The sequence below is a fragment of the Rhizobium sp. R711 genome, assembly GCF_002211365.1.
In the GTDB taxonomy this organism is placed as follows: Bacteria; Pseudomonadota; Alphaproteobacteria; order Rhizobiales; family Rhizobiaceae; genus Rhizobium.
The window spans coordinates 1-57,189 of record NZ_LOKZ01000010.1 but is presented as its reverse complement, the minus strand read 5'-3'; the positions used below and the strand labels follow the sequence as shown (position 1 = coordinate 57,189).

The following is a 57,189-nucleotide window of genomic DNA, read 5'->3' as shown; positions in this document are numbered from 1 at the left end:
AGCTTGGCGTGTCCGTCAATACCGAAAGGCATGCCGCGCCTCCAAGTTCATAGGCCTTGGCTAGCGACGGTGGATCGAACTCGGGTCTGATCAGTCCTTTGGAGGGACTGGCCTTCTTGATCTCAGCGATGAGACCGTACTGGCCGGCCTCGCGTTTCGCAACGAGCGAGCGGTAAAAGCCGCGCGGCGCCGATTGATCCGCCTGCATCGCCTTCAGATCAGCCAGCGATACTTTCGCCTTTGCGGCGGCGATCTCTTCCCGCTTGTAGAGTTCGATCTTCTTCAGGATGTCGGTCATGGATCTATCCTAGTCGATGTCGTTCGACACCGCGACGAGTTTGTCGAGCGCCGCGGCCGTCGCTCCGCTGTCCAGGGACTGCGTGGCAAGCCGCATGCCGTCCTCGAGTAGCTGAGCCTTGCCGGATATCACCAGCGAGGCCGCCGCATTGGCGAGCGCAATATCGCGGTAGGCATTCTTCGCGCCGCTCAACACGTCGCGCAGCGCGGCCGCATTCACCACGCCGTCTCCGCCCTTGATGGCCTCCAGGCGGCAGGGCTCAACACCGAAATCTGATGGCGATAATTCAAAGGTGCGGATCTTGCCGCCCTCGAGTGCGGCGACACTCGTCTTTCCTGTTGTTGTGATTTCGTCGAGGCCGTCGCCGTGAACAACCCACACGCTTTCCGAGCCGAGATCGCGCATGACCTCGGCAATCGGGACGACCCACTGCGGCGCGTAGACGCCAAGCAACTGGCGGAGGACACCAGCCGGATTGGAGAGGGGGCCGAGCAAATTAAAGATGGTGCGCGTGCCGAGCTCGACACGCGTGGGGCCAACATGGCGCATGGCGGAGTGATGCTGCTGGGCGAACATGAATCCCACACCAGCCTCGCGAATGCACCGCGAGATCACCTCAGGGGTTACATCCAGCTTGACGCCGAGAGCGGCAAGGCTGTCTGCCGCACCCGATTTCGAGCTCAGGGCCCGGTTGCCATGCTTCGCCACAGGTACACCAGCACCGGCGACGATAAGGGCGGCCAGCGTCGAGATATTGTAGGTCCCGCTTGCGTCGCCGCCGGTCCCGACAATGTCGATTGCGTCAGCAGGTGCATCGACGGTCAGCATCTTCGAGCGCATCGTCGTGACGGCGCCGACGATCTCGTCGACAGTTTCACCGCGGACGCGCAATGCCATCAGGAAACCGCCGATCTGCGAAGGCGTCGCCTGACCGGACATCAGAATCTCAAAGGCCTCGCGGGCCTCCTCACGTGTCAGCGGCTCGCGGCTCGCAGCCTTCGCCAAAAGCGGCTTCAGATCGGTCATGCGCTTCTGTTCCCCTTAGCGGACTGCCGCCTGATCGGCGAGAGACTGATTGATCGATGCGCCGTACTGCGTTTGCAGCAGGTTGACCATCTGATCGAGAATGTCGTCGCCGGCGGCGTTTGCCGTTGCTGTGATCTGCTGGTCCTGGTTGTTGAGCACGTCACCCGTCGGTTCCGTGTTGACTTCAGTGACCTTGAGAAGGATTTGCGTTGTCGGGTCGGCGCCAACGGCATTGGCAATCGTGTCAATCGGGCCGGAGAATGCGGCGCTGACACCGGCGCGGCCAAGAACGGCGTCATCCGTGCCACGGGTGATGCCACTCTTGCTTTCAACCGTAATGCCAAGCGGCGCGGCGATATCGGCGAGCGATGTTCCCTTCTGTGCCTGCTGCTTCAGTTCCTCGGCCTTCTTGGCAAGTTCGAGCTTCTGTTGTTGGGCCGTCCAGTCGGCGACGGCCTTATCGTGCACTTCGCTCAGTGGGCGGTCGCGCTCCGGTGTGACATCACGGACTTCGAACCAGAGATAGCCGTCTGTACCGATCGAAAGGGAAGGCGCGTCCGCGCCGGCGTCCGTCCGGAAGGCTGCGCCAAGAACCTGCTGCTTGGCCGGAATATCCTTGACCTCATTGCCATCCTTGTCGAGGCCAGTGGCATCGACGGCATCGATCACGACTGCCTTCAGCTTAAGCTGCTCTGCAATCTGTTCCAGCGTCGACCCAGAGCCACGCAGATCCTCGATCTGATCGTGTACATTGATGAGTTCTTGCGAGGCATTGGAGACGGCCAATTGCTTACGGATCTCTTCCTTGACCTCGTCAAGGCTCTTCACGCTCTCGGGCTTGATGTTGCTGACGCGGAGAATGACCGGGCCGAAGGTACCATCGACAACAGGTGTCGTTCCGCCATCCTTCGACACTGCAAAGGCCGCATCGGCAATTGCCTGATCAGGAACCTTGTCCTTGGAGAACTCACCCAGGAACACGTCGGTTGCCGTCTTGCCCTGATCGGTCACCAGTTGATCGAACGTCGTACCGGTCTTCAACGCGGTTGCGGCAGCGTTGGCAAGATCCTTGTTCTGGAAGGTCAGCTGCTCGATCGTGCGGGTCTCGGGAGTGCGGAAGCTGTCCTTACGCTTTTCGAAATCCTCGCGGATCTGATCGTCCGTAACAGACGCAGCATCGGCGATATCCTCCGGCTGAAGCTTGAGGAAAGCGACCTTGCGGTATTCCGGCGCGCGGTAGCGCGTCTTGGCACCTTCAAACCACTTGGCGAGCACATCCTCGGCAGGCGCCTTGATCGGCTCGATATTGGCATTGGTCAGCAGGAGGTAATCGATGCCACGGCTTTCCTGGCGATGGAGCTTGAGCGCATCGACGAGCGTCTTCGGCGCCGTGAAGCCGTTCGAGATAGCGTCGACGATCTGGCTGCGGACGGCAACCTTGCTGCGCTCCTTGATGTAGTCGTCCTCGCGGATACCGGCATTACGCAGTCGCGACGTAAAGAGCGTGCGGTCGAACTGGCCGTTGACCGCCTTGAAGGCCGGGTCGTCACCGATCAACTGCGCTAGCCGATCCTGCGACAAGCCAAGGTTCATGTCGTTCGCCAACTGGTCGAGCGATGCGCCGGCGACGAGCTGTGCCAGCACCTGCTGTTCGACGCCAAAGGCGCGAGCCTGGTCGGGCGTCAGGCGCATGCCGAACTGTTGGCTGAGATTTGCGACCTGTCGCTGATAAGCCAGACGAAATTCGTTTACATCGACGTGCTGGTCTCCAACGCTGACGACCGTCGTGCTGCTGCCACCTGATATCAGCGACCGTGACACGCCCCAGATGCCGAAAGAGGCGACCAGAAGCAGCATGAGGAGCTTGGCAACCCAGGTATGAGCAGCTCTTCTCAGAAGATCGAACATCGAAACGCAAACCTCGCATTATATTCGCCCGTTCGCGGGCAAAGCTTTCGACGTTCCTTAGAACAAAGCCGGCAGGAAATGAAGGGTTATCGCGCGAAAACATCTGCGCTATACCTGCAACCATGCAGGAGCACCTCGCGCCGCAAAAGATCCCGGATGCCGGAACCTTTCCCGGGACTAAATCGTTGAACAGCATCCGGAAAAGAGGAGCAGACCATGGCCGATATGAAAACCGCCTCCGCCCAGTCAGCAACCGCGCGTGTGAAGGCGGAGATCGCGGCAGACGATCTTTCCGCACAGGTCGCAGCATTGCGTGAAGACCTTGCACGCCTGTCCGAAAGCGTTGTGGCGCTTGGACACGGCGCCAAGACCGCCGTAGCCGACGAAGCCTCGGTCATGACGGAACGACTGCGCGACAAGGTACGGGAGGAGCCGATCTTCGCGCTCGCCGTGACAGCCGGCGTCGCCTATCTTTTCGGATTGATGAGCCGTCGATAAGATCGGTCGGCATTTGACCAGGCGAGGGCCGGGCGTATTGGCGCCCGGCTTTTGATTTGTCGTCTAGCGACGTATGACCCGCCCAACGGCAATGAGCAGGCACGCGCCGGCAAAACCAGCGATTAGGTAACCGAGCCAGCCAGCAAGCGTGATTCCCAATCCCGACAGTATGGCATTGGCGACAATTGCACCCACAATACCGAGTATTATGTTCATCAACAGACCCATGTTGCTGTTCATGAACTTTTCCGCGAGCCACCCGGCAATGCCACCGATAATGATAGCGGCTACCCAACCTACGCCTGCGTCTTCCATATGATTTTCCTTCCAACGAAAAAACGAGGTCCGCGCTAGCGAGGGAATTGAGGCGGCTCTGCGAACGAGGCTACCCAGGAGCGACAAGTGATCGGTAGCCTGAAGACAGGCCTGGAACCCGAACGATGTTGCAAACCTTGCGCTCGCATAAAGACTCAACTCTCCCACAAGAAAAAAGATAGGCGATCCGTTTGGTTGCGCAACGCAAATGTTCGCCTGAAGACGAGCGAGGCGAGGCCAGTTGACGTGACCCGTCGCTAAGTTCGGTCAAGCGTTGCCGGTCCACTTGGCGACAACGATCCGCCTAAATCGACTTATCACAACCACTAGGCGCAGTCTCTAAAAAACTCGACATTATGTCGAGTAACTCCTTCAGCGTTTTCGAAGGTCTGTGAGACCTCCTTAGCGCGCGTCTCAGAAGGGAAGCCTATTGCATCGCATTCCGCGATAGAGCGCAGAACAAGCGCCGTATTTATCAGTTCCTACGACCATGCGAAAATGCATACCAATCTTGAGAGATCCGGCCATATCAGCCACGTACTAACAATACCAATATACGATCAGTTTTGTTGGCTCTGAAGGCTCATCGTCTTCTGCGGCTAGCGAAACCGACCACACTCTGAAGAGTATTAGCGGCCGATTATGCCGTGAATCGTATTGCCGACCCCGCATATGTGTACGAAAAAGCTCATTCCCAACGAAATCGCAGCCTTTCCTTAAGCATTTGCTTGCTCAACCTGCAATCTATGTCATGGTAACTCCTTCACATGAGAGGGGTTCCAGCCATGATTAATCTACAGTCGGCCCATAATGACACCACCCATGACCAACGTCTGCTCGATTGCCGTGCCGACGTTGAACCCGCACTCCATCAGATCATCCGCGATGCGCAGCAAAAGGGATGGGCGCCGGCGGAGGTCGCGATGGCCATCGCGGATGCGGCGGACGACTATATTCTGTTGTTGGCCAGCCGGAAGGCGACGTCACATTGACAGGTCGCGCATTGGAATTGGGGGCAAGGACACGAAAACGATCTGCGGACAGGTAGCGACAATGAAATGGGCATTTGCCCGCAGAGACCACCGCATACGAGAAGGGGCTTGATTTCGCGCTGCGGTTCGAACGGAATTCGTTCCGCCGTGTTTCATGCCCTTACCATCGATCGGCCTCAGTGACCGAACGCGGACAAACTGGTGGCAACGACGCGGTCGAGCGCGTGGGTCTAGACCGAGCAAGGCCGCTCCTGCAGCTATTAGGTAGCAAGCGAGCGAGGCCGCGGCGAGGCGCTCATCACCGCGAATTCATACTATGTCTTTGATTCTGTTGGTGAGAGCGTCGGGGTTCGAACCCGAGACCTACTGATTAAAAGTCAGTTGCTCTACCGGCTGAGCTACGCTCTCCCTGGAGCCGAGTGGTTCGCCCGGCTGGAAGTGCGCGGAACATATGCAGGTGCCCCATTGCGGTCAACCAAAAAATCATCGTTCCCTGTGCATTAGGCACATTTCTTGCGAATGGCCCTGAAAAGTCAGCTGACGGCCCATCCGCCGTTTCGCCTGTCACCGGGTTTTCACCCTGATTGCGAAGCTCGGCACTCGCATGTGAAGCGACCACAAAAGAAAAGCGCCCGAAGGCGCTTTGTCAAAGTTGGGGGAAACGAGACCATGAACCGGACGGGCGAAAGCTCGAGTGCCGCTTCGTTGGCCACCCGGGAAAGCGGAAAAATCCGGGCATCCTTTCGCGCCGCCATGTCCGCTTGGCGCGGCTCATAATCTCGCCTTATAAATGCACGAAGCGTCAGAAGGTTCCCGAAAAAAACTTAAATCGAATCAAACCCTTCCGAGGACCATTCGACATCTTCACAAAGTCACGCGACGCTCTAGCTAGCCCCTTATACAACCAAGGAGAATGCGATGACCAGCGTGACCACAGCCACACCGACGACGACCCGAAAAGTGTTGCGCGGGCGACCTTATAGCCTCGGTGAATTTGCCAGGAAATATCGTCTCGAGGAAACCGAAGCGAAGCGTCTCTACGAAAAGTTCGGGCCATCTGCCACAGAACTCGATCTCCTTATGGCGGCCAAGCGTCGTTTGCCGACTCACTGATTTGTCAACGCACTTCCGAAACGAGCTGCGCCACAACAGCGACGGTCGGAAGTCGAGTGGTTCCATTTTCATCGTCCTCGGAGTTTGGCGGCGATGCTCGCGGCGATCCGAATTCGTTCGCTGAATGGCGCTCCAAACGATCCCGCCGTCTCAATGCATTGGATCGAATGCTGCTAAACCTGGCTGTGTCCGAGAGATGGCGCCGAGCAATGCGAGGCGGATGCGCTCGATGCCGTTGATCCCACGGAAAACTGAACTCTCATTACCAAGATTTCATTTCATTCTATCAGCATTTCGTGCCAATCCGGGCCGATGCTAATCTGCCGTTCAGCTTCGACATGGTCATCTTGCTGACGCTGCATTGGCGGCTTGTTGACAGAGGCCGGAATGAACGACGTCACGAATACGCAAAAAACCAAGCCGACAAAGGCGAGCGCCGATCTGGCGACCGTTCTTGCCGCCTCGCGCAAACAGTCCAAGGGCCGTTGGCGTGGTCGCCTATTGGTATTGCTGCTGCTGATTCTCGCCGGCGGCGGTGTAGCTTACTTCTATTCGCGGCAGGAGGGGAACCAATACAGCTACGCCACCCAGCCCATCAAACGCGGCGACCTGACCGTGCTGGTTACGGCAACGGGGTCGGTGCAGCCGACGGAGCAGGTGGACATCTCGAGCGAGCTGTCTGGCACGGTTCGCGACGTGAACGTCGACTACAACAGCGAGGTCAAGGCCGGCGAGGTTCTTGCCGCCCTCGATACGAACAAGCTTGAGGCTGACGTCAAGAGTTCGCGGGCGAAGCTCGATTCGGCCAAAGCAAACGTCGTGAAAGCGACAGCTGACCTCGAGTCGGCGGAGAGCTCTTTCCAGCGCTCTCGCAACCTCGTTCAAAGCAACGTTTCTACGCAGCAGAGCCTCGAGGATGCGCGCTACAAGTACGATTCGGCGGTCGCCGCGAAGGACATCAACGTCGCTGCCGTGGCCTCTGCAGAGGCTGATCTCCGGCTTGCCGAAGTCAACCTCGCCAAGGCGAAGATCGTTTCGCCGATCAACGGCGTGGTTCTCACTCGTTCTGTCGACCCGGGCGCGACGGTCGCGGCATCCCTGTCGGCGCCCGTCCTCTTCGTTATCGCCGGCGATCTGAGGAAGATGGAACTGCAGGTCGATGTCGACGAGGCCGATGTAGGCCAGATCACGGTCGGTCAGAAAGCAGCCTTCACAGTCGACGCCTATCCCAATCGGAGCTTTCCGGCCGAGATCAAGCAGATCCGATTTGCGTCCGAAACAACGAACAACGTCGTGACCTACAAGGCGATCCTGTCGGTCGACAATGCTGACCTGTTGCTGCGCCCCGGCATGACCGCCACAGCTGACGTAACAGTAGAGGCGGTCAAGAATACCCTCATGCTTCCCAATTCGGCACTTCGCTATGCCCCGCCGGCCGCAGAATCTCCTCGCAGTCGCGGCATTTTCGGCCTGCTCAGGCCACCGCGCATGGGACCGCGGACCAGCAACCAGGGTGGCGAATCCCTGACTGGAGCCAAGCGGCGCATTTGGGTGTTGAAGGCAGGCAAACCGGCTGCTGTCGTTATTCAGGTAGGGTCTTCCGACGGACAATTCACGCAGATCGTTTCCGGTGACCTGAAAGAAGGCGACGCCGTGATCACCGACACCACCTCGCAGGCGAAGTAGGCGGGGCTCACGATGACGAGCCCGCCACTCATCGAATTCAAGCACGTCTCCAAGATCTATGGCCAAGGAGAGGCGGCAATTCGCGCCCTAGATGGGGTCGATCTGTCGATCCGTGAACACGAATTCGTTGCCATCATGGGGCCCTCCGGCTCAGGCAAGTCGACCGCCATGAACATTCTTGGCTGCCTCGATGTGCCGAGCGCGGGCGACTACGTCTTCCAGGGGGTATCCACACAGGGCTTCGACCGCAGCCAGCTGACATTGTTGCGCCGTCATATGCTCGGTTTCGTGTTCCAGGGGTTCAACTTGCTGCCGCGCACCTCGGCTTTGGAAAATGTGGAGCTGCCACTGATCTATCGCGGCATGCATGCGAGTGAGCGCCACCGAAAGGCAAAGGAGGCGCTCGGGCTTGTGGGTCTTTCCGGTCGCGAGCATCACAAGACACAAGAACTTTCCGGTGGCCAGCAGCAACGCGTCGCCATTGCCCGCGCGATTGTGACCGAACCCTCGCTGCTTCTGGCGGACGAGCCGACCGGCAATCTCGATACCAAGACCAGCGTTGAGATCATGGATTTGATGACGCGCCTGAATCGTGAACAGGGCATCACGATCGTCATGGTGACGCATGAGCCTGACATTGCCGCCTATGCGCAGCGCCTGCTGCGCTTCATCGATGGCAAGCTGGAGACGGAACTCGAGCATCGCGGGAGGGCGGATCATGTTCTTTGAGACGCTGAAACTTGCGCTACGAGCGATCAGCCGGAACATGCTCCGCTCCTTCCTCACCGTGCTCGGCGTCGTCATCGGCGTGGCGGCGGTCATCGCGTTGGTAACGATTGGCAACGGAACGACCGCCCAGGTCTCGGCCGAGCTTTCGAGGCTCGGCACCAACATGCTGTTTGCGCGTCCGGGCCAATTCGGCCCGGGTCGCGCGAGCTCGGAAGCCCGCCGCTTCACTGTCAAGGACGTCGATGCCATCCGCGATCAGGTTAACGGCCTCCGTGCCACTGCGCCGCTCAATCAGACGACCGCAACGGTCATTTACGGCGGGCAGAGCCACTCGACGACCGTGATGGGGACGACCAACGACTACTTCATCGCACAGGATTGGGACATGGCGACCGGCCGCACTTTCGATGCGGCAGAGGAACGCGGACGCCCGCGCTGCATCCTCGGCGCGACGGTCCGCTCGCAACTCTTCGGCGCCGCCGATCCCACGGGGCAACAGATTCGCGTCGGCAAGATTTCGTGCAGCGTCATTGGCGTTCTTGCCAAGCGTGGCCAGTCCGGCATGGGCAACGACCAGGATGATGTCGTCGTTATGCCCGTCAAGGTCTATCAACGCCGGATCGGCGGCAAGGCGAACGCCAATGTCCAGATGATCGTGATTTCGGCGCGCGACGGAGTATCGACGTCGAAGGTCCAGGACGAAACCGAAAACCTGCTTCGCGAACGGCGCAAGATTATCCCCGGCCGCGAGGATGACTTCAACGTCAATGACATGACGCAGATTGCGGATGCAATGACCGGCACGACGACGCTGCTGACCAGCCTGCTCGGAGCCGTCGCCGCGATCAGCCTGCTCGTTGGCGGTATCGGGATCATGAACATCATGCTAGTGTCCGTGACCGAGCGCACCCGCGAAATCGGCATACGCCTGGCAATTGGTGCGCTGGAAAACCAGGTGCTGTTGCAGTTCCTTGTCGAGGCCGTCGCACTCTCGGTATTCGGCGGCATCGCTGGGATCCTGCTTGGGGTCGGCCTCGGCTATGGGGCGGTGACGGTCCTCAAGGTGCCTTTCGTCGTCAGCCCGACGATGATTGCAGTGGCGTTCGCGTTCTCTGCAGCGATCGGGATGGTGTTCGGGTACTTCCCGGCGCGTCGCGCGGCACAACTCAATCCGATCGAGGCACTGAGACACGAGTAATCGGTCGCGTAGCCGTCTTCTTGACCTTCGCGGTGAATGCTCCCGACATTAGCCACGAGCACGATCGGGCAGGGACGGGCGCTACCCCGTTCGCCCTGCGCCGCCACGCCATTTGTTAGCAGATCGGAAGCGCTTGACGGGGAGGAACGTCGCTCTCACGTCACGCTTTCTCGGTGCCAGCTTGCCGTTCGAAAGCGCACTGATATATCATCAGCTTTTATAGTCGCCTCCGCGACCCGCAGACATTTTCAGAAGCCACGGATACGCGAATGCAGAACTCTCTCAGCCACCTTGCCTATCTCACCTTGGAGCACGCGATCGTGACGTTGACGTTGCAGCCGGGCGCCTTGGTGACTGAAAAGCACCTGATCGACCTTGCCGGCCACGGGCGTACGCCGGTGCGCGAGGCGATTCAGAAGTTGGCTTGGCAAGGGCTGATCGTGGTGAAACCGCGTGTCGGGCTACAGGTGGCGGAGATCAAGCCGACAGACCATAACAATGTGATGCAGGTTCGCCGCGAACTCGAGCCGATCGCCGCCGCATTGGCTGCCGAATTTGCGACAGTAGAGCACCGAAGAGAGCTGGGCGAATGCGCACAGGCGATGGAAGTGTGCGCCACAACCGGCGATTTGGCGGCATTCTTCGCCGCGGACAAGGCCTTTGACGAAATTCTGGAGGAAGCCTGCCCCAACGCCTTTATTACGTCGGCCCTTGGACCGGTTCAGACTCATTCGCGTCGCCTCTGGTCCGCGTCCACGAGCCCTGGCCGTATGGATCAATCCATCTCGTTACACGTGACAGTCATGCGAGCCATCCAGCAAGGCAAATCCAAGGATGCCGGCCAAGCCATGAGCGCGCTGATCGACTATCTCAGCAACCACAATTGAAAACGGCCCCGTTCTGGGGCCGCAGATCAGTTTATCTTGATGAGTTTAACCAACGAATGCTCGTTCGATCACGAACTCTGCTGGCTTGCTGTTTGCGCCCTCGTTGAGGCCGGCCTTTTCCAGCAGATCCTTCGTATCCTTCAGCATCGCGGAGGAACCGCAGATCATGCCACGATCGATTGCCGGATCGAGCGGCGGGACGCCGAGGTCGGTAAAGAGCTTGCCGGACGAAATCAGGTCGGTGATGCGGCCGCGGTACTCAAAGTCCTCGCGAGTGACTGTCGCATAGTGGCGCAGCTTGTTGCCAACGACTTCCTGCAGGAGTTCGTCGTTCTTGATCTCTTCGACCAGATCGAAGCCATACTTCAGTTCGGCTACGTCGCGGGTTGTGTGGGTGAGGATGACTTCCTCGTACTTCTCATAGGTTTCAGGATCACGGATCAAGCTTGCGAAGGGCGCAATGCCGGTGCCGGTCGAAAACATATAGAGACGACGGCCAGGCGTGAGGGCGTCAAGCACCAGCGTGCCCGTTGGCTTCTTGCGCATCAGGACCTGGTCGCCTGGTTTGATCGCCTGCAGATGCGAGGTCAGCGGGCCGTCCGGAACCTTGATCGAGAAGAACTCAAGCTCTTCTGCCCAGGCGGGGCTTGCGATCGAGTAGGCACGGAAGATCGGCTTGCCCTCGACCATCAGTCCGATCATAGCGAATTCGCCGGACCGGAAACGGAAGCCCTGCGGACGCGTCATCGTAAACCGAAACAGCCGATCCGTGTAATGGGTCACGCTGAGCACGGTTTCGGCATAGACTCCGGCCGGAAGCGGGGAGGCGAAGTCTTCGGTCTTTGCAGGGGCGTTCATTTCGGTATCGGATCCCGTATTCGTCGCACGATGATTTCAATGCCAGCGAGATATTACAAATAGTGTCGCGATTAAAGGTATTCCATTCTTTCTCAGGCGACTTGCACGAAATATGCGTGTCGCGGTCAGGATTCCGTGGCCTTGCAGCGCTTCCTCGCTTTTGCGCTGGCGAAGCGAAGCAAAGGATGCATATTAGGCAAAAACCGCGTCTGCCGGGCGCGGACGCCATAGGCTGCTCGGGGAAACATGAAGATTTTCAATTACAAGCGCGTACCTTACGCGGAAATGCGCGCATTCTCCGTCCATATTCTGACGGCATCCGGCTCCTTTCTCGCGTTTCTCGGCGTCGTCGCGGCAGCCGAGCACAGGTTCATCGATATGTTCTGGTGGCTCGGCCTCGCGCTTCTCGTTGATGGCATCGATGGACCGATTGCCCGCAAGGTCAGCGTCAAGGAAGTGCTGCCAAACTGGTCGGGCGATACGCTCGACAATATCATCGATTACGTGACCTATGTCCTGCTGCCGGCTTTCGCGCTCTATCAGAGCGGCATGATCGGCGAGCCATGGTCCTTCGTGGCGGCAGGGATGATCGTCGTATCAAGCGCAATCTACTATGCCGATACGGGCATGAAGACCGAGGAGTACTTCTTCTCGGGCTTTCCCGTGGTCTGGAACATGATCGTCTTCACCTTGTTCGTCATCGATGCCAGCGCGATCGCGGCTCTCGCCGTCGTCCTCGTCTCCGTCATCCTTACCTTCCTGCCAATCAATTTTCTGCATCCAGTCCGCGTACAGCGCCTACGGCCGCTCAATCTCGGCGTCTTCTTCTTGTGGTCGGCGCTCGGAATGTATGCATTGCTGATGCATTTCGTGATCCCGCAATGGGCGCTTGTCCTCTTTATCCTCAGTGGTATCTACCTCTACTGCATCGGCGCCGTGCTGCAGTTCTTCCCGGCGCTTGGACGGCGCGATTAGGGAGAAGGCAATGGCAAGAACGCAGGCGGTTTCATTCAGCAAGACTGGCGGACCTGAAGTTCTCGAATACATCGATATCGAGCTGCCGCCTCCCGGCGCAGGAGAAGTCCAGATCAAGCACGCGGCCATCGGCCTGAACTTCATTGATGTCTACTTCCGGACCGGTCTCTATAAAGCGCCGCATCTGCCTTTCGTGACTGGCAAGGAAGCGGCCGGTACGATTACGGTAGTCGGCCCCGGCGTGGAGGAGTTTAAGGTCGGCGATCGCGTCGCCTATGCCGGTTCGGATGGCGCCTACAGCGTCGAACGAAACATCGAAACGAAGCACCTCGTGAAGGTTCCGGACGGTATTCCCCTGGAGACGGCCGCTTCGATGATGCTGAAGGGAATGACCGCGGAGTATCTTCTCAACCGGACCTACAAGGTCGACGCCGGGACCACGATCCTGTTTCATGCCGCAGCCGGTGGCGTCGGTCTCATCGCCGGGCAATGGGCCAAGGCGCTCGGCGCAACCGTGATCGGCACCGCGGGCTCGGACAGCAAAGTGCGTCTAGCTCTCGGGCACGGATACGACCACGTCATCAATTACAATACCGAGAATTTCGCAGAACGTGTGCGCGAGATTACCGCTGGCGCTGGCGTTCACGTCGTCTATGACTCGATCGGCCGCGACACGTTTCCACAATCGCTCGACTGCTTGAGACGGCTCGGCATGTTCGTGTCATTCGGCCAGTCTTCAGGGCCGATCGAGAACTTCACACTTGCCATGCTCGCGCAGAAGGGGTCGCTCTTTGCAACGCGGCCCACACTTTTCACCTACATCGCCACACGCGAAGAGCTAACCAATTGTGCAAACGCGTTATTTGATGTTGTTTTGAGCAATAAAGTGCGTATCAATATCAACCAAACCTATCCATTACGTGAGGTCGGGCGGGCGCACATGGATTTGGAGTCCAGAAAAACTACCGGAACTACGCTGCTGATCCCATAATGACCTGAATGGGCAGGGTCGGCAGAGGGAAATGAGGGGAACGTGTCGTTATCTGATGTGCCGGGTCCCGGCGCGTTGTTGTCGGTCCAGCAACTGACGAAACTCTTCGGCAGCTTTGCCGCCTGCAACCATATCGATCTCGATATCGCCCCCGGCGAAATCCATGCCCTCCTTGGTGAAAACGGCGCTGGCAAATCGACGCTCGTCAAGATGCTGTTCGGCGTCCTTGAGCCGACCGAGGGCAATATTCTATGGGAAGGCCGGCCGGTCGCAATCGGCTCGCCAGGCGACGCCCGCAAGCTCGGCATCGGCATGGTCTTCCAGCATTTCTCGCTCTTCGAGGCGCTGACCGTCGCTGAAAACATCGCGCTTTCGCTTGATGACAGCATCCCGATCGGCAGAATTGCGGAAGAAGCAAGGGCGCTCTCACGCGCTTATGGCCTGCCGCTCGACCCGCATGCCCACGTTGCCGATCTTTCCGTCGGCGAACGCCAGCGTATCGAGATCGTGCGCGCACTGCTGCAAAACCCCAAGCTCATCATTCTTGACGAGCCAACTTCGGTGCTGACACCGCAGGAGGCAGACAAGCTTTTCGAAACGCTCTTCAAATTGAAGGCGGAGGGCAAATCGGTCCTCTACATCAGCCATCGGCTCGAGGAAGTTCAGCGCATCTGCGATCGCGCGACCGTGTTGCGCAATGGCAGGGTCACAGGCGCCTGCGATCCACGTCAGGAGACGCCGGCTTCTCTCGCCCGGATGATGGTCGGAAGCGACGTTGCGACCGTTACGCATCCCGATCGCGGCAACAAGGGCGAGGTGCAACTTTCCGTCGCCAATCTTTCCGTCGCCGCACGCACGCCCTTCGCCATGCCCTTGAAGGACGTGTCCGTGACCGTTCGTTCCGGCGAGATTCTGGCGATCGCGGGCGTTGCCGGCAACGGCCAGGGCGAACTCTTCGATGCGCTCTCAGGAGAGTATCCTGTGAGTTCACCGGATGCGATCACGATCCGCAAGAAGGCCGTGGGCACCCAAGGCATCACGGCGCGGCGTCTGCTTGGCGCCGGTTTCGTGCCAGAAGAGCGTCATGGCCACGCCGCCGTCTCGACGATGAAGCTCTCGGACAATCTCGTCCTGGCGCGCAGCCAATCCGACCGCAGGGCCTTCCTCGCCGGCGGTTTTCTCAACGTCATTCGCCGTGGCGCCGTCAAGACCGCAACGAAGCGGATCGCCGATGCGATGGACGTGCGCAAGAGCGGCGAGGATCCGGCGGCAGGCTCGCTTTCCGGCGGAAACCTACAGAAGTTCATCGTTGGCCGCGAACTCGACCGCCAGCCGGCAGTTCTCGTCGTCAATCAACCAACCTGGGGCGTCGATGCAGGAGCGGCCAGCCGCATTCGCCAGGCGCTTGTGGATCTGGCGCGGAACGGCTCGGCGGTCGTCGTTATCAGCCAGGACCTTGATGAAATATTCGAAGTCGCCACGGAGATTGCCGTGATTTCTGAGGGGCGGCTTTCGCAACCCTTCCCGGCAGGAGAACTGTCTCGGGAAAAGATTGGCCTCTTGATGGGCGGCCTGCACGAGAGCAAGACCACCTCGGAGGCGGCCAATGCGCATTGAACTCGAAAAGCGGCCGCAGTCATCCAAACTCTACGGCTTCGTATCGCCGCTGTTGGCATTGCTGCTGACGCTGATTGCCGGCGCGATCATGTTTGCCATTCTTGGCAAAAACCCGGTCGAAGCCCTCGACGCCTTTTTCCTCGAACCCTTGCTTGAAGTGTGGTCGCTGCACGAACTTGCCGTCAAGGCGGCACCACTGATCATGATCGGCGTCGGGCTGGCGGTCTGTTACCGCTCCAACAATTGGAATATCGGCGCCGAAGGACAGTTTACGATCGGCGCGATCACCGGCTCTATTCTGCCAATCGTATTCACGGAGTGGCATTCACCTGCCGTGCTGCCCCTGATGCTTATCATGGGCGCCATCGGCGGCGCTCTGTTTGCGGCAATTCCGGCGCTGCTGAAGGCGCATTTCAATACCAACGAAATCCTGACGAGCCTGATGCTCGTCTACATCGCACAGCTTTTCCTCGATTGGCTGATCCGCGGCGCCTGGCGTAATCCGCAGGGCTTCAACTTTCCCGAAAGCGTGCCATTTCCACCGGAAGCCACGCTGCCGGCGATCTGGGAAGAATCTGGCCGGGCGCACTGGGCCTTCGTCTTTGCGATCGTCGCTGCGTTGCTCGTCTGGTTCATGCTGAAATACACGCTGAGGGGCTTTGAGATCGTCGTGCTCGGCCAGTCCGAGCGGGCAGGGCGGTTCGCCGGCTTTTCGTCGAAGAAAATGATCTGGTTCAGCTTCCTGTTTTCGGGGGGGCTTGCCGGACTTGCCGGTATCTCCGAAGTATCTGGATCGATCGGACATTTGCAGCCCGCGATTTCCCCCGGCTATGGCTTCACGGCAATCATCGTCGCGTTTCTCGGACGTCTCAACCCGCTCGGCATCATTGCGTCCGGTCTCGTGCTGGCTTTGACCTATCTCGGCGGCGAGGCTGCGCAGCTATCGCTTGGCGTATCCGACAAGGTGACGCGCGTCTTCCAGGGCCTGCTGCTCTTTTTCGTGCTCTCCTGTGACACCCTCATTTATTACAAGATCCGCGTCGTCTGGTCGCGGGTAAGGGGAGGTGTCGTGTGAGCATCTTCGAAGCCATTCTACTGACGGTCATTACAGCCTCCACGCCTCTAGTCATTGCCGCGCTGGGCGAGCTCGTCGCCGAGCGCTCGGGTGTTCTCAACCTCGGCGTCGAAGGCATGATGATCATGGGGGCCGTCGCGGCCTTCGCGAGCGCGCAGATTTCGGGCTCTCCTTATATCGGGCTGCTTGGCGGAATTGTCGCCGGCGCGTTGTTTTCGCTGCTGTTCGGCTTTCTGACTCTGACGCTGGTTGCCAATCAGGTGGCGACGGGTTTGGCACTGACCATCCTAGGACTTGGCGTTTCAGGAATGTTGGGTGAGGGCTATGTGGGTGTGCCCGGCGTCCGCCTCGCGCCGATCGTCATTCCGTACCTTTCCAACATTCCGCTCGTCGGTTCTGTGCTGTTCCATCAGGACCTGACCTTCTATCTGTCGCTTGCACTGCTGTTCGGCGTCAGTTGGTTCCTGTTCCGCAGCCGCACCGGCCTGAAGCTGCGCGCCATCGGCGACAGTCACAGCTCGGCCCATGCCCTTGGCATCAGCGTCATCCGCACGCGCTACCTCGCCGTTATGTTCGGTGGCGCCTGTGCCGGTTTGGCGGGCGCACAACTTTCCCTCGTCTATACGCCGCAATGGGTGGAGAACATGTCTTCCGGCCGCGGCTGGATCACGCTCGCCCTCGTCGTCTTCGCATCCTGGCGTCCATGGAGGGTTTTTGCGGGTGGCTATCTGTTCGGCGCAGTCACAATCCTGCAGCTTCACGCACAGGCTTTCGGGGTTGGAATTCCAGCCCAGTTTCTGTCGATGCTCCCCTATGCTGCCACTATTGTGGTTCTTGTCATCATTTCTCATAATCGACGCACGACGTTGATCAACACGCCCGCGTCGCTGGGAAAAGCATTCGTGCCGGAGCGCTAAACAGAAGAATGAAACGCGCTTCCGGAAATTCCAAACCAACAGGGGTTATCATGAAAAAACTCGCACTCGCATTTGCCGCATCGGCTGCTGCGGTCCTGAGCGTCGGTTCCGCCGCGCAGGCTGCAGACAAGACCAAGGTCTGCTTCGTCTACGTCGGATCGCACACGGACGGCGGCTATTCGCAGGCTCACGATCTTGGCCGCCAGCAGATCCAGAAGGAGTTCGGCGACAAGATCGATACGCCTTACCTCGAAAACGTGCCGGAAGGCCCCGACGCCGAACGTGCGATCGAGCGTCTGGCGCGTTCGGGCTGCAAGCTGATCTTTACGACCTCCTTCGGCTTCATGGACGCCACCGTGAAGGTCGCCGCCAAGTTCCCGAACGTGAAGTTCGAACACGGCACCGGCTATAAGTCAGGCCCGAACCTTGCCACCTACAACTCGCGCTTCTACGAAGGCCGCTACATCCTCGGCCAGATCGCAGCAAAGACCTCGAAGAACCATGGCGCCGCCTACATCGCATCCTTCCCGATCCCGGAAGTCGTGATGGGCATCAACGCCTTCGAGCAGGGCGCTCGCTCCATCGATCCCGACTTCAAGCTGAAGGTGATCTGGGTGAACACCTGGTTCGACCCGGGCAAGGAAGCCGATGCCGCGAAGGCCATGGTCGACCAGGGCGTCGATGTGCTGACGCAGCACACGGATACGACTGCTCCGATGCAGGTCGCCGAGGAACGCGGCATTCATGCATTTGGCCAGGCCTCGGATATGATCGCAGCCGGCCCGAAGGCTCAGCTGACGGCAATCGTCGACACCTGGGGCAACTACTACTCCAAGCGCGTTCACGCTCTCCTCGATGGCACCTGGAAGTCCGAGCAGAGCTGGGACGGCTTGAAGGATGGTATCCTCAAGATGGCCGACTACACCAACATGCCTGATGACGTGAAAAAGATGGCCCAGGAAACCGAAGCCAAGATCAAGTCCGGCGAATTGCATCCCTTCACCGGCCCGATCAACAAGCAGGATGGCACGCCTTGGCTGAAGGCTGGCGAGAAGGCTGACGACGCCACGCTGCTCGGCATGAACTTCTACGTCGAGGGCGTCGACGACAAGTTGCCGAAGTGATTTCGGCAAATTGTTAGCACATGCGAAAAGGCGCTCGTTTCGAGCGCCTTTTTTGTTGCGCTGCATACCAGAAAGTGCATTTACAAAAGTAATACTATATGATTTTTTCCTCCTGTGCCGCGTGGAGGCGGCTTTGGGAGGAAATTATGAAATTGAAGACTGCACTCTTGGGTGCCACGATCTTGGCTGCCTGCATGTTCGGCTCTGCATCGGCTGCTGAACTTGTTGTCGGCTTTTCGCAAATCGGCTCGGAATCCGGCTGGCGTGCTGCCGAAACCACCGTCACGAAGGAACAGGCCAAGAAGCGGGGTGTGGACCTGAAGTTTGCTGACGCGCAGCAGAAGCAGGAAAACCAGATCAAGGCGATCCGCTCCTTCATCGCCCAGGGCGTCAACGCCATCTTCCTGGCTCCGGTCGTGGAGACCGGCTGGGACGCGGTTCTGAAGGAAGCGAAGGAAGCCGAGATCCCGGTTATCCTGCTTGACCGGACGATCAAGGCGCCTGAAGACCTCTACCTGACCGCCGTTACCTCGGATCAGGTTCACGAAGGCAAGGTTGCTGGCGACTGGCTGGTAAAGACTGTCGGCGACAAGCCTTGCAACATTGTCGAGCTTCAGGGTACGACCGGTTCTTCGCCGGCTATCGCCCGCAAGAAGGGCTTCGAGGAAGCCATTGCAGGCAAGGCAAACTTCAAGATCGTTCGCAGCCAAACCGGTGACTTCACCCGCACCAAGGGCAAGGAAGTCATGGAAAGCTTCCTGAAGGCAGAAAACGGTGGCAAGGATATCTGTGCGCTTTATGCTCACAACGACGACATGGCCGTGGGCGGCATCCAGGCGATCAAGGAAGCCGGTCTGAAGCCGGGCAAGGATATCCTGGTTGTCTCGATCGATGCCGTGCCCGATATCTTCAAGGCCATGGCCGCCGGCGAGGCGAACGCGACCGTGGAACTGACGCCGAACATGGCAGGTCCCGCGTTCGACGTGCTCGACGCATACCTGAAGGACAAGAAGGCTCCGGCGAAGTGGATCCAGACGGAATCGAAGCTCTACACGCCCGCTGACGATCCGATGAAGGTCTACGAGTCGAAGAAGAACCTCGGCTACTGATTTTTGAGGCTAGAACCGCACCGGCCCATCTTGGGCCGGTGCGGACCTACCGAATGCCAGTTGGGACTTCATATCCGTCCACAGCGCGGCAGTGTCGGTTCATATCAGGAAAAGCCGCCTTCATGTTTCAAGATTACGAGACTGTTCTAACCGCTTCCGGGATATCGAAATTCTTCCCGGGCGCCATTGCGCTCGACAAGGTCGATTTCGCGCTGCGCAAGGGCGAGGTGCATGCGCTTCTGGGCGAAAACGGCGCGGGAAAATCCACGCTTATCAAATGCATCACGGGCGCCTATCACCGCGACCAGGGTCGGCTCGCGCTTGACGGCACTGAGATCAATCCGTCCGATACACTTGCTGCCCAGAAGCTCGGCATCGGCACTGTGTACCAGGAGGTCAATCTCCTGCCCAATCTCAGCGTCGCCGAAAACCTATATCTCGGTCGCCAGCCGAAACGGCTCGGCATGATCGATGTACGTGCGATGAACCGGCAGGCGCGGGCACTGCTCGATCAGTACGGCATAGACGTTGACGTCACCGCGCAACTCGATCGGTTTTCGGTCGCCGTGCAGCAGGTGGTAGCAATCGCGCGAGCCGTGGATTTGTCCGGCAAAGTTCTTATCCTCGACGAGCCGACTGCAAGTCTTGATACCCAGGAAGTCGCGATGCTCTTTCGCATCATGCGTAACTTGAAAGAACGCGGCCTTGGCATTGTCTTTATTACTCATTTTCTGGAACAGGTATACGAAGTCAGTGATCGCATCACGGTGCTCCGAAATGGCAGGCTGGTCGGCACCCGCGAAACGTCGGAGCTGTCTCGCCAGAACCTCATCTCCATGATGCTCGGGCACGAATTAGCGAATGCCGAGGCCACGGCGCGGGCACACACTGTTAACGCTGGCCCGGTCAGATACAGGTTTGAAGGCTACGGCAAGCGCGGCAAGGTGAAGCCGTTCGATCTCGACGTCCGTGTCGGCGAAGTGGTGGGCGTCGCGGGGTTGCTCGGGTCAGGCCGCACGGAGACTGCCGAGTTGCTTTTTGGAATCGAGCAGGCTGACAGCGGAACGGTAAAAGTCGATGACAAGAAGGTGACGCTGTCGAACCCGCGCGCCGCGATCCGCAATGGCTTCGGCTTCTGTCCGGAAGATCGCAAGACTGACGGGATTATCGGCGACCTCTCGATTCGCGAGAACATTGCGCTGGCGCTGCAGGCACGCAGGGGCTGGGCCCGCCCGATCTCTCGTGCCGATCAAAACGCTCTGGCCGACCGCTACATCAGTGCTCTCGACATCCGCACGACGGACAGGGAGAAGCCGATCCGTCTGCTGTCCGGCGGCAATCAGCAGAAAGCAATCCTGGCGCGCTGGCTTGCTACGAATCCGGACTTCCTGATCCTGGATGAGCCAACCCGCGGCATCGACGTCGGTGCCCATGCCGAGATCATTCGCCTGATCGAAGATCTCTGCGCGAAGGGTATGTCGCTGATCGTTATTTCTTCGGAATTAGAAGAGCTTATCGCCTATAGCTCACGTATTTTGGTCCTTCGCGATCGCGAGCACGTCGCGGAACTGACGGGTGACAATCTCAGCACCGCTAGCATCGTCGATGCCATCGCCGCCGCCCAGAAGAAGACGGAGGACGCATGAAGTCGTCGCTCAATGCACTGCTGATCCGCCTAGCGCCACAACTCATCGCTCTGGCAGTCATTCTCCTATTGAATTTCATGATGTTTCCGCAGTTTTTTAATGTTGTTGTTCAGAATGGTCGGTTTTACGGCAGCCTGATAGATGTGCTGAACCGCGGTGCGCCAGTCGCCTTGCTGGCAATCGGCATGACGCTGGTAATTGCGACCAAAGGGATCGACCTGTCGGTCGGCGCTGTGATCGCGATCTGCGGGGCGGTTGCAGCCTCATCCATCGTGTCCGGTCATTCGCTTGCGATGACGCTGTTGGTAACGGTCGGGGTCGGGCTCCTTTGCGGCGTATGGAACGGACTGCTGGTGGCCGTGCTGAATATCCAGCCGATCATCGCGACGCTCGTGCTGATGGTGGCCGGACGCGGGATCGCGCAGCTCATCACGGAGGGGGTCATCATGACGTTCAATGATGAAGGGTTGATCGCGCTCGGCAGCGGCTCCTTCGCATTCCTGCCCATGCCAGTGATCATATGGCTGGTCATGGCCGCGCTGGTGATCCTGCTTGTGAGGCGCACGGCGCTTGGCATGCTGATCGAAGCGACCGGCATCAATCGACGTGCCAGCATGCTTTCTGGCGTACGGACGCCGGTACTGCTGATGGCCGTTTATATGTTGAGCAGCCTTTGCGCTTCCATTGCCGGGATCATCGTCGCGGCCGATATCAAGGGCGCGGATGCGAACAATGCCGGTCTCTGGCTGGAGCTCGATGCGATCTTGGCGGTCGTCGTCGGTGGCAACTCGCTGCTGGGCGGACGCTTCAGCATCCTGGGATCGTTGATCGGAGCTATGATTATTCAGGCTGTGAACACCGGCATTCTGCTCTCAGGATTTCCGCCGGAATTCAACCTTATCATCAAGGCGGTGATTGTCATCGTGATCCTTGTCATTCAGTCGCCGGCGGTTCAATCGGCGGCGGTAATTCTCAGCCGGCGATCGAGCAGCGTCAGGGAAGGGCAGATTCAATGAACTCGAAATATCTGCCGCTGCTGGCAACGGTCGTCATCTTCGTTCTCTCCTACGCGATCTGCACCCTGCAGTATCCGAACATCCTGTCCACCCGCGTGATTGGCAACCTATTGACCGACAATGCCTTTCTCGGCATCGCCGCGGTCGGCATGACGTTTGTGATCATTTCGGGCGGGATTGATCTATCGATCGGCTCGATCATCGCGTTCACCGGCGTCTTCCTCGCGGTCATCCTGCAGAACACTACAATCCACCCGCTCGTTGCGTTTGTGCTAGTGCTGATCATCACGACCGCCTTCGGCGCAGCAATGGGCGCGATCATTCACTATCTCGAAATGCCGGCTTTCATCGTGACGCTTGCGGGCATGTTCCTGGCACGCGGTATGGCGTTCGTGTTGTCGATCGACAGCATCCCTATCAATCATGACTACTACACCACGCTGACAGGCCTCTATTACAAGATGCCGGGTGGCGGGCGGCTGACGCTGATCGGCGGCATCATGCTTGTCGTCTTTGCGGTGGGGATATTCCTGGCGCATCGCACGCGCTTCGGCACGAATGTCTACGCGCTCGGCGGCGGGTCGCAAACGGCGCAACTCATGGGCGTTCCGGTGGGCCGTACCACGATCCAGATCTATGCATTATCCGGCTTTCTCGCCGGCCTATCCGGAATCGTTTTTTCGCTCTATACGTCGGCCGGTTATTCTCTGGCAGCAGTCGGCGTCGAACTGGATGCGATCGCGGCAGTCGTCATCGGGGGGACGCTGTTGACCGGGGGGGCGGGATTCGTGGCAGGTACCTTCATCGGTATCCTGATACAGGGCCTCATTCAGACCTACATCACCTTCGACGGGACGCTGTCGAGCTGGTGGACGAAGATCTTGATTGGCCTTTTGCTTTTTGCATTCATTCTAATGCAGAAGGTTATTCTCTTCCTTTCCAGTATGAATAAGAGGTATGCCTGAACGGGGAGGTATTCGTTGCGTAACAGATTGCTTGAGACCGGAAAGACAGCGCGCAAATCGCGAACGAGCCACGCACAGGTCGTGGATGAGCTCGGCAGGGCAATTGTTGCCGGAACCTATCCTGTGGGAAGCATTCTGCCGGGAGACGCCGAACTTGCGCAGCGCTTCAAGGTCTCACGCACCGTCCTTCGGGAAACGATGAAGACGCTCGCTGCAAAAGGCATGATCGTCGCCAAGGCCCGTGTCGGGACGCGCGTCACAGAGAAAAACCTCTGGAACATGTTCGATAGCGAGATTATAGCCTGGCATTTCGATAGTGGCGTGACGGAAGAATTCCTGCTGCAACTTTACGACATCCGGCTAGCTTTCGAGCCGTTTGCTGCTGGCCTCGTCGCAGAGCGGGCGAGCAAGGAAGACATTGAACATCTGCGTGAACTTGCAACGGAGATGGCCGCGCCGGGGCACACCAGCGACAGCCTAGCTCTCGCCGACCTCCATTTCCACCTCGCCGTTGCCGACGCCTCTCACAACCCGTTCATGCGAACGCTGGGAAGCCTGATAGAAGCCGCGCTGGTCGGCATGTTCCGTATCAGTACCCCCCCCTCGCAGAACGGTTTCTCGGGCATCGCGGACACCCACATGCGCATTGTCGAGGCGATCGTCGCCGGCGATGTCGATGGCGCCCGTAAGGCCATGGAACTCGTGATCGTCGACGGCCGCGATCACGTCCGCGATGCCTATGCGGCGATGACCAAGGCATCCGCCTGATCCATTTTTGATCTTTGTTCCGCACTTGTCTTGCTGCTATGAGGCAGCGAAAGCTGCATACAATGGATTCTCGGAGCGCATTATGGAACGCACTTGTCTCGCTATCATTCTCGCTGCGGGTGACAGCACGCGAATGAAGTCGTCGAAATCGAAAGTGCTGCACGCCGTCGCGAACCGCCCAATGATCGCTCATGTCGTGGATGCCGTGGCAAAAAGCGATACTTCATCTGTAGCGCTCGTCGTTGGGCGCGATGCCGACGACGTGGCGAAGGCCGCCCAAGTCGGAAGCGTCAAAATCGAAACCTATCTGCAGAAGGAGCGACTCGGCACCGGTCACGCGGTCCTGGCAGCACGCGACGCCATTGCCCGCGGATATGACGACATCATCGTGACCTACGGCGATGTTCCGTTGCAGACCGAAGGGCCACTCAAGGCTGCACGGCAGGGCCTTGCCGACGGCAGTGATGTCGTTGTCATCGGTTTCCACACCGACAAGCCGACGGGTTACGGCCGCTTGCTCGTGAAGGACGGCGAACTAATCGCCATCCGCGAGGAACGGGAGGCCACGGATGCCGAGCGTGCGGTGAACTGGTGCAACAGCGGCCTGATGGCGATCAACGGCCGCAAGGCGCTCGATCTCCTATCCCGCATCGGCAATGCCAATGCCAAAGGTGAATACTACCTGACTGACCTCGTGGAAATTGCCCGTTCCGTCGGCGGCCGCGTCACGGCTGTCGACGCACCTGAAATCGAAATGACCGGCTGCAACAATCGCGCGGAGCTCGCCATGATCGAGCGGCTCTGGCAGGAGCGCCGACGCGACGAGATGATGATTTCAGGCGTGACGATGATTGCACCGGAGACCGTGTTCCTTTCCTATGATACTGCGATCGCGCAGGACGCGCTGATCGAGCCGAACGTAGTGTTCGGTCCGGGTGCGACGATCGACAGCGGCGCGATTATTCATGCTTTCTCACATATTGAAGGCGCACATGTCAGCGCCGGCGCAATCGTTGGCCCATTCGCCCGCTTGCGTCCGGGAGCCGATCTTGCCAAGGGCTCGAAGGTCGGCAACTTCTGCGAAGTCAAGAACGGGACGATCGGCGAGGGCGCCAAGGTCAATCATCTCACCTATATAGGCGACGCCAAGGTCGGAGCCGGGGCGAATATCGGTGCCGGTACGATCACCTGCAACTACGACGGCGTCAACAAGCACGAAACGCTGATTGGGGCGAACACCTTCATCGGATCAAGCTCCTCGCTCGTGGCGCCGGTCAGCATCGGCGACAACGCTTACGTGGCCGCCGGTAGCGTCATCACCGCCGATGTTCCCGCCGATGCGCTCGCCCTGGGCCGGGCGCGCCAAGAGCTGAAGCCGGGTAGGGCCTCCGTGCTTCGCGCGCGCGCGCTGGCGATCAAGGCTGCAAAGAAGGCCAATGCATAGGCTTCCGCGTAACGCGCGGAAACCGAAAGTGACCGCCGAGGCCATTGAGAAAACAGACAGAATCGTTACGAGTGGCCTCTAATATGGAAGGCTTTGGGGACTTTTATGTGCGGTATTGTTGGAATCGTTGGAAGCAGCCCGGTTGCGGGACGTCTCGTTGATGCGCTGAAGCGGCTCGAGTACCGCGGCTACGACTCAGCTGGTGTTGCCACCATACATAACGGCGAGATGGCGCGTCGTCGTGCCGAGGGGAAGCTCTTCAATCTCGAAAAGCGCCTCGATAGCGACCCACTGCCGGGAACGATCGGTATCGCACACACCCGCTGGGCTACGCATGGCGTTCCCAACGAGATCAACGCACACCCCCATTTCGTCGAGGGCGTGGCCGTCGTCCATAACGGCATCATCGAGAACTTCTCCGAGTTGCGTGACGAGTTGACCGCCGAAGGTGCCGTCTTTGAGACTCAGACAGACACCGAAGTCGTCGCCCACCTCATGGCGAAGTATCTCCGTGACGGCCTTGAGCCTCGCGCGGCGATGCTCAAGATGCTGAATCGGGTAACCGGCGCCTATGCGCTTGCGATCATGCTCCAGAACGACCCCGGCACGATCATGGCTGCACGATCCGGCCCGCCGCTTGCCGTGGGCTACGGCTCGGGCGAAATGTTCCTCGGCTCGGATGCGATCGCGCTTTCGCCCTTCACCAATGAGGTCACCTACTTGGTCGATGGCGATTGGGCCGTACTTACACGAGACGGCGCGACAATCCTCGACTTCTCCGGCAACGAGGTGAAGCGCCCGCGGCAGATATCACAGACGACTGCCTATGTGGTCGACAAGGGCAATCACCGCCACTTCATGGAGAAGGAAATCTACGAGCAGCCTGAGGTCATCTCGCATGCCCTCAGCCAGTACGTCGACTTCGCCAGCAACACGATAAGCGACAGCATCAAGGCGATCGATTTCAAGGCCACCACCAGCCTGGCGATCTCGGCATGCGGAACCGCCTATCTCGCAGGTCTCGTCGGCAAATACTGGTTCGAGCGCTACGCGCGTTTACCGGTCGAGATCGACGTCGCGTCCGAATTTCGTTATCGCGAGATGCCGCTGTCGCCCTCGCAGGCCGCGCTCTTCATCTCGCAGTCAGGCGAGACGGCCGACACGCTGGCATCGCTCCGTTACTGCAAGGAGAACGGGCTGAAGATCGGTGCGGTGGTCAACGTGAAGGAATCGACCATCGCCCGCGAGTCGGATGCCGTTTTCCCGATCATGGCAGGTCCGGAAATCGGCGTTGCCTCCACCAAGGCCTTCACCTGCCAGTTGGCCGTCCTGGCATCGCTGGCGCTCGGCGCCGGCAAGGCAAGGGGAAGCATCAGCGCGGAGCAAGAAAGGGAACTGGTCCGCCATCTCGCTGAAATGCCGCGTATCATGAGCCGCGTGCTGAACCTCATCCAACCGCAGATGGAGAGCTTGTCGCGCGAGCTTTCGAAATGCCGCGACGTCCTCTATCTCGGCCGTGGCACGAGCTTCCCGCTTGCCATGGAAGGGGCGCTGAAGCTCAAGGAAATCTCCTATATCCATGCCGAGGGTTACGCCGCAGGTGAACTCAAGCATGGGCCGATTGCGCTCATCGACGAAAACATGCCTGTTATCGTGATCGCGCCGTTTGACCGCTTCTTCGACAAGACCGTGTCGAACATGCAGGAAGTTGCCGCGCGTGGCGGGCGCATCATCTTCATTACCGACGAGGCGGGTGCGGCTGCATCGAAGCTGCCGACGATGGCGACGATCGTGCTGCCTGATGTCAACGAGATCATCGCGCCGATGGTCTTCTCACTGCCGATCCAACTGCTAGCCTATCACACGGCCGTTTTCATGGGCACGGACGTCGACCAGCCGCGCAATCTGGCCAAGTCGGTCACGGTGGAGTGACCGCTTGTTCGCCCCCAGAAGACTTGTGCGCCTTGGTAATTTCTGGCAGCTTTCAGCAAGGAAAGCATGGGGGAGCTGATTTCCGATAGCCGGCCTGCTCAACGGAGTTATCAGCACGCGATGAAGGAAAAACTGCCCCGACTGCCGATAGCCACTCGTCTCAGGAACGACTTTCTGGCGGGGCTGATTATTTGTGCGCCGGTCGCTATTACCCTGTGGCTGACATGGTCGGTCGTGCGGTGGGCGGATAGCTGGGTCAAGCCCTACCTCCCGGCTCGCTATGACCCGGATAATTACCTCAATTTTGCAGTGCCAGGCTCGGGCCTGTTGATCGCGCTTGTCGCGATCACCCTTATCGGCTTCCTCGGTAAGAACCTCATCGGCCAGAGTATCGTGCAGTTCAGCGAATCGCTGGTGCGGCGCGTGCCGCTGGTGCGCAGCATCTATCAGAGCGTGAAGCAGATTTTCGAGACGGTGCTGAAGGACAAGACAAACTCCTTCAAGAAGGTCGGCCTCATCGAATATCCCAGCCCCGGCCTCTGGGCGCTCGTCTTCATCTCGACGGATGCAAAAGGCGAGATTGCAACGAAGTTCAAGGCGATGGGCGAGGACATGGTTTGCGTATTCCTGCCGCCGACACCGGTGCCGACGGCAGGTTTCTTGATCTTCACGCCGCGCGAAAAGATCGTTCCGCTCGATATGTCACCGGAGGACGCTGCAAAGCTCCTGATCTCCGGCGGCCTGGTCACGCCAGAAGAGCTTGCCGGGCGGATGACAAAACAGGAGCGGACACGCAAGCCGCTGCCGGCGCCCATCGAGATGTAACTTCCATACCGGCTCGCCCCGCAGCGGCATTAGGTCTGTTTGTTCCGCCGTGTTGCCGTGCGATGGGTTGAAGGATGACATACGCAATGCTGATCAGACCCGCCACCGCCGAAGACCGTTCCTCTATCTGGACCATGATCGAGCCGACGATCCGAGCCGGGGAGACCTATACGCTCGATCGCGACATGAGCGAGACCGATGCCCTCGCTTACTGGCTGGGGCCGGACAAAGAGACCTTCGTCGCCGAAGACGAGAGTGGCGAGATTCTCGGCACCTATTATCTCCGCGCCAACCAGGCGGGTGGTGGTGCGCATGTTTGCAATTGCGGCTACATGACCGCGGCGGCGGCGACCGGCACGGGCGTGGCGCGACAGATGCACGAGCACTCGCTCGTCCGAGCCCGCGAGCGTGGTTTCCGGGCGATGCAGTTCAATTTCGTTGTCAGCGCCAACGAACGCGCAGTTCGCCTCTGGCAATCGTTGGGCTTTGAGACGGTCGGGCGCTTGCCCGGCGCCTTCGAGCACCCGACAAAAGGCTACGTTGACGCTTTCGTAATGTTCCGGACGCTGTGAGGCCGGGCTCGGCTTCACCCTGCGTGCAGGAAGCGGATCGCCTCATCACGACGGAATAGGTAGAGCAGGGTACGTACGGCCTTGCCGCGCTCGCTGGTAAGTTCCGGATCGCGCTCGATCAGATAGGCCGCATCGCGGCGGGCGATTTCCAGCAGATCGGCATGTGCCTCAAGGCTCGCGATGCGAAAGCCTGGGGTTCCCGACTGGCGCGTGCCGAGCAACTCGCCTTCGCCGCGCAGCTTCAGGTCTTCCTCCGCGATACGGAAGCCGTCTTCGGTTTCACGCATGATCGAGAGACGGGCATGAGCTGTTTCGCCAAGAGGCCCCTTGTAGAGCAGAATACAGGTCGAAGCCTCGTCACCGCGCCCCACGCGTCCGCGAAGCTGATGCAGCTGCGCCAAGCCGAAGCGCTCCGCATGCTCGATCACCATGATCGTTGCATCAGGAACATCGACGCCGACTTCCACAACTGTTGTTGCGACCAAAAGGCGGATTTCGCCGTTCTTGAACGCCATCATCACGGCGTCCTTTTCCGGGCCGCTCATACGGCCGTGGATCAGGCCGATGCCGGGACCGAGAGACGAGACGAGCGTTGCATGGCGCTCCTCGACAGACATTAGATCGCTCTCCTCACTCTCCTCGACGAGCGGGCAGATCCAGTAGGCCTTCTTGCCTTCCGCCAGCGCGCTCTTGAGACGCCCGACGATCTCGCCGGTACGTTCAGCTGGGATAGTAATCGTCTGTATCGGTTTCCTGCCGGCGGGCTTCTCCGTCAGCTTGGAGACGTCCATGTCGCCGAAGGCGGCAAGCACGAGCGTTCGCGGGATGGGAGTGGCCGTCATGACGAGCATGTGGGGCGTGATGCCTTTCGCCGTCAGCCGGAGGCGCTGGTGGACTCCGAAGCGATGCTGCTCGTCGACAACGGCCAGCATGAGGTTGCGGTAGTTGACGCTATCCTGGAAGAGGGCATGGGTACCGATGATGATCTGCGCCTCTCCGGATGCGATCCTTTCGAGGATGTCTTCGCGTTCACGACCCTTGGTGCGGCCGGTAAGAACCTCGATTCCGAGGCCCGCGGAAGCGGCAAATTTGGAGATCGTCGCGTGGTGTTGACGGGCTAGAATTTCCGTTGGGGCCATGAGAACGGCCTGGCCGCCGCTTTCGATGATCGCCGCCATTGCCATCAGCGCGACCAGCGTTTTGCCGGAGCCGACGTCACCTTGCAGCAGACGCAGCATGCGGTCTTCGCCGGCCATGTCCTTCAGGATATCGGCAATCGCGGTACTCTGGCTGTTGGTCGGCGAGAACGGCAGAGCCTGCAGGATCTGGGCGCTGATCTTTCCGGTCGGATGAACAGGCTGGCCGGCAACCTTGCGCAGTCGCTGGCGCACCAGGCTTAGGGATAGCTGGCCGGCCAGGAATTCGTCGTAGGCAAGGCGGCGGCGAGCAGGGGCTTGCGCATCAATATCCGAGGGATCATGTGGCTCGTGCAACCCGTGGAAAGCGTCTGCCACCGAGGGTAGGCCCTGTTTCTGCGCGAGGGCCAGGTCGATCCATTCCGGCAGTTCCGGCGTGCGCGGCAGTGCCGCTTCGATGATCTTGCGCAGTGTCTTCGGCGAAAGGCCTGCTGTGAGCGGGTAGATCGGCTCGACGAGGGGCAGGTTCTCGGCTTCGCTGGCCTTCACGATGTAATCAGGGTGAACCATTGAGGCGCGGCCATTGAACCAGTCAATCTTGCCGCTGACGGTTACCTCCTCGTCCAATGGCAGCTGCTTTTCCAGCCATGCCGCCTGGCCGCGAAAGAAGACAAGCGTCAGTTCACCGGTCTCGTCGTGCAGCATGACCCGATAGGGAACGTTGCTTTTGCCCCGCGGCGGCGCCTGATGGCGATCGACGCGTGCTGTGACAGTCACGATGGCGCCTTGCGGCGCGCGGGCGATACCCGGCTGGTTTCGACGATCGATCAAAGAATGCGGCGCATGAAACAGCAGATCAACGACGCGCGTATCGTCAGGCGCTTCGCGCCCCAGCAGCTTCACCAGCAGCTCGGCGATCTTTGGACCGACACCGGGCAGAGCGGAAACTGGCGAAAACAGCGGATCGAGAATGGCTGGGCGCATGGCGGCAAAATGCGATGAACAATGCGGCCTTGGCAAGGCTGACAAGCCGCTTTCGAGGGTCTATAGAGGCGCATCAACAGGAAGGTAAAGCCATGACGGGTGTGTCACTCTCGAGCGCCGATCTTGATCCGCGCCGCCGCCGAATCCTCTTTCGCTGCTGGCATCGCGGTATCCGCGAAATGGATCTGGTCTTCGGGCAGTTCGCCGAAAAGGAGATCGCCACCCTGTCGGAGGCCGAACTCGACGAGTTCGAAACCATCATGGCCGAAGAGGACAACGATCTTGTACGCTGGATCATGGGAACATGGCCGGTACCCGAGCGTTTCCAGACGCCAATGTTTGCACGCCTTACCGCTTATAAGCCCGATTTCGAATATCCAGCCGACGCCCTGCCCAGGAATGCCTAATGACCTCAGGTTTTGACGCAAGGAAGCTGTCAGCCGTCGCCGAGCCGCTGACAATCGGCAACGTGCCGACAGGTATGGAGGCTCTGTTGCTGGCCGATCTGGCAAGGGCAGGAGAGCCAGTCGCCTATGTGCTTTCCGATGGCCAGAGGATGGTGGACCTCGAGCAGATGCTCGGCTTCGTTGCGCCCGAGATCCCGGTCCTCACCTTGCCGGCCTGGGACTGTCTCCCTTACGACCGCGTTTCGCCGAGCGCCGACACGTCGGCGCGCCGTCTCGCGGCGCTGGGCGGTCTGATCGCGCATCACAAGAAACCACACGCGGCGATCGTGCTGGTGACCGTCAATGCGATGCTGCAGAAAGTCGCTCCTCAAGAGATTATCGAAAGCCTTGCCTTCTCGGCCCGTCCCGGGAACACCGTGCGGATGGACGATATTGCCGGGCGCCTGGAACGCAACGGCTTCGACCGCGTCGCAACGGTTCGCGAGGTCGGCGAATATGCTGTGCGCGGCGGCATTCTCGACGTCTTCGTGCCGGGTTCCGAGGAACCCGTTCGCCTCGATTTCTTCGGCGACACGCTGGAAAGCATCCGCAGCTTCGATCCGGCAAGCCAGCGCACAACAGGGCAGGTCCGCTCTCTCGACCTGAACCCGATGAGCGAAGTGACGCTGACGCCCGATACGATCAGCCGCTTCCGGAAGAATTACCTCTCCTCGTTTGGCGCGGCGACTCGCGACGATGCACTCTATCTCGCCATATCGGAGGGGCGGCGCTATCCTGGCATGGAGCATTGGCTGCCGCTCTTCTACGAGAAGCTAGAGACGGTGTTCGACTATCTCAGAGGCTTCCGGATGGTCACCGATCATACTGTGCGCCAGGCCGCTGAGGAACGCTCCAAACTCGTCTTCGACTACTATGACGCACGCCTAAATTCCGGGCAGCCCGCCAAGGGGCAGATGGCGCAGGGAACGCCCTACAAGCCGGTGACGCCCGGCCAGCTCTATTTGGACGGAAAGACTTTCGCCAACACGCTCGATGCTTTCAATGCGATGCGCATTTCCCCCTTCAACGAACACGAGGGAGAGGCGCGGCGCGTGATCAATCTAGACGCTCGCCAAGGCGAGCGCTGGGCGCGCTCGAATGCCGAGGGTGGCGGCAATGCCGAGCGCATCAATGTGTTCGACGCTGTCGTAAAGCACATTGCCGACAAGCGCTCCTCTGGCGCGAAGGTGCTGATTACTGCCTGGACGGAAGGCTCACTGGAGCGTCTGTTGCAGGTGCTGAACGAACACGGGCTCGAGCGCGTGAAGCCGGTCGGTGCGCTGAAGGAGATCGACGGCCTTGCCAAGGGCGAGGCGGCGGCCGGCGTGCTCAGTCTCGAATCGGGATTTGAAGTCGGCAATCTCGTCGTTATCGGCGAACAGGACATTCTCGGCGACCGTATGGTGCGGCGTTCGAAGCGGCGCAAGCGCGCTGCCGATTTCATCTCCGAGGTTGCCGGGCTCGACGAGGGTTCGGTCGTCGTCCACGCACAGCATGGTATCGGCCGATTTGTAGGCCTGCGAACCATCGAAGCGGCCGGTGCACCGCATGCCTGCCTTGAACTGCAATACGCAGACGAGGCGAAGCTCTTCCTGCCGGTCGAGAACATCGATCTCCTGTCGCGCTATGGCGGCGAGGGGACGGAAACGCAGCTCGACAAGCTCGGCGGCGGCGCATGGCAGATGCGCAAGGCCAAACTCAAGAAGCGGCTGCTCGATATGGCGGATGCACTGATCCGCATCGCCGCCGAACGCCTGACGCGTCATGCGCCTGTGCTGACGACGCCGGAAGGGCTTTACGACGAGTTCGCCGCCCGCTTCCCTTACGACGAGACAGAGGATCAGGATAATGCCATCGAGGCTGTGCGCTCCGACCTTGGAGCGGGCAGGCCGATGGATCGCCTCGTTTGCGGCGATGTCGGCTTCGGCAAGACGGAAGTGGCGCTTCGTGCTGCTTTCGTTGCGGCGATGAACGGCATTCAGGTTGCTGTCGTCGTGCCGACCACCTTGCTGGCGCGCCAACACTTCAAGACCTTCTCCGAACGCTTCCGCGGCTTGCCTGTGCGCATCCAGCAGGCCTCACGCCTCGTCGGCTCGAAGGACCTAGCATTGACGAAGAAGGAAGTGGCAGACGGCAAGACGGATATTGTCGTCGGCACCCATGCGCTTCTTGGCGCCGGGATCAAGTTTGCCAATCTCGGACTGCTGATCATCGACGAAGAGCAGCATTTCGGCGTCAAGCACAAGGAGCGCCTGAAGGAGCTGAAAAGCGACGTCCACGTCCTGACACTCTCGGCGACGCCGATCCCGCGCACGCTGCAGCTGGCGATGACAGGGGTGCGCGAGTTGTCGTTGATCACGACGCCGCCGGTCGACCGCATGGCGGTTCGCACCTTCATTTCGCCATTCGATTCGCTCGTCATCCGCGAAACACTGATGCGCGAGCATTATCGTGGCGGCCAGAGTTTCTATGTCTGCCCGCGGCTTGCCGATCTCGAAGACGTGCATGCCTTCCTGCGGTCGGACGTACCAGAACTGAAGGTCGCGGTCGCGCACGGCCAGATGCCGGCCGGCGAGCTTGAGGACATTATGAATGCCTTCTACGAGGGCCGTTATGACGTACTGCTGTCGACGACCATCGTGGAATCGGGGCTGGACGTGCCGACGGCCAATACGCTGATCGTGCACCGCGCCGACATGTTCGGTCTGGCGCAGCTCTATCAGCTGCGTGGCCGCGTCGGACGTTCGAAGGTGCGAGCCTTTGCGCTGTTCACGTTGCCCGTCAACAAGGTCCTGACGGCGACGGCCGAGCGCCGTCTCAAGGTGTTGCAATCGCTCGACACGCTCGGCGCCGGATTCCAGCTTGCCAGCCACGACCTCGACATCCGCGGCGCAGGAAACCTGCTCGGCGAAGAGCAGTCCGGCCATATCAAGGAAGTCGGTTTCGAACTTTACCAGCAGATGCTCGAAGAGGCGGTTGCCGAGGTGAAGGGCGTCGATGAGATCCAGGATACCGGCTGGTCGCCGCAGATCTCGGTCGGCACGTCAGTTATGATTCCAGATGGTTATGTGCCTGATTTGCACCTGCGTATGGCACTCTATCGCCGCCTCGGCGAGATCACGGAATTGAAGGAAATCGATGCCTTCGGCGCCGAAATGATCGATCGCTTCGGCCCGATGCCGATCGAGGTCCAGCACCTCCTGAAGATCGTGTACGTGAAATCGCTTTGCCGCGTCGCCAACGTGGAGAAGCTTGATGCAGGCCCGAAAGGCATCGTCATCCAGTTCCGCAACAAGGAGTTTCCGAACCCCGCTAACTTGGTTGGCTATATCGCCAAACAGGGGACCATGGCGAAGATCCGGCCGGACCAGAGCGTGTTCCTCACACGCGACCTGCCAACGCCGGAAAAGCGGCTGCAGGGCGCAGCCGTTATCATGACGCAACTTGCGGAAATGGCGAAGGTGTAACGACGCTCAATTCATGCCGGCGCGCGCTTCCGCCTTCGCCTTGGCGATGTCTCGAAGCGCGCCCGCCAACACATCAGGCGTCTGCGCGCCGCTGACGGCGTACTGCTGATCGAAGATGAAGAAGGGGACACCGTTCACTCCCATCTTCTGCGCGGCCTCGATCTCAGCGATTACGAGGTCCTTGTCGGCGTCGGACGCCAGCAGGGAGGAGACGACGGCACGGTTCATGCCAGCCTTCTCCGCGATATCGAGCAGAACGGCATGGTCACCGACATTGCGGCCTTCCTCGAAATTCGCCTTGAACAGGGCATTGACGACAAGGTCCTGCTTCTCGCGATCCTCGACCATCGCCCAGTGGATCAGGCGATGGGCATCCAGCGTATTCGGACCGATCTTGATCGCGTCGAAGTTGAAGTTGATGCCGACCTCACGACCAAGCTCACTCAGCATCTTGTGCCCCTGAGCGACGCGCTCGGGACCGCCGAGCTTCTGCTCCAGCGCCTTCTTCTGGTCGACGCCATCAGGCGGGTAATCGGGGTTGAGGCGGTACGGGCGCCAGTTGATGTCCACACCGACCTCGTCCTGAACTTCAGCGATCGCAAGCTCAAGCCGCGCCTTGCCGAGATAGCACCACGGGCAGACGACGTCAGAGACAACGTCGATGGTAATGCGTTCCATGGGCTTTTCCTTTTTTCTTCCTGAAATCGAAACCTTCCCGCCATCTAGGCCCTGCGGCGGGCGACTTCAACCAGGCAGGAAAAAGGAACTTCCTATTGCACGCTCTGATCCCACCACGCCGGCAACTGATAGCCGTAGAGCGGGACGGTGTCTGGATGACCGATGCGCTTGCTACGGGCAACCCATTGCTGATCAACGTGGTAAAGCGGCAGGACATAGTGCCCCGACAACAGCATGCGATCATGAGAACGCACCGCTGCCGTAAAGTCTTCGGCCGAGCGTGCCGTAAGGATGTGCTGGATCAGCGTATCGACGTCGGGATCGGCAACGCCGGCGAAGTTGTCAGTGCCTTCGCGCTCCTTGGCGCCGGAAGACCATCGTCCCAACTGTTCGATGCCGGGAGACAGAGATGACGTGTAGGACTTCACGATGACGTCGTAGTCGAAGCTGTTCGTACGGCTCTGATATTGTGAATCGTCGACCGTGCGGATCGTCGCGCCAATGCCAAGGAGTTGCAGTGAACGCTGATAGGAAACGGCAAGTTTTTCCTGATCGGTGTTCTGAGTCATGATCTCGAAAGTAAGCGGCCGGCCGCTGGCGTCGCTCATCTTGCCATTCTTGATCGTATAACCTGCTTCCTTGAGGAGCGCGGCCGCCTGTTTCAGGACATTGCGATCGCGGCCCGATCCGTCCGTCACCGGAAGCTTGTAGGTTCCGTCCAGAATCGCCGGATCGATTCGATCCTTGATCGACCCTAGAAGCTTCAGTTCGCGTTCGTCAGCCGGCACCCCGAAGCTCGACAGATCGGAGTTCTGCCAGAAACTCTGGGTGCGGATATAGGCATTCGAGAAGAGGTTCTTATTCGCCCATTCGAAATCGAAGATCAGCGACAGTCCCTCGCGAAGCTTCACATTGGCGAAGACCGGTCGCCGAGTATTAAAGACGAAACCAAACATGCCGCTCGGCAGCTTCGGTTCGAACGTGTCCTTCACGACGTTGCCTGATGTGACAGCAGGAAAGTTGTAGGCGCTTGTCCAATGGACGGGACTGCCGTCCGGGTAGATGTCAATGTCACCCTTCTTGAAGGCCTCGAAGAGTGTCGTGTCCTGCAGGAAATACTGGACCGATATCTGATCGTAGTTGTCGAGGCCGACCTTGGCCGGAATGTCCTTGCCCCAGTAGTTGGGATCTCGCTCGAACGTGATGCTTTCGCCGGGCTTCAAGGACTTGATCTTGTAGGGGCCGGATCCCACCGGAGGCGTGAGCGACGAACGATCGAATGTTTCCGGATCGATGGCATGTTTCGGCAAGATCGGCGTCGATCCGGCGAGAATCAGCGGGAATTCGCGATCGGCCTTGTCGTTGAAGGTGAAGCGAACGCCGTGGTCTCCGACCTTCTCCATCTTCTCAACGGCATTCAACCGGGTGCTGAAGGGAACGCGGCCCTTCTCCTTGAGCAGATTGAGCGTGAAAATCACGTCATCGGGTGTCACCGGCTGACCGTCAGACCATTTGGCAGCGGGGTTGAGATTGAACTCGATAAAGGTCCGGTCTTCGTCCCATTCAACGGATTCCGCCAGCAGCCCGTAGAGCGTGAAAGGTTCGTCGCGCGAGCGCAGCATCAGTGTCTCGAAGACAAGGTTTCCGTATTCCGGGTCCCACATGCCGCGCGCCGTCGTGCGCATGCTTTTCAGGATGAAGGGATTGAGGCTATCGAAGGTGCCGACGACGCCATAACTGATCTTCCCGCCCTTTTTCACATCGGGATTGACATAGGGAAGGTGCTTGAAATCGGCGGGTAGGGCCGGCTCACCATGCATCGCGATGCCATGCACGGGCTCTGCGAGAGCTGCACTGCCAACCAAGGTGAAAATGACGGGGAGAACGATCCGGAGCATCGTTGAGGTCCTTTCCGGGAACGGCACGATTCGGCGCAAGACTATCACGCAGCCACCGCAGTTCACCATCCGCGCCGAATTCTTTCGGATGACCCCGAAAAGGTCAAAGAAACACTGGATATCTCACGCGACGCGATGTAACAGGGGAACCCGAAGTCGGGGGGTCATGCATTTGCCTCATTGTTTTAAGAGGTGGAATGCGAACAACCCTGTTGGTGAGGATGGCACGTTGTCGTCCCTAAGGGATTTCAGGAGACGGAATTCGTTATGATGTTCAAGGCTGAAAACAAAACGCGGGCGGCCCTGTCCGTTCTGGCAGTGATGCTCGGTGCTGCAGCAGCTCCCGTGTCGTCCTTCGCGCAGGATGCGGCGGCCTCCGCCGACGCTCCCGCCACGGCTGCCGGCGCCCCACGTCTCGGCTGGTACAAGACCTGCAGCAAGCAGGAAGACAATGACGTGTGCGTCGTCCAGAACGTCGTTCTCGCAGGCGGTGGCCAGCTCGTCACCGGCGTTGGCCTCATCAGTGTCTCGGGCAAGATCAACAACAAGAGCCTTCAGGTCTCGGTGCCGCCGGCCCGTCTGATCCCGCCAGGCGTGGCGCTGCAGATTGACGGCGGCAAGGCCCAGAAGATCGACTACCTGATGTGCATGCCCGACCGTTGCGTCGCCCAGATCCCGCTGACCGACGCCATGGTCGCCAGCCTGAAAAAGGGCACTGATCTGGTTCTGACCTCGATCAACTTCCGTCGCGCGCCGAACCCGATCAAGATCTCGCTCGAAGGCTTCACCGGCGCATTTGATGGCGAACCGGTTTCTGCTTCCAAGCTCGCCGAAAGCCAGAAGAGCCTGCAGGACAGTATGCAGAAGAAGGCTGACGAAGCACGCAAGAAGCTCGAAGAAGCCCAGAAGGCTGCCAAGGCCCAGTAATTCCGAGCCATCGGAATTCTCGAAGAGCCCGGCCCTGCGCCGGGTTTTTTGTTGCGTGATCCAGGCAAAGAAAAACCCCGCCGGAAGCGGGGTTTTTGAATGACGGCAGTGGACGTTAGTGGGCGAAGCTCATCTTGGGTTTGAACTGCCCCGTCGGTGCCATATCGAAGATCTGGTAGACCTGCTCGTTGCGGAGCGGAACACCGCTCTCGTCGTTGACCAGGTTCTGTTCGGACACGTAGGCAACGTATTCGTTTTCATCATTCTCGGCCAGCAGATGATAGAAGGGCTGATCCTTGCTGGGGCGCACTTCGGCGGGAATCGAGTTCCACCATTCTTCCGTGTTCGCGAATTCCGGATCGACGTCAAAGATGACGCCACGGAATGGAAACACCTTGTGCCGAACCACTTCGCCGATACTGAACTTTGCTACTCTTTCTTTCATGGTACGACTTCCTTTCATCACCTGATTTGGTGATTGGCCCCACTCAAATCAAGATTTGTGCGGGATCTCGTCACATGAGTGTCATATCCGCCCTTGGCAGCCATGACAGCGGTAGGCGAAGCCCCGGCCAAGCCGGGGCTTCGTTTCTTGATGATCAAGCCGAATAGTACATATCGTACTCGACCGGATGTGGCGTCATGTCAAAGCGCATGACCTCTGCCATCTTGAGCTCGATGAAGCTGTCGATCTGGTCGTCGTCGAACACGCCGCCGGCGGTCAGGAACTTGCGGTCCTTGTCGAGGCTTTCCAGCGCTTCGCGCAGCGAGCCGCACACCGTCGGGATCTTCTTCAGTTCCTTCGGCGGCAGATCGTAGAGATCCTTGTCCATGGCCTTGCCGGGATGGATCTTGTTCTTGATGCCATCGAGGCCTGCCATCAGCATGGCGGCGAAGGCGAGGTAGGGGTTTGCCATCGGATCCGGGAAGCGAACTTCGACGCGCTTGGCCTTCGGGTTGGTGCCGAACGGAATGCGGCACGATGCCGAGCGGTTGCGCGCCGAGTAGGCGAGCAGAACCGGTGCTTCGTAGCCCGGGACGAGACGCTTGTAGGAGTTCGTCGACGGGTTGGTGAAGGCGTTCAGCGCCTTGGCGTGCTTGATGATACCGCCGATGTAGTAGAGGCAGGTTTCGGAGAGACCCGCGTACTCATCGCCGGCGAAGGTCGGCTTGCCGCCCTTCCAGATCGACTGATGGACGTGCATGCCCGAGCCGTTGTCGCCGAAGATCGGCTTCGGCATGAAGGTTGCCGTCTTGCCATAGGCGTTCGCGACTTGGTGCACGACGTACTTGTAGATCTGCATCTTGTCGGCGTTGCGGACGAGCGTGTCGAACTTGATGCCGAGTTCGTGCTGGGCAGCCGCCACTTCGTGGTGGTGCTTTTCGACGACGACACCCATTTCGGACAGAACCGTCAGCATTTCCGAACGCATGTCCTGGCAGCTGTCAATCGGCGGAACCGGGAAGTAACCACCCTTGACGCGCGGACGGTGACCGAGGTTGCCGGTTTCATATTCGGTGTCGTCGTTCGACGGCAGTTCGGTGGAGTCGAGCTTGAAGCCGGTGTTATACGGGTCAGCCTTGTAGCGCACGTCGTCGAAGACGAAGAATTCAGCTTCCGGACCAACGAAGACCGTGTCGCCGATGCCCGAGGCCTTCAGGTAAGCCTCAGCCTTCTTGGCAGTACCACGCGGATCGCGGTTGTAAGCTTCGCCGGAAACCGGATCGAGAATATCGCAGAGAATAACCATGGTGGACTGTGCGAAGAACGGGTCCATGTGAACCGTTTCCGGGTCCGGCATCAGCACCATGTCGGATTCGTTGATGGCCTTCCAGCCAGCGATCGAGGAGCCATCGAACATGACGCCATCAGCGAACATGTCCTCATCGACACAGACGACGTCCATGGTGACGTGCTGCAGTTTGCCCTTCGGATCGGTGAAGCGCAGGTCCACGAACTTTACATCGTTTTCCTTGATTTGCTTAAGAATTTCGCTTGCGGTCGCCATTAAATAGTTCCTTTATTTGAGATGACGATACTTTGGCTCGCCGGAAGGCGATAAAGATTAGATCGCGTCGATACCGGTTTCGCCGGTACGAATGCGGATAACTTCTTCCACATTCGAGACGAAAATCTTGCCGTCGCCGATACGACCGGTTTGGGCGGCCTTGCGGATTGCCTCGATCACGGCTTCCGCGTTTTCGTCCGCGAGGACGACCTCCACCTTCACCTTCGGCAGGAAATCGACGACATATTCCGCGCCACGGTAAAGTTCCGTATGGCCTTTCTGGCGACCGAAGCCCTTCGCTTCCGTAACTGTAATGCCCTGCAAACCGACTTCCTGAAGGGCTTCCTTCACTTCGTCGAGCTTGAAGGGTTTGATGATCGCTTCGATCTTTTTCATGAGAAAATGACTCTCCGCTTCTCCCGTTAATCGCAGGCTCAAACCTGCTTGCCGTCATGATGCAGTTATCGTGCCAGTTGGGAAGCGGATTTTTCGAAAATCGAGCCCGATCGCACGCAAAAGCCCACAATCTTGGGAATTATCCTGGATTTTCGGCTAAGATTTTTCAAAAATCGATGCTGCAGACGCAAATCTGGGTCATTTTCAGAAATATTTGCCCGCACTAATAATCCCCAACGAAACGCACGCGCAGCCTTCTTTTTATGCATTTGCCTATTTGTTGCCCTTTTCGACAATCAACGAACCGGTTGTTATTTAGGCGATTTCTGTTTGAATGCGGCGATGACCGAGGAAATTTCCAAGCTGCTCCTCACTCCGGAAGAAATGACCGCAGTCGATGCGGCTGCCGCCGCGTCCGGTATCGACAGCTATGCCCTTATGGAGCGAGCGGGCGCCGCAGTCGCAGCTGCTCTGTTGCGTGATTTTCCTGCCGTCCGTCGCGCCGCCGTTCTTTGCGGGCCTGGCAACAACGGCGGCGACGGCTATGTTGCCGCGCGCCACCTGGCTGACAGCGGCGTTACCGTAGACGTATTCCAGATGGGGGAACCGGCGAGGCTCAAGGGAGATGCCGCCCGGGCCAGGGACAATTTCCCAACGGCCACGCAGCCACTTGAGTCCTATCAGCCTCGGAGCGGCGATGTGGTAATCGACGCCCTCTTTGGGGCTGGCCTTGCCCGCGATGTTCCGGCCAGTGTTCGAGATGTGATCGAACAGGTAAACGGGACTTCTGTGCCGGTGATTGCCGTCGACCTGCCATCCGGCATCGATGGTCGCACCGGAACAGTCAGAGGGGCGGCATTTGTCGCAATTCGGACCGTCACTTTCATGACGCGGAAGCCCGGCCATCTCTTGATGCCGGGGCGGGAACTCTGTGGCGAATTGGAAGTCTTCGATATCGGCATACCCGGGCGCATCATCCGCGCCGAGAAGAAACAGCAGATCGCCGAGAACCGGCCCGAACTTTGGCGCCAGGCGCTGCCGTCAGGCGGACTTGAGACACACAAATATAAGCGTGGACACCTCGTCGTCTTTTCCGGCGAAGCGAGCAAGACCGGCGCCGCGCGGATGTCTGCTATGGCGGGACTCAAGGCCGGGGCAGGGCTTGTAACAATCGCAGCGCCCGAGGACGCCGTCGGAGAGAATGCGGCTCATCTCACGGCGATTATGCTGCATCCGATCGACGACGAGGCCGCTCTCCGCGATTGGCTGCATGACGAGCGGCTGCAGACGTTCGTTATTGGCCCTGGCTTCGGTGTCGGAGAAAAGGCACGTCAATTCGTTGCCGCACTTTCCGAGCGACATCTGGTGCTGGATGCCGATGGGCTTTCCTCGTTCAAAAATGCCCCCGACGAGCTGTTCTCCCAGTTTTCCGGCAAACCGCGGCTCGTGCTTACGCCACACGAAGGCGAGTTTGGCCGACTGTTTCCCGATATTGCCGCCGACGCAGCCATGGGAAAGATCGAAAAGGCGCGGGCTGCAGCGGCGCGGGCAAACGCCGCGATCGTCTACAAAGGCGCTGATACCGTCATCGCCGCACCCGACGGTAGAGCCTACGTCAACACCAACGCACCGGCTTGGCTTGCTACCGCAGGCTCCGGAGATGTCTTGGCGGGGATCATCGGAGCACTGATGGCCCAGGGTGCACCTGCTTTCGAGGCGGCTTCTGCCGGCGTCTACATGCATGGAGAGGCCGGGACGCGGGCAGGCAAAGGGCTAACGGCGGAGGAACTGGCGACGCAGGTACGTCCGCTCTGACGGCAGGCCTATCGCGACACCGCTTCTTGTAGTGCCATGGCCCCGAAGGGCGCATTGACTTTGCCTTCGTGAATCATGAAGGCAAAGATGTCCCGCGGCTCGGTGGCAACCTTGCGATCGCCATCGATCAGAGGCAGATCGCCGGGAACCTTGCCATCCGCCCAGGTTTCGAGGCGCGCGGCCCAGGCCTTCAAATCGCCCGGCGTATAACAGGTCTTGATCTCATCCGAGCCCTTCTGGAGACGCGCATACACGAAATCGGTCGTCACATCGGCGATCATCGGGTAGTCGAAATGCTCGGCGCAAACTGGCGCAACGCCGTATTTCGCAAGCAATGCTATGAATTCCGGCACCTTGAACGAGTCGTGACGCACCTCGACGACGTGTTTAAGAGACAAGCTATCCTGCTTGTCGGGCAGCAACTTGAGGAAGCCCTCGAAGTCATCCGGATCGAACTTCTTCGTCGGCGCGAACTGCCAAAGGATTGGTCCCAGGTGCGGACCGAGCTCCGTCAGACCCTGGGTGAGAAAACGCTCCATCGACTCGCCAGCCTCGGCCAACACGCGGCGATTGGTGACAAAGCGACTGGCCTTGAGTGAAAAGATAAATCCATCCGGCACATCCGCCGCCCATTTGGCGAAGGTTTCCGGCTTCTGCGAGCTGTAATAGGTGCCGTTGATCTCAATGACCTTCAGTTTCCGGCTTGCATAATGCAGTTCGTCCTTCTGCTTCAGATCTCCAGGGTAGAAATGATCCCGCCATGCCTCGAAGGTCCAACCGCCGATGCCGACGCGAATGTTGCCGGATTTCGCCATTTCTTCCTCCTCTGATTATATCTGGCCGCTGACCGGCTTTGCCATGTCGACGATCACCCATCCTGGCCTATGCGGATTTTCGCGACGACCTGTTTCCTGAAAGCCAAACGCTCGATAGAGCGCAATATTCCGTTCCATGCGCGCGTTGGTATAGAGACGAACTTCCGGAAGCCTCCATTCACGCGCAATCTCCTCCACCCATCTCAGAATTGCGAGGCCGTGACCACTGCCCTGGAATCTCGGGGAAACAGCAATGCTGACGAGCATCACATGATCAGGATGCCGTTCAACGACGGCTAAACCGGCAAGCTCGCCATGCACCTCCCGCAACCAGACCTCGCCGCGACCAATGCGCGGCGCGTAGTCCTCGGTTACAGGGATCGGCGGGCGTCCAAGGAGACGCGTGTATGGGGCATAGGCTTTAGTGGTCAGCGCTTCGACCGCCTGCAGATCATCGGGCGACGCCGCTCTCAGCATCACTCGGCTGCCGCCACGGCTTTTCGAGCAGGGCGCCTCTCAAGCAATTCCTTCAGGAACTGCCCGGTATAGGACCGCTTCTCCTTGACGATCGTCTCCGGCGTACCGACCGCGACAATCTCGCCGCCGCCATCACCGCCTTCCGGACCGAAATCGAGAATCCAGTCCGCGGTCTTGATAACCTCGAGATTGTGCTCGATGACGACGACCGAATTGCCCTGATTGACCAGCTCCTGCAGCATTTCCAAGAGCTTGGCGACGTCGTGGAAATGCAGGCCGGTCGTCGGCTCGTCCAAGATATAGAGCGTCCGGCCGGTCGATCGTTTGGACAATTCCTTTGCCAGCTTGACGCGCTGCGCCTCGCCACCCGACAGCGTATTCGCCTGCTGTCCGACCTTGATGTAGCCGAGGCCGACATCTTTCAACGCCTGCAGCTTGTCACGCACAGCCGGGACGGCAGCGAAGAAGTCAACGCCTTCCTCGACGGTCATGTCGAGCACGTCGGCAATCGACTTGTGCTTGAATGTAACGTCCAGCGTCTCCCTGTTATAGCGCTTGCCATGGCAGACGTCGCAGGTGACGTAGACATCAGGCAGGAAGTGCATCTCGATCTTGATGACGCCGTCGCCTTGGCAGGCCTCGCAGCGTCCTCCCTTGACGTTGAACGAGAAGCGTCCCGGTTGGTAGCCGCGCGCCTTCGCTTCCGGCAGACCGGCGAACCAGTCGCGGATCGGAGTGAATGCGCCGGTATAGGTCGCCGGGTTGGAACGCGGCGTACGACCGATCGGCGACTGATCAATATCGATGACCTTGTCGATATGCTCGAAACCGTCGATGCGGTCGTGATCGGCGGGAATTTCGCGCGCTCCCATGACGCGCCGGGCGGCCGATTTATACAGCGTCTCGATCAGGAACGTGGACTTTCCGCCGCCTGATACGCCAGTGACCGCCGTAAAGACGCCAAGCGGGATGGAGGCAGTGACGTTCTTCAGATTGTTACCGCGGGCACCGACGACCTTGATCTCCTTGCCCTTCTTTGGCTTGCGCCGCTCGTCAGGAACCGGGACACCCAGCTCGCCGGACAAATATTTTCCGGTCAGCGACTTCGGGTTTGCCATGATTTCCCGTGGTGTGCCGTGGGCAATCACTTGGCCACCATGGATGCCGGCCGCCGGACCGATGTCGACGACGTCATCGGCCGTCAAGATCGCGTCCTCGTCATGCTCGACCACAATCACCGTGTTGCCGATATCGCGAAGGTGCTTCAGCGTATCGAGCAGGCGAGCGTTATCGCGCTGGTGCAGGCCGATCGACGGCTCGTCGAGGACATACAACACACCGGTCAGACCGGAACCGATCTGCGACGCCAACCGGATACGCTGACTCTCGCCGCCCGACAGGGTGCCGGAGTTTCGCGACAGACTGAGGTAGTCCAGGCCGACGTCATTGAGGAAGCGCAGGCGGTCGCGGATCTCCTTGAGAATGCGAACAGCAATCTCGTTCTGCTTGGCGCTCAGTGATTGCGGCAGGACCTCGAACCAGTCACGGGCGACGCGGATCGACATATCGGTCACCTGGCCGATATGCAGCGTGTTGATCTTGACGGCCAGTGCCTCCGGCTTCAGGCGATAGCCGCCGCAAGACGGGCAGGGGGCGGCCGACATATAGCGCTCGATTTCCTCGCGCGCCCAGGCGGAATCCGTCTCCTTCCAGCGGCGCTCGAGGTTGGTGATGATGCCTTCGAAATTCTTGTGCGTCGTGTAGGACCGCGCACCATCGGCATAATGGAACTCGATCTTCTCGTCGGTGCCATTCAGGATCACGTCCTTGGCCTGTTCCGACAGGTCGTTCCAACGGGCGCCGAGCTTGAAGCCGTAGTGCTTGCCGAGGGCTTCAAGTGTCTGGTTGTAATAAGGAGAAGTCGACTTTGCCCAAGGTGCAATGGCGCCATCGCGCAGCGTGCGCTCAGGCTCTGGCACGATCAAGTTGGCGTCAATCTTCTGCTGGGCGCCGAGGCCGTCGCAGGTCGGGCAGGCGCCGGCTGGATTGTTGAACGAAAAAAGTCGCGGCTCGATCTCGGGAATGGTGAAGCCCGACACCGGGCAGGCGAACTTTTCCGAAAAGAGAACGCGTTCGTGCGTTTCGTTGAGCGATTTGTTGGCAGAGCCGCCGGCGGCAGTTTCTTCCGGCGGCAGCGGCTTGTCAGCGAATTCCGCAACCGCCAGGCCGTCGGCAAGCTTGAGCGAGGTCTCGAAGCTGTCGGCAAGGCGCGAAGCCATGTCCGGCCGCACGACAATGCGGTCGACCACGACGTCGATGTCGTGCTTGTATTTCTTATCGAGAGCCGGCACGTCGGCGATCTCGTAGAACTGACCGTCAACCTTGACGCGCTGGAAGCCCTTTTTCATCAGGTCCGCCAGTTCCTTCTTGTACTCGCCTTTACGTCCACGCACGAGCGGCGCGAGAATGTAGAGACGGGTGCCATCTCCGAACTCCAGTACGCGATCGACCATCTGGCTGACCGTCTGGCTCTCGATCGGCAGGCCCGTCGCCGGCGAATAAGGCACGCCAACGCGGGCAAAGAGCAGGCGCATGTAGTCGTAGATCTCGGTCACCGTGCCGACCGTCGAGCGCGGGTTGCGCGAGGTCGTTTTCTGCTCGATCGAAATCGCAGGTGACAGGCCGTCGATCTGGTCGACGTCGGGCTTCTGCATCATTTCAAGGAACTGGCGCGCATAGGCCGAAAGGCTTTCGACATAGCGCCGCTGCCCTTCGGCATAGATCGTGTCGAAGGCAAGCGACGATTTGCCGGACCCTGAAAGGCCGGTCATGACGATGAGTTTATTTCGAGGCAGATCGAGATCGATGCCCTTCAAATTGTGCTCGCGCGCGCCGCGGATAGAAATCGTCTTCAGTTCGCTCATCGTCTTCTGCTTCTGTGCTGGAACAAGCCCCTTATTTAGTGATGCCGGCTGGCGAGTCGAGGCTGAATGTCCGTCTGCTGCAAAGGTTTTCGATTCGGTTGACAGGATCATAGGGATAAACTAGAACAAATAAAGAACAAAATTCCTTGTGGATGAACCGGCGATGGACACGCATCGCCGGCGCTCTATGGTTTAAGGTGGACCGATTGGTTCAAGCGCCGCCGGGCAGGGCGGCAGGTAAGGTGAAAGTATGGCTGGCAGCGTAAACAAGGTAATTCTGATCGGGAACGTGGGCGCCGACCCCGAAATCCGGCGAACCCAGGATGGCCGGCCGATCGCCAATCTCCGCATCGCGACGTCCGAGACCTGGCGTGACCGCAACTCCGGTGAACGCCGCGAGAAGACGGAATGGCATACGGTCGTGGTCTTCAACGAAGGCCTCTGCAAGGTCGTCGAACAGTATGTGAAGAAGGGCGCTAAGCTCTACATCGAAGGTGCGCTGCAGACCCGCAAGTGGCAGGATCAGAACGGCCAGGACCGCTATTCGACGGAAGTCGTTCTGCAGGGCTTCGGCTCGACGCTGACGATGCTCGACGGTCGCGGAGAGGGCGGAGGCTCCAGCTTTGGCGGCGGTCGCGGCAGCAATGCCGGCGGTGGCGATTTCGGTGGCGGCGGCGGCTACGGCGACGACTACGGTGCGCCCTCGCAATCATCTGGCCGCAGCAGCGGTGGTAGCGGTGGAAACTTCTCGCGCGATCTCGATGACGACATCCCGTTCTGATCGCAGACTATCCTCCGTACATGAATTGGACGGCGCGCCGCGAGGTGTGCCGTTTGCTTTTCAAGCTCAGGGGCTTGGAGATCCCGCGCTTACCGCGACGGAAGCCATTGCAGGCAACCGGCTTTTTGATTTAGCCAACCGGCATCGTGACGAGGGCAGACTTCAAACCGTCGACAACGAACTGCGTGGCGAGCGCTGCCAGGATGACGCCGAGAAGGCGCGTCAGAATTGCGCGCCCTGTTACGCCAAGGAAGCGATCGAGTCTTTCGGCGATGAGCAGCGAGAGAAACAGCAGCAGCAGGCTCAATGCGATGACAATGATCAATTGCGCCCGCTCAAGCGAAGCCTGCATCGACCCAGCAATCAGGATCGTCGCCGAAATGGCGCCTGGACCGGCGATCAGAGGGATCGCCAACGGAAAGACCGAGATATTATGGATGTGATCGACGGTGATCGCGGCCGTGCTCGTCTTCTCCTTACGGTCCTGCCGCTTCTCGAATACCATTTCAAAGGCGATCCAGAATAATAGAAGACCGCCGGCTATGCGGAAGGCGCCGATCGAAATTCCGAGCACGCCGAGCACACTGGCTCCGAACAGGGCGAAGGCGGCAAGAATGACAAAGGCGATAATCGAGCCGCGTAGCGCCACCTGTTTTCTCTGGCTGCGGCTCATACCGGTCGTGAGCCCAAGAAAGAGCGGAGCAAGACCAGGCGGATCGATCGTGACAAGCAGCGTCGTGAAGGCGTTGATCAGTTGGTCGACGCTTGCCATTGTCTCTCCGTGAGCCCATATAAACACTTGGTTTTTGGGCGATTGTGATGCGGAGCGATCAATTTGGCAAATGGTGTTATCCGGGTGGTGTAAATAACCGCCACCGAGGCTCCCGTTGCCCTCATAAGACCGCAAAAGTCTGTTCAAAACCCCTGCCAAAATTAGCGTAGGAACAGGCTTTCCGCTATAAATCTTCAAGTGATTCTAGAAGAGATCGTGATCTGTTTTGACTGAGCAAACACCCCCCGGCGGCGGGAAGCTCCCGCCAGGCATCGAGCCCATCTCCATCATGGAGGAAATGCAGCGGTCGTACCTCGATTACGCGATGAGCGTTATCGTCAGCCGCGCGCTGCCTGATGTGCGCGACGGCCTGAAGCCCGTGCACCGGCGCATCCTTTACGGCATGTCCGAACTCGGCATCGACTGGAACAAGAAATACGTCAAATGCGCCCGCGTTACCGGGGATGTGATGGGTAAATACCATCCGCACGGCAATGCGGCGATCTACGACGCGCTGGCGCGTATGGCACAAGAGTGGTCGCTCCGACTGCCGCTGATCGACGGCCAGGGCAACTTCGGCTCCGTCGACGGTGATCCGCCGGCGGCCGAACGCTACACCGAGTGCCGCCTGCAGAAGGCCGCGCATTCGCTGCTCGACGATCTCGACAAGGAAACGGTTGACTTCCGCGACAACTATGACGGCACACTCTCCGAGCCTGTCGTCGTTCCCGCCAAGTTCCCAAACCTGCTGGTGAACGGGGCAGGCGGCATTGCCGTCGGTATGGCGACCAACATCCCGCCGCACAATCTGTCCGAAGTCATCGACGGCTGCATTGCGCTGATCGACAATCCGGCGATCGAGCTGCCTGACATCATGCAGATCATACCGGGCCCGGACTTCCCGACCGGCGCCAAGATCCTTGGTCGCGCCGGCATTCGCTCGGCCTACGAGACAGGTCGTGGCTCCGTGATCATGCGCGGTGTCGCCACCATCGAGCCGATGCGCGGCGATCGCGAACAGATCATCATCACCGAGATCCCGTATCAGGTGAACAAGTCGACGATGATCGAAAAGATGGCCGAACTGGTACGCGACAAGCGTATCGAAGGCATCTCCGACCTGCGCGATGAATCTGACCGCCAGGGCTATCGTGTCGTCGTTGAATTGAAGCGCGACGCCAATGCCGACGTCATCCTGAACCAGCTTTATCGCTACACGCCGCTGCAGACCTCCTTTGGCTGCAACATAGTGGCACTGAATGGCGGCAAGCCGGAACAGTTGACGCTGCTCGACATGCTGCGTGCCTTCGTCTCCTTCCGCGAGGAAGTCGTTAGCCGGAGAACGAAATTCCTGCTGCGCAAGGCGCGCGAACGCGCTCACGTCTTGGTTGGCCTCGCGATTGCTGTTGCGAATATCGACGAAGTCATCCGCGTTATCCGCCAGGCGCCAGATCCGCAGTCTGCCCGTGAAGAACTGATGACGCGCCGCTGGCCGGCATCCGACGTCGAAAGCCTGATCCGCCTGATCGACGACCCGCGTCACCGCATCAACGAGGACCTGACGTATAACCTCTCGGAAGAGCAGGCGCGCGCCATCCTCGAACTGCGTCTGGCCCGCCTGACCGCTCTCGGCCGTGACGAAATCGGCGACGAACTCAACAAGATAGGCGAAGAGATTAAGGATTATCTTGAAATCCTGTCGTCACGTATCCGCATCCAGACGATCGTCAAGGAGGAGCTTGCCGCCGTTCGCGATGAATTCGGCACGCCGCGCCGCACCGAGATCATGGATGGCGGCCTTGAGATGGACGATGAGGATCTCATCGCCCGCGAAGACATGGTCGTGACCGTCTCGCATCTCGGCTACATCAAGCGCGTACCGCTGACGACCTATCGCGCCCAGCGCCGCGGCGGCAAGGGCCGCTCCGGCATGACCACGCGCGACGAAGATTTTGTTAGCCAGCTATTTGTTCTCAACACGCATACACCGGTTTTGTTCTTCTCGTCGCGCGGCATCGTCTACAAGGAAAAGGTCTATCGCCTGCCAATTGGCACACCGACCGCGCGCGGCAAGGCGCTCATCAACATGCTGCCGCTGGACCCCGGCGAACGCATCACGACGATCCTGCCGTTGCCGGAGGATGAGGATAGCTGGGACAAGCTCGACGTAATGTTCTCGACGACGCGCGGAACGGTTCGCCGCAATAAGCTTTCCGACTTCGTCCAGGTCAACCGCAACGGCAAGATCGCGATGAAGCTCGAGGAGGAGGGCGATGAAATCCTCTCCGTCGAGACCTGCACCGAGCACGACGATGTACTTCTGACGACAGCGCTCGGCCAGTGCATCCGCTTCCCGGTCGACGATGTCCGCGTCTTTGCGGGCCGTAACTCGATCGGCGTTCGCGGCATCAATCTCGGCGATGGCGACCGCATTATCTCGATGACGATCGTCGGGCATGTGAACGCTGACCCATGGGAGCGCGCTGCCTATCTGAAGCGGGCCGCAAGCGAGCGGCGCCTTACGACAGGTGACGCAGAGGAAATCTCGCTCGTCGGCGAGGAAGTCGCCGAGGAAGGTCAGCTGAGTGACGAACGCTATGAGGAACTGAAGGCACGTGAGCAATATGTCCTGACGGTTTCGGAAAAGGGCTTCGGCAAGCGTTCCTCGTCTTACGATTTCCGGATTTCGGGCCGCGGCGGCAAGGGCATTCGCGCCACAGATACGTCGAAGACGGCGGAGATCGGCGAACTCGTCGCTGCTTTCCCGGTCAACGACGGCGACCAGATCATGCTGGTTTCCGATGGCGGCCAACTGATCCGCGTTCCAGTGGGCGGCATTCGCATCGCGAGCCGTGCAACGAAGGGCGTCACCATTTTCTCGACGGCAAAGGACGAGAAGGTTGTATCCGTCGAGCGCATCAGCGAGCCGGAGGAAGAGGCAGAAGACGTTGCCGGGAATGGCGACGACATTGTCGCGACCCCGGAAGGCGCGCCCGATCCGGAAGCTTGATGTTCTGACGTTTTGATCTTGAAAACCGGGCAACTGCCCGGTTTTCTTTTTTGAGCTTCTCGGAACGTTTGAGGCGCGGATAGCGCGCAGTCGAAGGAGGACCAGATTGATCCGGATTCTCGGTATTGATGACGTTGCAATCTTTAAAGCCATTCGGCTGGAGGCATTGCGAACCGAACCGGCAGCCTTTGCCAGCAGCGCCGAAGACTGGGAGGCGCTGTCAGACGACGAATGGCGCAAGCGATTGGTTGAAGGGCCGGTATTTGCGGCCTTCAAGCGCGGCGATCCGATTGGCATCATGGGGCTGAGCAGACAACGTGCTAGCAAGATGGCGCACCGTGCGACGCTAATCATGGTCTATGTGCGTGGCAGCGAAAGGGCCGGAGGCCACGCCAAGGAACTACTGGAGGCAACCGTAGCCTATGCGCGTAAGAACGGAATTCGGCAGCTGGAGCTCGCGGTCAGTGCCGAGAACACGGCCGCCAGACGATTTTATGAACGCGAAGGTTTCCACGAGGCCGGGCGCATTCCCGGCGGCTTCATCCATAACAGCAGGGAAATCGATGATGTCATCATGGTTCGGCGCATCAACGATCAAGAGAATGTCGGTTCGCGCCGTTGAGCGACAGTTACCAGTATCATCTTCAGGCATGAGAAAGGCCGGACGACATGGTCATCCGGCCTTGAGTGGTCAAAACGAATTCCCAGAATAGCGGCAGCGGCTAGAACCAACTGTGCTTTCCATCGACCTTCTTTACCTCTTCGTTTTCATGGCGAAGGGCGGCGATAGTGGATGCCACGGACACGACAAACATGATGCTGATAAGGGCGGTTAGCACTGTTAGTATCGTGAACATGAGCAATCCTCCTGGGCTTTGCGTTCACGTTCCTTAGTACTGGCTCATAACCGCCGTACGAGCGGACGCATAGGGGCCATATACCTTGGACGCATCTCCTTTGTGATCGTAGAGCGCGACTGTCGCTGCAAGCATACCGGTCATCATTACCATCCAGACAGCATTAATCATGGTAATCTTATTGGGCATATTTTCTTCCTTGTGCGGCGTATCGCGTTACGCTGGTTGAGTGAACGCATCCGTGCGAAAATGGTTCCAGGGGTATTGACCGGTCGTTTACCAAGGCCGATCTGAAGCGACTTTGAATACACCGTTCATCTGGCGTTCAGAATTCTTAATCGGTTTAAACCCCACGTTTCCTGCTGCACGCACGATTGCGTGGTGTTCCCGGACGCTTGGCCGAACCCAGCTTGCATCCTGGATATCCCGCACGTAACCGTAGAGAAATTCGGCAAGCAGCGAAGCGATGACAGCGATTGCAACAAGGATGATCAGCATGAACGTTTTCCGGGGAGGGACCGATGCCGGAATGACATCGGCGGTTGACGCTCTCCTTTATAGACATGCGGCCTGAAGCCGCCTTGAATGGCGCATTCATCAGCCGTTCAGCGAACGGGTAAATGACTTGCGGGCGGCCCTTATCCATGACAAAAGGTCGTCGAAACAAACGGCTAGGCCAGATGACGACAGCTTTTTATCCGGGGTCGTTCGACCCGATCACCAACGGACATCTGGATGTTCTTATCCAGGCACTGAGCGTTGCATCCAAGGTTATTGTCGCGATCGGCATCCATCCCGGCAAGACGCCGCTCTTTTCCTTCGACGAGAAGGCGGATCTCATTCGTCGGTCGTTGGCGAAAGCGCTGCCTGAAAAGGCGGGCGATATCTCGGTTGTGGCCTTCGACAATCTCGTCGTCGACGCGGCGCGCTCCCATGGAGCGACGCTTCTCATCCGCGGCCTCAGGGACGGCACCGATCTCGACTATGAAATGCAGATGGCCGGGATGAACCGCCAGATGGCGCCCGACATTCAAACGATCTTTCTGCCCGCCGGAACGGCCTCACGGCCCATAACCGCCACATTGGTCCGGCAAATCGCTACCATGGGAGGCGATGTCAGCGCCTTTGTGCCGGCTGCCGTCTTGAAAGCCCTTCAATCCAAGCGCAAATCCTAGGCGATTTTCTCGCCGCAACGGAGCCAACATGAAACTTTTCTCTCTCGCCTTTGCAGCCGTGCTTTCCCTTGCCTCGTTCGGCGGCAGCGCATTCGCACAGTCAGGCAACACGCTGACGATCCAGCTGAAGGACGGTCCGGTCGTGATCCAGCTTATGCCCGAAGTCGCACCGAAGCATGTTGCCCAGATCGAAGCGCTCGCCAAGAAGGGCGCGTATGACAACGTCGCCTTCCATCGCGTTATCGAAGGCTTCATGGCGCAGACCGGGGACGTGAAGTTTGGCAACATGGAAAAGGGTTTCGATGCGAGCCGTGCCGGAACCGGTGGCTCCGACCTGCCTGACCTGCCGGCAGAATTTTCGAAGACGCCTTTTGTTCGCGGAACGGTCGGCATGGCCCGCTCGCAGGATCCGAACTCGGCGAATTCGCAGTTCTTCATCATGTTCGCTGACGGCTCGTTCCTCAATGGCCAGTATACGGTCGTCGGCAAGGTCGTCTCCGGTATGGAGAATGTCGACAAGATCAAGCGCGGCGAAGGCCAGAACGGCGAAGTCAGCAATCCCGACCGGATGATCAAGGTCACCGTCGGAAGCAAGTAAGTTTCAAGACAAGTAGGAGAAGAAGAATGGCCGAGATCAAGGATCCCGAAAACACCATCATCCTGGAAACCACCAAGGGCAAGGTTGTCATCCAGCTGCTGCCGGAAGTGGCACCGGAACACGTCGCCCGCATCAAGGAACTCGCTCGCGAGAAGGCCTATGACAACGTTGTATTCCATCGTGTCATCAACGATTTCATGGCGCAGACCGGCGACGTGAAGTTCGGCAAGAAGGGCGGCGAGAGCTTCAACCCGAGCCGCGCCGGCATGGGCGGTTCCGAAAAGCCTGACCTCAAGGCTGAATTCTCGGCAGTCAGCCACGTTCGCGGCACCTGCTCGATGGCCCGCTCGCAGAACCCGAACTCGGCCAACTCGCAGTTCTTCATCTGCTTCACGGATGCTCCCTGGCTGAACAAGCAGTACTCCGTCTGGGGCCAGGTCATCGAAGGCATGGACAACGTCGACAAGATCAAGAAGGGCGAGCCGGTTGTCGATCCGGACTCGATCGTCTCGATGCGGGTTGCCGCTGACGTCTGATTGTGATTTCTGCTGAAACCCGCCCCTTGCGCGAAAGCGTGGGGCGGGTTTCGCTTTGCCCGGACTTGAGTAATGCGCGTAGACCTCTTTGATTTCGACCTGCCGGATGAACGGATCGCACTGCGGCCAGCCGAGCCGCGCGATAGCGCACGTCTGCTCGTCGTCGATCCAGCCGGCGAAGTACAGCTATCCGACCATCGGGTCAGCGATCTGCCTGATTTCCTGAGGGCAGGGGACGCGCTTGTCTTCAACGACACCAAGGTGATCCCGGCGCAGCTCGAGGGTATCCGTCATCGCGAAGGCGCCGGTGGTCAGCAGGTTTCGGCGACGTTGCACATGCGCGTTGGTGCAAGCCGCTGGAAGGCCTTCGCCAAGCCCGGCAAGCGCATCAAGATCGGCGATCGTATCTCGTTCGGCCACGACGGTAGCAGCTGCCTTCTCGGGAAACTTGAATGCACGGTCGAAGAAAAGGGCGAGGGCGGAGAAGTCACGCTTGCCTTCGATCTTTCCGGACCGATGCTCGACGAGGCCATCCATTCCGTCGGCCATATTCCGCTACCGCCCTACATCGCCGCGAAACGCGCTGAGGACGAGCGCGACCGCGCCGACTACCAGACGATTTATGCCCGCGAGGAGGGTGCCGTCGCTGCCCCGACGGCCGGGCTTCACTTCACGCCTGATCTTTTCGAAGCCATCGACAAGGCGGGTGTCGGGCGGCATTTCGTGACGCTGCATGTCGGTGCGGGCACCTTCCTGCCTGTGAAGGCCGACGACACCGACGATCACAAGATGCATCTCGAGAGCGGCTATGTCAGCGCCGAGACGGCGGCGAGCCTCAATGCCGTCAAGGCGAGGGGCGGGCGCATCATCTGCGTCGGTACGACTTCATTGCGGCTGATCGAAAGTGCCGCGCAGGAGAACGGCGAGATTCGCGCCTGGGCCGGTGCCACCGGCATCTTCATCACGCCGGGCTACAGCTTCAAGGCGGTTGACATGCTCATGACGAACTTCCATTTGCCTCGCTCGACACTGTTCATGCTCGTTTCGGCCTTCGCGGGCTTCGAGACGATGCACGCAGCCTACCAGCACGCGATTTCGACGGGCTACCGCTTCTATTCTTATGGCGATTCCAGCCTTCTTTTCCGGAAAGACTAAATGACCGAGAACTTTCAGTTCACTCTCAAGAAGACAGACGCCGGTGCGCGGCTGGGCGAAGTCTCGATGCCGCGCGGCACGATCCGCACGCCGGCCTTCATGCCCGTTGGTACCGTCGGCACGGTCAAGGCGATGTATCTCGACCAGGTTCGTGAAACGGGCGCCGATATCATCCTCGGCAATACCTACCATCTCATGCTGCGCCCGACGGCCGAACGTGTTGCGCGCCTCGGCGGCCTGCACAAGCTAATCCGCTGGGAGCATCCGATCCTGACCGATTCCGGCGGGTTCCAGGTGATGTCGCTCTCTGGCCTCCGCAAGCTCGACGAACAGGGCGTGACTTTCAAGTCGCATGTCGACGGCAGCCTGCATCACATGTCTCCGGAGCGCTCGATCGAGATCCAGGGATTGCTCGATTCAGACATTCAGATGCAGCTCGACGAATGCGTGGCACTTCCGGCGGAACCGCGCGAGATCGAGCGCGCCATGGAGCTTTCGTTGCGCTGGGCGGAGCGATGCAAGGTCGCCTTCGGCGATCAGCCGGGCAAGGCGATGTTCGGCATTGTGCAGGGCGGGGATGTGCCCGCGCTGCGCATCCGGTCAGCCGCAGCACTGACCGATCTCGACCTCAAGGGCTATGCCGTTGGCGGTCTCGCTGTCGGCGAGCCGCAAGACGTCATGCTGAAGATGCTTGAAGAGACGCTGCCGGTTCTTCCTACGGAGAAACCGCGATACCTCATGGGCGTCGGTACGCCTGACGATATCCTGAAGTCCGTCGCTCGCGGTATCGATATGTTCGACTGCGTCATGCCGACCCGCTCCGGCCGGCACGGGCTTGCGTTCACCCGGCGAGGTAAGGTCAACATCCGCAACGCCCGTCACGCCGAGGACATGCGGCCGCTCGACGAACAGTCGAACTGCCCAGCCTCGCGCGGCTACTCGCGTGCCTACCTGCATCACCTCGTACGTGCCAATGAGGCGCTCGGTGGGATGCTTCTTTCCTGGCATAATCTTGCCTATTATCAGGAACTGATGCAGGGCATCCGCAAGGCGATAGCCGAGGGACGCTTCGCCGATTTCATGGCCGAGACCATGGAGGAATGGGGGAGGGGCGACCTGGAGCCCATCTAAGGGCAACTAGCGAGGGGCGGTGCACTGCGAATCCCGCCTGCCCGCCACTCAGATGCCCTTGCTTGCGGTATTCGGCACGATCTGGACGCCGTTGATCTTGTAGCTCCCGTCAGGTTGACGGGCCACCTGATAGATCGCGGTCCAGTCTTTGCCGTCACGGCCTGATATCAGTACCTCGTGATAGATCATCGCGCCATTGTCGATCGAGCGGCTGCGCCCGAAGGCATAGTTGCCAGGGTGATAGACCGGCCCGTAGCTCTTCTTGACCATGGCGAAGAAGACGTTCTTGTCTGGATAGATCGCCTTGATCCCGGGTGCGGCAAAGGAATAGGCCGTATCAACGTCGTCGTTCAGGAACGCTTTGATCTGCGCCTCGATCATCGTGCGCGTCGTGTCGATCGGATCTTCGGCGCGAGCGGTCGCGAGCAAAACGAAGGACGCGACACACAGAATGAAAACTGCGAGAAAGGCGCGCATGGCAACGGCTCCGACTGTCCCAGGGGATTGTAGGGCAGTCTACGCACAAAGAAAGGGTGTAGATTAGCGAGCTCTTTCCACCTTGTCCGATCTTCTGTGGCGGAGAAGTTGGGTTGTGAGTTCATGCTGAACCGCGACTTGCGGGCTTGGTCAAGCTAACCTGCATACCGCATCTGGGCGAGCAGTTTCTTGCGGAAGACCTCTGCGGGCGTTCGATAGCCAAGACATTTGCGTGGCGTAT

Annotated in this window: 52 protein-coding genes and 1 tRNA gene (1 of these 53 only partly in view); 34 read left to right on the top strand and 19 right to left on the bottom strand. The window is 59.3% G+C overall.

Going from position 1 to position 57,189, the window contains the following annotated elements:
• The 3 genes in view from trpC to ATY80_RS12675 are tightly spaced (at most 15 nt apart) and all read right to left on the bottom strand, a layout consistent with a single transcriptional unit that may run on beyond the window.
• Positions 1 to 298, bottom strand: the start of a protein-coding gene (trpC, locus tag ATY80_RS12685) for an indole-3-glycerol phosphate synthase TrpC (RefSeq protein WP_088692774.1). The gene continues 515 nt to the left of window position 1, outside the view; only the first 298 of its 813 coding nucleotides appear in the window; its start codon is at positions 296 to 298; its stop codon lies beyond the left edge, outside the window.
• Positions 299 to 307: 9 nt separating this feature from the next.
• Positions 308 to 1,324, bottom strand: a complete 1,017-nt coding sequence (trpD, locus tag ATY80_RS12680; protein ID WP_088692773.1) for an anthranilate phosphoribosyltransferase — start codon at positions 1,322 to 1,324, stop codon at positions 308 to 310.
• A gap of 15 nt (positions 1,325 to 1,339) precedes the next feature.
• Complete coding sequence (locus tag ATY80_RS12675; protein WP_088692772.1) at positions 1,340 to 3,232, bottom strand: peptidylprolyl isomerase; 1,893 nt, start codon at positions 3,230 to 3,232, stop codon at positions 1,340 to 1,342.
• 216 nt (positions 3,233 to 3,448) lie between these two features.
• Here ATY80_RS12675 and ATY80_RS12670 point away from each other — a divergent pair, with 216 nt between their 5' ends.
• Positions 3,449 to 3,730 carry a hypothetical protein gene (locus ATY80_RS12670; protein ID WP_007793703.1) on the top strand — a complete coding sequence of 94 codons (282 nt, stop codon included), beginning with the start codon at positions 3,449 to 3,451 and terminating at the stop codon, positions 3,728 to 3,730.
• A gap of 63 nt (positions 3,731 to 3,793) precedes the next feature.
• Here ATY80_RS12670 and ATY80_RS12665 read toward each other — a convergent pair whose 3' ends face one another.
• Positions 3,794 to 4,045 carry a GlsB/YeaQ/YmgE family stress response membrane protein gene (locus tag ATY80_RS12665; RefSeq protein WP_088692771.1) on the bottom strand — a complete coding sequence of 84 codons (252 nt, stop codon included), beginning with the start codon at positions 4,043 to 4,045 and terminating at the stop codon, positions 3,794 to 3,796.
• Between the two features lie 785 nt (positions 4,046 to 4,830).
• Here ATY80_RS12665 and ATY80_RS12660 point away from each other — a divergent pair.
• Positions 4,831 to 5,037 carry a hypothetical protein gene (locus ATY80_RS12660; protein ID WP_088692770.1) on the top strand — a complete coding sequence of 69 codons (207 nt, stop codon included), beginning with the start codon at positions 4,831 to 4,833 and terminating at the stop codon, positions 5,035 to 5,037.
• A gap of 332 nt (positions 5,038 to 5,369) precedes the next feature.
• Here the strand turns inward: ATY80_RS12660 and ATY80_RS12655 are convergent.
• A tRNA-Lys gene (locus ATY80_RS12655) sits at positions 5,370 to 5,445 on the bottom strand.
• 510 nt (positions 5,446 to 5,955) lie between these two features.
• On the opposite strand from ATY80_RS12655, the gene ATY80_RS12650 reads away from it, so the two are divergent.
• From ATY80_RS12650 to ATY80_RS12630, 5 genes are all read left to right on the top strand, one after another.
• Positions 5,956 to 6,150: a hypothetical protein gene (locus ATY80_RS12650; RefSeq protein WP_088692769.1), complete on the top strand. Its 195-nt coding sequence runs from the start codon at positions 5,956 to 5,958 to the stop codon at positions 6,148 to 6,150.
• 387 nt (positions 6,151 to 6,537) lie between these two features.
• Positions 6,538 to 7,836, top strand: a complete 1,299-nt coding sequence (locus ATY80_RS12645) for an efflux RND transporter periplasmic adaptor subunit (RefSeq protein ID WP_088692768.1) — start codon at positions 6,538 to 6,540, stop codon at positions 7,834 to 7,836.
• A 12-nt stretch (positions 7,837 to 7,848) separates the two neighbouring features.
• Positions 7,849 to 8,565: an ABC transporter ATP-binding protein gene (locus ATY80_RS12640; protein WP_088692767.1), complete on the top strand. Its 717-nt coding sequence runs from the start codon at positions 7,849 to 7,851 to the stop codon at positions 8,563 to 8,565.
• Entirely contained in the window at positions 8,555 to 9,763 is a 1,209-nt protein-coding gene (locus ATY80_RS12635) for an ABC transporter permease (RefSeq protein WP_088692766.1), read from the top strand. Before ATY80_RS12640 ends, ATY80_RS12635 begins: the two co-directional genes overlap by 11 nt.
• A gap of 269 nt (positions 9,764 to 10,032) precedes the next feature.
• A complete protein-coding gene (locus ATY80_RS12630; RefSeq protein ID WP_088692765.1) occupies positions 10,033 to 10,650 on the top strand; it encodes a GntR family transcriptional regulator in 618 nt (205 codons plus the stop codon).
• Positions 10,651 to 10,695: 45 nt separating this feature from the next.
• Here ATY80_RS12630 and ATY80_RS12625 read toward each other — a convergent pair whose 3' ends face one another.
• Positions 10,696 to 11,508 carry a ferredoxin--NADP reductase gene (locus ATY80_RS12625; RefSeq protein WP_088692764.1) on the bottom strand — a complete coding sequence of 271 codons (813 nt, stop codon included), beginning with the start codon at positions 11,506 to 11,508 and terminating at the stop codon, positions 10,696 to 10,698.
• A 246-nt stretch (positions 11,509 to 11,754) separates the two neighbouring features.
• Here ATY80_RS12625 and pcsA point away from each other — a divergent pair, with 246 nt between their 5' ends.
• The 15 genes from pcsA (at position 11,755) to ATY80_RS12550 (ending at position 28,484) form a co-directional block, all read left to right on the top strand.
• Positions 11,755 to 12,483 carry a phosphatidylcholine synthase gene (pcsA, locus tag ATY80_RS12620; RefSeq protein ID WP_088692763.1) on the top strand — a complete coding sequence of 243 codons (729 nt, stop codon included), beginning with the start codon at positions 11,755 to 11,757 and terminating at the stop codon, positions 12,481 to 12,483.
• A gap of 10 nt (positions 12,484 to 12,493) precedes the next feature.
• Positions 12,494 to 13,474, top strand: coding sequence for a quinone oxidoreductase (locus ATY80_RS12615; RefSeq protein ID WP_088692762.1), 981 nt, complete (start codon positions 12,494 to 12,496; stop codon positions 13,472 to 13,474).
• 42 nt (positions 13,475 to 13,516) lie between these two features.
• Complete coding sequence (locus tag ATY80_RS12610; protein WP_088692761.1) at positions 13,517 to 15,091, top strand: ABC transporter ATP-binding protein; 1,575 nt, start codon at positions 13,517 to 13,519, stop codon at positions 15,089 to 15,091.
• Positions 15,081 to 16,166, top strand: a complete 1,086-nt coding sequence (locus tag ATY80_RS12605) for an ABC transporter permease (protein WP_088692760.1) — start codon at positions 15,081 to 15,083, stop codon at positions 16,164 to 16,166. Before ATY80_RS12610 ends, ATY80_RS12605 begins: the two co-directional genes overlap by 11 nt.
• A complete protein-coding gene (locus ATY80_RS12600; protein ID WP_088692759.1) occupies positions 16,163 to 17,083 on the top strand; it encodes an ABC transporter permease in 921 nt (306 codons plus the stop codon). Before ATY80_RS12605 ends, ATY80_RS12600 begins: the two co-directional genes overlap by 4 nt.
• A gap of 50 nt (positions 17,084 to 17,133) precedes the next feature.
• Entirely contained in the window at positions 17,134 to 18,207 is a 1,074-nt protein-coding gene (locus tag ATY80_RS12595; protein ID WP_088692758.1) for a BMP family ABC transporter substrate-binding protein, read from the top strand.
• A 146-nt stretch (positions 18,208 to 18,353) separates the two neighbouring features.
• Positions 18,354 to 19,316: a galactofuranose ABC transporter, galactofuranose-binding protein YtfQ gene (gene ytfQ / locus ATY80_RS12590; RefSeq protein ID WP_088692757.1), complete on the top strand. Its 963-nt coding sequence runs from the start codon at positions 18,354 to 18,356 to the stop codon at positions 19,314 to 19,316.
• 122 nt (positions 19,317 to 19,438) lie between these two features.
• Positions 19,439 to 20,962: a galactofuranose ABC transporter, ATP-binding protein YtfR gene (ytfR, locus tag ATY80_RS12585; RefSeq protein WP_088692756.1), complete on the top strand. Its 1,524-nt coding sequence runs from the start codon at positions 19,439 to 19,441 to the stop codon at positions 20,960 to 20,962.
• Positions 20,959 to 21,978, top strand: a complete 1,020-nt coding sequence (locus ATY80_RS12580; protein WP_088692755.1) for an ABC transporter permease — start codon at positions 20,959 to 20,961, stop codon at positions 21,976 to 21,978. The genes ytfR and ATY80_RS12580 overlap by 4 nt, the downstream gene beginning before the upstream one ends.
• On the top strand, positions 21,975 to 22,943 hold the full coding sequence (gene yjfF / locus ATY80_RS12575; protein ID WP_088692754.1) for a galactofuranose ABC transporter, permease protein YjfF: 969 nt from the start codon (positions 21,975 to 21,977) through the stop codon (positions 22,941 to 22,943). Before ATY80_RS12580 ends, yjfF begins: the two co-directional genes overlap by 4 nt.
• A 15-nt stretch (positions 22,944 to 22,958) precedes the next feature.
• Positions 22,959 to 23,711 (top strand): FadR/GntR family transcriptional regulator, encoded by a 753-nt coding sequence (locus tag ATY80_RS12570; protein WP_088692753.1) that lies wholly within the window; start codon positions 22,959 to 22,961, stop codon positions 23,709 to 23,711.
• An 82-nt stretch (positions 23,712 to 23,793) separates the two neighbouring features.
• Positions 23,794 to 25,155 carry a bifunctional UDP-N-acetylglucosamine diphosphorylase/glucosamine-1-phosphate N-acetyltransferase GlmU gene (gene glmU, locus ATY80_RS12565; protein ID WP_088692752.1) on the top strand — a complete coding sequence of 454 codons (1,362 nt, stop codon included), beginning with the start codon at positions 23,794 to 23,796 and terminating at the stop codon, positions 25,153 to 25,155.
• A 105-nt stretch (positions 25,156 to 25,260) separates the two neighbouring features.
• On the top strand, positions 25,261 to 27,087 hold the full coding sequence (gene glmS, locus ATY80_RS12560; protein ID WP_088692751.1) for a glutamine--fructose-6-phosphate transaminase (isomerizing): 1,827 nt from the start codon (positions 25,261 to 25,263) through the stop codon (positions 27,085 to 27,087).
• A 120-nt stretch (positions 27,088 to 27,207) separates the two neighbouring features.
• The gene (locus tag ATY80_RS12555; RefSeq protein WP_088692750.1) at positions 27,208 to 27,912 is read left to right on the top strand and encodes a DUF502 domain-containing protein; all 705 of its coding nucleotides are present in this window, start codon (positions 27,208 to 27,210) and stop codon (positions 27,910 to 27,912) included.
• An 86-nt stretch (positions 27,913 to 27,998) separates the two neighbouring features.
• Positions 27,999 to 28,484 (top strand): GNAT family N-acetyltransferase, encoded by a 486-nt coding sequence (locus ATY80_RS12550; RefSeq protein WP_088692749.1) that lies wholly within the window; start codon positions 27,999 to 28,001, stop codon positions 28,482 to 28,484.
• Between the two features lie 14 nt (positions 28,485 to 28,498).
• Here the strand turns inward: ATY80_RS12550 and recG are convergent, their stop codons facing one another.
• Complete coding sequence (gene recG, locus ATY80_RS12545; protein WP_088692748.1) at positions 28,499 to 30,604, bottom strand: ATP-dependent DNA helicase RecG; 2,106 nt, start codon at positions 30,602 to 30,604, stop codon at positions 28,499 to 28,501.
• A gap of 92 nt (positions 30,605 to 30,696) precedes the next feature.
• Here recG and ATY80_RS12540 point away from each other — a divergent pair, with 92 nt between their 5' ends.
• Positions 30,697 to 31,011: a succinate dehydrogenase assembly factor 2 gene (locus ATY80_RS12540; protein WP_088692747.1), complete on the top strand. Its 315-nt coding sequence runs from the start codon at positions 30,697 to 30,699 to the stop codon at positions 31,009 to 31,011.
• Positions 31,011 to 34,517, top strand: a complete 3,507-nt coding sequence (mfd, locus tag ATY80_RS12535) for a transcription-repair coupling factor (protein ID WP_088692746.1) — start codon at positions 31,011 to 31,013, stop codon at positions 34,515 to 34,517. Before ATY80_RS12540 ends, mfd begins: the two co-directional genes overlap by 1 nt.
• Positions 34,518 to 34,523: 6 nt before the next feature.
• On the opposite strand, the gene ATY80_RS12530 is transcribed toward mfd, so the two are convergent.
• Positions 34,524 to 35,195, bottom strand: a complete 672-nt coding sequence (locus ATY80_RS12530; RefSeq protein WP_088692745.1) for a DsbA family oxidoreductase — start codon at positions 35,193 to 35,195, stop codon at positions 34,524 to 34,526.
• A gap of 92 nt (positions 35,196 to 35,287) precedes the next feature.
• Positions 35,288 to 37,093 carry an extracellular solute-binding protein gene (locus tag ATY80_RS12525; RefSeq protein WP_088692744.1) on the bottom strand — a complete coding sequence of 602 codons (1,806 nt, stop codon included), beginning with the start codon at positions 37,091 to 37,093 and terminating at the stop codon, positions 35,288 to 35,290.
• A 267-nt stretch (positions 37,094 to 37,360) separates the two neighbouring features.
• On the opposite strand from ATY80_RS12525, the gene ATY80_RS12520 reads away from it, so the two are divergent.
• Positions 37,361 to 38,020, top strand: a complete 660-nt coding sequence (locus tag ATY80_RS12520; protein ID WP_088692743.1) for an invasion associated locus B family protein — start codon at positions 37,361 to 37,363, stop codon at positions 38,018 to 38,020.
• A gap of 115 nt (positions 38,021 to 38,135) precedes the next feature.
• Here ATY80_RS12520 and hspQ read toward each other — a convergent pair whose 3' ends face one another.
• The 3 genes from hspQ to ATY80_RS12505 all read right to left on the bottom strand — a co-directional run bounded on the left by hspQ (position 38,136) and on the right by ATY80_RS12505 (position 40,425).
• Positions 38,136 to 38,465 carry a heat shock protein HspQ gene (hspQ, locus tag ATY80_RS12515; protein WP_016553964.1) on the bottom strand — a complete coding sequence of 110 codons (330 nt, stop codon included), beginning with the start codon at positions 38,463 to 38,465 and terminating at the stop codon, positions 38,136 to 38,138.
• Positions 38,466 to 38,619: 154 nt separating this feature from the next.
• A complete protein-coding gene (gene glnA, locus ATY80_RS12510; RefSeq protein WP_088692742.1) occupies positions 38,620 to 40,029 on the bottom strand; it encodes a type I glutamate--ammonia ligase in 1,410 nt (469 codons plus the stop codon).
• A gap of 57 nt (positions 40,030 to 40,086) precedes the next feature.
• Entirely contained in the window at positions 40,087 to 40,425 is a 339-nt protein-coding gene (locus ATY80_RS12505) for a P-II family nitrogen regulator (RefSeq protein WP_015339877.1), read from the bottom strand.
• Positions 40,426 to 40,767: 342 nt separating this feature from the next.
• Between ATY80_RS12505 and ATY80_RS12500 the strand changes: the two genes are divergently transcribed.
• Entirely contained in the window at positions 40,768 to 42,240 is a 1,473-nt protein-coding gene (locus tag ATY80_RS12500; protein WP_088692741.1) for an NAD(P)H-hydrate dehydratase, read from the top strand.
• Positions 42,241 to 42,248: 8 nt separating this feature from the next.
• Here ATY80_RS12500 and ATY80_RS12495 read toward each other — a convergent pair whose 3' ends face one another.
• The 3 genes from ATY80_RS12495 to uvrA are packed head-to-tail and all read right to left on the bottom strand — an operon-like array spanning position 42,249 to position 46,456.
• Positions 42,249 to 43,055, bottom strand: a complete 807-nt coding sequence (locus ATY80_RS12495) for a DUF72 domain-containing protein (protein ID WP_088692740.1) — start codon at positions 43,053 to 43,055, stop codon at positions 42,249 to 42,251.
• Between the two features lie 15 nt (positions 43,056 to 43,070).
• Positions 43,071 to 43,535, bottom strand: coding sequence for a GNAT family N-acetyltransferase (locus ATY80_RS12490; RefSeq protein WP_088692739.1), 465 nt, complete (start codon positions 43,533 to 43,535; stop codon positions 43,071 to 43,073).
• The gene (gene uvrA / locus ATY80_RS12485; RefSeq protein WP_088692822.1) at positions 43,532 to 46,456 is read right to left on the bottom strand and encodes an excinuclease ABC subunit UvrA; all 2,925 of its coding nucleotides are present in this window, start codon (positions 46,454 to 46,456) and stop codon (positions 43,532 to 43,534) included. Before uvrA ends, ATY80_RS12490 begins: the two co-directional genes overlap by 4 nt.
• Positions 46,457 to 46,706: 250 nt before the next feature.
• On the opposite strand from uvrA, the gene ATY80_RS12480 reads away from it, so the two are divergent.
• A complete protein-coding gene (locus tag ATY80_RS12480; protein ID WP_088692738.1) occupies positions 46,707 to 47,237 on the top strand; it encodes a single-stranded DNA-binding protein in 531 nt (176 codons plus the stop codon).
• 130 nt (positions 47,238 to 47,367) lie between these two features.
• Here the strand turns inward: ATY80_RS12480 and ATY80_RS12475 are convergent, their stop codons facing one another.
• Positions 47,368 to 48,009: a MarC family protein gene (locus ATY80_RS12475; RefSeq protein WP_088692737.1), complete on the bottom strand. Its 642-nt coding sequence runs from the start codon at positions 48,007 to 48,009 to the stop codon at positions 47,368 to 47,370.
• A gap of 226 nt (positions 48,010 to 48,235) precedes the next feature.
• On the opposite strand from ATY80_RS12475, the gene gyrA reads away from it, so the two are divergent.
• Positions 48,236 to 51,019: a DNA gyrase subunit A gene (gyrA, locus tag ATY80_RS12470; protein ID WP_088692736.1), complete on the top strand. Its 2,784-nt coding sequence runs from the start codon at positions 48,236 to 48,238 to the stop codon at positions 51,017 to 51,019.
• Between the two features lie 106 nt (positions 51,020 to 51,125).
• On the top strand, positions 51,126 to 51,641 hold the full coding sequence (locus ATY80_RS12465; RefSeq protein WP_088692735.1) for a GNAT family N-acetyltransferase: 516 nt from the start codon (positions 51,126 to 51,128) through the stop codon (positions 51,639 to 51,641).
• Positions 51,642 to 51,741: 100 nt separating this feature from the next.
• On the opposite strand, the gene ATY80_RS30010 is transcribed toward ATY80_RS12465, so the two are convergent.
• Both ATY80_RS30010 and ATY80_RS12460 read right to left on the bottom strand, forming a co-directional pair.
• On the bottom strand, positions 51,742 to 51,876 hold the full coding sequence (locus tag ATY80_RS30010) for a hypothetical protein (RefSeq protein ID WP_280950678.1): 135 nt from the start codon (positions 51,874 to 51,876) through the stop codon (positions 51,742 to 51,744).
• A 276-nt stretch (positions 51,877 to 52,152) separates the two neighbouring features.
• A complete protein-coding gene (locus ATY80_RS12460; protein WP_088692734.1) occupies positions 52,153 to 52,374 on the bottom strand; it encodes a hypothetical protein in 222 nt (73 codons plus the stop codon).
• Between the two features lie 182 nt (positions 52,375 to 52,556).
• On the opposite strand from ATY80_RS12460, the gene coaD reads away from it, so the two are divergent.
• From coaD to tgt, 5 genes are all read left to right on the top strand, one after another.
• Positions 52,557 to 53,051: a pantetheine-phosphate adenylyltransferase gene (gene coaD, locus ATY80_RS12455; protein ID WP_088692733.1), complete on the top strand. Its 495-nt coding sequence runs from the start codon at positions 52,557 to 52,559 to the stop codon at positions 53,049 to 53,051.
• Between the two features lie 28 nt (positions 53,052 to 53,079).
• Positions 53,080 to 53,649, top strand: a complete 570-nt coding sequence (locus tag ATY80_RS12450; protein ID WP_088692732.1) for a peptidylprolyl isomerase — start codon at positions 53,080 to 53,082, stop codon at positions 53,647 to 53,649.
• Between the two features lie 26 nt (positions 53,650 to 53,675).
• A complete protein-coding gene (locus tag ATY80_RS12445) occupies positions 53,676 to 54,185 on the top strand; it encodes a peptidylprolyl isomerase (RefSeq protein ID WP_018855049.1) in 510 nt (169 codons plus the stop codon).
• Between the two features lie 72 nt (positions 54,186 to 54,257).
• Positions 54,258 to 55,340 carry a tRNA preQ1(34) S-adenosylmethionine ribosyltransferase-isomerase QueA gene (gene queA, locus ATY80_RS12440; protein ID WP_088692731.1) on the top strand — a complete coding sequence of 361 codons (1,083 nt, stop codon included), beginning with the start codon at positions 54,258 to 54,260 and terminating at the stop codon, positions 55,338 to 55,340.
• A complete protein-coding gene (gene tgt / locus ATY80_RS12435) occupies positions 55,341 to 56,471 on the top strand; it encodes a tRNA guanosine(34) transglycosylase Tgt (protein ID WP_088692730.1) in 1,131 nt (376 codons plus the stop codon).
• A 48-nt stretch (positions 56,472 to 56,519) separates the two neighbouring features.
• Here tgt and ATY80_RS12430 read toward each other — a convergent pair whose 3' ends face one another.
• Positions 56,520 to 56,948: a DUF4864 domain-containing protein gene (locus tag ATY80_RS12430; protein WP_088692729.1), complete on the bottom strand. Its 429-nt coding sequence runs from the start codon at positions 56,946 to 56,948 to the stop codon at positions 56,520 to 56,522.
• Between the last annotated feature and the right edge of the window lie 241 nt (positions 56,949 to 57,189).

Bases quoted from the DNA above. Each gene is read 5' to 3' on its own strand.
- trpD (WP_088692773.1), bottom strand. From the start codon at position 1,324: ATGACCGATCTGAAGCCGCTTTTGGCGAAGGCTGCGAGCCGCGAGCCG.
- ATY80_RS12675 (WP_088692772.1), bottom strand. From the start codon at position 3,232: ATGTTCGATCTTCTGAGAAGAGCTGCTCATACCTGGGTTGCCAAGCTC.
- ATY80_RS12670 (WP_007793703.1), top strand. From the start codon at position 3,449: ATGGCCGATATGAAAACCGCCTCCGCCCAGTCAGCAACCGCGCGTGTG.
- ATY80_RS12665 (WP_088692771.1), bottom strand. From the start codon at position 4,045: ATGGAAGACGCAGGCGTAGGTTGGGTAGCCGCTATCATTATCGGTGGC.
- ATY80_RS12660 (WP_088692770.1), top strand. From the start codon at position 4,831: ATGATTAATCTACAGTCGGCCCATAATGACACCACCCATGACCAACGT.
- ATY80_RS12650 (WP_088692769.1), top strand. From the start codon at position 5,956: ATGACCAGCGTGACCACAGCCACACCGACGACGACCCGAAAAGTGTTG.
- ATY80_RS12645 (WP_088692768.1), top strand. From the start codon at position 6,538: ATGAACGACGTCACGAATACGCAAAAAACCAAGCCGACAAAGGCGAGC.
- ATY80_RS12640 (WP_088692767.1), top strand. From the start codon at position 7,849: ATGACGAGCCCGCCACTCATCGAATTCAAGCACGTCTCCAAGATCTAT.
- ATY80_RS12635 (WP_088692766.1), top strand. From the start codon at position 8,555: ATGTTCTTTGAGACGCTGAAACTTGCGCTACGAGCGATCAGCCGGAAC.
- ATY80_RS12630 (WP_088692765.1), top strand. From the start codon at position 10,033: ATGCAGAACTCTCTCAGCCACCTTGCCTATCTCACCTTGGAGCACGCG.
- ATY80_RS12625 (WP_088692764.1), bottom strand. From the start codon at position 11,508: ATGAACGCCCCTGCAAAGACCGAAGACTTCGCCTCCCCGCTTCCGGCC.
- pcsA (WP_088692763.1), top strand. From the start codon at position 11,755: ATGAAGATTTTCAATTACAAGCGCGTACCTTACGCGGAAATGCGCGCA.
- ATY80_RS12615 (WP_088692762.1), top strand. From the start codon at position 12,494: ATGGCAAGAACGCAGGCGGTTTCATTCAGCAAGACTGGCGGACCTGAA.
- ATY80_RS12605 (WP_088692760.1), top strand. From the start codon at position 15,081: ATGCGCATTGAACTCGAAAAGCGGCCGCAGTCATCCAAACTCTACGGC.
- ATY80_RS12595 (WP_088692758.1), top strand. From the start codon at position 17,134: ATGAAAAAACTCGCACTCGCATTTGCCGCATCGGCTGCTGCGGTCCTG.
- ytfQ (WP_088692757.1), top strand. From the start codon at position 18,354: ATGAAATTGAAGACTGCACTCTTGGGTGCCACGATCTTGGCTGCCTGC.
- ytfR (WP_088692756.1), top strand. From the start codon at position 19,439: ATGTTTCAAGATTACGAGACTGTTCTAACCGCTTCCGGGATATCGAAA.
- ATY80_RS12580 (WP_088692755.1), top strand. From the start codon at position 20,959: ATGAAGTCGTCGCTCAATGCACTGCTGATCCGCCTAGCGCCACAACTC.
- yjfF (WP_088692754.1), top strand. From the start codon at position 21,975: ATGAACTCGAAATATCTGCCGCTGCTGGCAACGGTCGTCATCTTCGTT.
- glmU (WP_088692752.1), top strand. From the start codon at position 23,794: ATGGAACGCACTTGTCTCGCTATCATTCTCGCTGCGGGTGACAGCACG.
- glmS (WP_088692751.1), top strand. From the start codon at position 25,261: ATGTGCGGTATTGTTGGAATCGTTGGAAGCAGCCCGGTTGCGGGACGT.
- ATY80_RS12555 (WP_088692750.1), top strand. From the start codon at position 27,208: ATGAAGGAAAAACTGCCCCGACTGCCGATAGCCACTCGTCTCAGGAAC.
- ATY80_RS12550 (WP_088692749.1), top strand. From the start codon at position 27,999: ATGCTGATCAGACCCGCCACCGCCGAAGACCGTTCCTCTATCTGGACC.
- recG (WP_088692748.1), bottom strand. From the start codon at position 30,604: ATGCGCCCAGCCATTCTCGATCCGCTGTTTTCGCCAGTTTCCGCTCTG.
- ATY80_RS12540 (WP_088692747.1), top strand. From the start codon at position 30,697: ATGACGGGTGTGTCACTCTCGAGCGCCGATCTTGATCCGCGCCGCCGC.
- mfd (WP_088692746.1), top strand. From the start codon at position 31,011: ATGACCTCAGGTTTTGACGCAAGGAAGCTGTCAGCCGTCGCCGAGCCG.
- ATY80_RS12530 (WP_088692745.1), bottom strand. From the start codon at position 35,195: ATGGAACGCATTACCATCGACGTTGTCTCTGACGTCGTCTGCCCGTGG.
- ATY80_RS12525 (WP_088692744.1), bottom strand. From the start codon at position 37,093: ATGCTCCGGATCGTTCTCCCCGTCATTTTCACCTTGGTTGGCAGTGCA.
- ATY80_RS12520 (WP_088692743.1), top strand. From the start codon at position 37,361: ATGATGTTCAAGGCTGAAAACAAAACGCGGGCGGCCCTGTCCGTTCTG.
- hspQ (WP_016553964.1), bottom strand. From the start codon at position 38,465: ATGAAAGAAAGAGTAGCAAAGTTCAGTATCGGCGAAGTGGTTCGGCAC.
- glnA (WP_088692742.1), bottom strand. From the start codon at position 40,029: ATGGCGACCGCAAGCGAAATTCTTAAGCAAATCAAGGAAAACGATGTA.
- ATY80_RS12505 (WP_015339877.1), bottom strand. From the start codon at position 40,425: ATGAAAAAGATCGAAGCGATCATCAAACCCTTCAAGCTCGACGAAGTG.
- ATY80_RS12500 (WP_088692741.1), top strand. From the start codon at position 40,768: ATGACCGAGGAAATTTCCAAGCTGCTCCTCACTCCGGAAGAAATGACC.
- ATY80_RS12495 (WP_088692740.1), bottom strand. From the start codon at position 43,055: ATGGCGAAATCCGGCAACATTCGCGTCGGCATCGGCGGTTGGACCTTC.
- uvrA (WP_088692822.1), bottom strand. From the start codon at position 46,456: ATGAGCGAACTGAAGACGATTTCTATCCGCGGCGCGCGCGAGCACAAT.
- ATY80_RS12480 (WP_088692738.1), top strand. From the start codon at position 46,707: ATGGCTGGCAGCGTAAACAAGGTAATTCTGATCGGGAACGTGGGCGCC.
- ATY80_RS12475 (WP_088692737.1), bottom strand. From the start codon at position 48,009: ATGGCAAGCGTCGACCAACTGATCAACGCCTTCACGACGCTGCTTGTC.
- ATY80_RS30010 (WP_280950678.1), bottom strand. From the start codon at position 51,876: ATGTTCACGATACTAACAGTGCTAACCGCCCTTATCAGCATCATGTTT.
- ATY80_RS12460 (WP_088692734.1), bottom strand. From the start codon at position 52,374: ATGCTGATCATCCTTGTTGCAATCGCTGTCATCGCTTCGCTGCTTGCC.
- coaD (WP_088692733.1), top strand. From the start codon at position 52,557: ATGACGACAGCTTTTTATCCGGGGTCGTTCGACCCGATCACCAACGGA.
- ATY80_RS12450 (WP_088692732.1), top strand. From the start codon at position 53,080: ATGAAACTTTTCTCTCTCGCCTTTGCAGCCGTGCTTTCCCTTGCCTCG.
- ATY80_RS12445 (WP_018855049.1), top strand. From the start codon at position 53,676: ATGGCCGAGATCAAGGATCCCGAAAACACCATCATCCTGGAAACCACC.
- queA (WP_088692731.1), top strand. From the start codon at position 54,258: ATGCGCGTAGACCTCTTTGATTTCGACCTGCCGGATGAACGGATCGCA.
- tgt (WP_088692730.1), top strand. From the start codon at position 55,341: ATGACCGAGAACTTTCAGTTCACTCTCAAGAAGACAGACGCCGGTGCG.
- ATY80_RS12430 (WP_088692729.1), bottom strand. From the start codon at position 56,948: ATGCGCGCCTTTCTCGCAGTTTTCATTCTGTGTGTCGCGTCCTTCGTT.